Origin of the sequence: Olsenella sp. AGMB03486, assembly GCF_040884255.1 — a bacterium.
In the GTDB taxonomy this organism is placed as follows: domain Bacteria; phylum Actinomycetota; class Coriobacteriia; order Coriobacteriales; family Atopobiaceae; genus Olsenella_L; species Olsenella_L kribbiana.
In genome coordinates, this window is the sequence record NZ_JBEVTM010000006.1 from 56,408 (window position 1) to 114,078 (window position 57,671).

At 61.3% G+C, this 57,671-nt stretch carries 49 protein-coding genes and 1 pseudogene (1 of these 50 cut by a window edge); all 50 read left to right on the forward strand.

Annotation, left to right across the window (positions count from 1 at the left end):
- Positions 1-1,319 carry the final stretch of a PD-(D/E)XK nuclease family protein gene (locus tag ABVS03_RS04475; protein ID WP_368018205.1) on the forward strand. 1,945 nt of this gene lie to the left of the window's left edge, so 1,319 of the gene's 3,264 nt are visible here — the last part of the coding sequence; its start codon lies beyond the left edge, outside the window; the stop codon is at positions 1,317-1,319.
- Positions 1,316-4,840: a UvrD-helicase domain-containing protein gene (locus tag ABVS03_RS04480; protein WP_368018206.1), complete on the forward strand. Its 3,525-nt coding sequence runs from the start codon at positions 1,316-1,318 to the stop codon at positions 4,838-4,840. The genes ABVS03_RS04475 and ABVS03_RS04480 overlap by 4 nt, the downstream gene beginning before the upstream one ends.
- A gap of 77 nt (positions 4,841-4,917) precedes the next feature.
- A complete protein-coding gene (gene dnaE, locus ABVS03_RS04485) occupies positions 4,918-8,817 on the forward strand; it encodes a DNA polymerase III subunit alpha (protein ID WP_368018207.1) in 3,900 nt (1,299 codons plus the stop codon).
- A gap of 87 nt (positions 8,818-8,904) precedes the next feature.
- Positions 8,905-9,285, forward strand: coding sequence for a desulfoferrodoxin family protein (locus ABVS03_RS04490; protein WP_368018208.1), 381 nt, complete (start codon positions 8,905-8,907; stop codon positions 9,283-9,285).
- Between the two features lie 86 nt (positions 9,286-9,371).
- On the forward strand, positions 9,372-11,204 hold the full coding sequence (locus ABVS03_RS04495) for a nitrilase-related carbon-nitrogen hydrolase (protein ID WP_368018209.1): 1,833 nt from the start codon (positions 9,372-9,374) through the stop codon (positions 11,202-11,204).
- 88 nt (positions 11,205-11,292) lie between these two features.
- Positions 11,293-11,928 carry a crossover junction endodeoxyribonuclease RuvC gene (ruvC, locus tag ABVS03_RS04500; RefSeq protein ID WP_330971835.1) on the forward strand — a complete coding sequence of 212 codons (636 nt, stop codon included), beginning with the start codon at positions 11,293-11,295 and terminating at the stop codon, positions 11,926-11,928.
- Positions 11,925-12,563 (forward strand): Holliday junction branch migration protein RuvA, encoded by a 639-nt coding sequence (gene ruvA / locus ABVS03_RS04505; protein WP_330971834.1) that lies wholly within the window; start codon positions 11,925-11,927, stop codon positions 12,561-12,563. Before ruvC ends, ruvA begins: the two co-directional genes overlap by 4 nt.
- Position 12,564: 1 nt before the next feature.
- Entirely contained in the window at positions 12,565-13,617 is a 1,053-nt protein-coding gene (gene ruvB, locus ABVS03_RS04510; protein ID WP_330971833.1) for a Holliday junction branch migration DNA helicase RuvB, read from the forward strand.
- 9 nt (positions 13,618-13,626) lie between these two features.
- On the forward strand, positions 13,627-14,019 hold the full coding sequence (locus ABVS03_RS04515; RefSeq protein WP_330971832.1) for a hypothetical protein: 393 nt from the start codon (positions 13,627-13,629) through the stop codon (positions 14,017-14,019).
- 148 nt (positions 14,020-14,167) lie between these two features.
- Complete coding sequence (locus tag ABVS03_RS04520; protein ID WP_368018210.1) at positions 14,168-14,959, forward strand: metallophosphoesterase; 792 nt, start codon at positions 14,168-14,170, stop codon at positions 14,957-14,959.
- A complete protein-coding gene (locus tag ABVS03_RS04525) occupies positions 14,949-15,461 on the forward strand; it encodes a DNA-deoxyinosine glycosylase (protein ID WP_368018239.1) in 513 nt (170 codons plus the stop codon). Before ABVS03_RS04520 ends, ABVS03_RS04525 begins: the two co-directional genes overlap by 11 nt.
- Positions 15,462-15,513: 52 nt before the next feature.
- Positions 15,514-17,367 carry a GNAT family N-acetyltransferase gene (locus ABVS03_RS04530; RefSeq protein WP_368018211.1) on the forward strand — a complete coding sequence of 618 codons (1,854 nt, stop codon included), beginning with the start codon at positions 15,514-15,516 and terminating at the stop codon, positions 17,365-17,367.
- Positions 17,368-17,425: 58 nt separating this feature from the next.
- Positions 17,426-18,688 (forward strand): deoxyguanosinetriphosphate triphosphohydrolase family protein, encoded by a 1,263-nt coding sequence (locus ABVS03_RS04535; protein ID WP_368018212.1) that lies wholly within the window; start codon positions 17,426-17,428, stop codon positions 18,686-18,688.
- 4 nt (positions 18,689-18,692) lie between these two features.
- Complete coding sequence (locus tag ABVS03_RS04540) at positions 18,693-20,057, forward strand: replication-associated recombination protein A (protein WP_330971828.1); 1,365 nt, start codon at positions 18,693-18,695, stop codon at positions 20,055-20,057.
- A 70-nt stretch (positions 20,058-20,127) separates the two neighbouring features.
- Positions 20,128-20,673 (forward strand): DUF948 domain-containing protein, encoded by a 546-nt coding sequence (locus ABVS03_RS04545; RefSeq protein WP_330971827.1) that lies wholly within the window; start codon positions 20,128-20,130, stop codon positions 20,671-20,673.
- A 12-nt stretch (positions 20,674-20,685) separates the two neighbouring features.
- Positions 20,686-21,063, forward strand: coding sequence for an ATP-binding protein (locus tag ABVS03_RS04550; RefSeq protein ID WP_330971826.1), 378 nt, complete (start codon positions 20,686-20,688; stop codon positions 21,061-21,063).
- On the forward strand, positions 21,050-21,874 hold the full coding sequence (locus tag ABVS03_RS04555; RefSeq protein ID WP_330971825.1) for an RNA polymerase sigma factor SigF: 825 nt from the start codon (positions 21,050-21,052) through the stop codon (positions 21,872-21,874). The genes ABVS03_RS04550 and ABVS03_RS04555 overlap by 14 nt, the downstream gene beginning before the upstream one ends.
- A gap of 54 nt (positions 21,875-21,928) precedes the next feature.
- Entirely contained in the window at positions 21,929-23,245 is a 1,317-nt protein-coding gene (locus ABVS03_RS04560) for an AI-2E family transporter (RefSeq protein ID WP_330971824.1), read from the forward strand.
- Positions 23,246-23,259: 14 nt separating this feature from the next.
- Positions 23,260-25,911, forward strand: coding sequence for an alanine--tRNA ligase (gene alaS, locus ABVS03_RS04565; protein ID WP_368018213.1), 2,652 nt, complete (start codon positions 23,260-23,262; stop codon positions 25,909-25,911).
- Positions 25,908-26,336: a Holliday junction resolvase RuvX gene (ruvX, locus tag ABVS03_RS04570; RefSeq protein ID WP_368018214.1), complete on the forward strand. Its 429-nt coding sequence runs from the start codon at positions 25,908-25,910 to the stop codon at positions 26,334-26,336. Before alaS ends, ruvX begins: the two co-directional genes overlap by 4 nt.
- Before the next feature lie 488 nt (positions 26,337-26,824).
- Positions 26,825-27,811 carry a PTS sugar transporter subunit IIB gene (locus tag ABVS03_RS04575; protein ID WP_330971821.1) on the forward strand — a complete coding sequence of 329 codons (987 nt, stop codon included), beginning with the start codon at positions 26,825-26,827 and terminating at the stop codon, positions 27,809-27,811.
- 15 nt (positions 27,812-27,826) lie between these two features.
- Positions 27,827-28,642 (forward strand): PTS mannose/fructose/sorbose transporter subunit IIC, encoded by an 816-nt coding sequence (locus ABVS03_RS04580; protein ID WP_330971820.1) that lies wholly within the window; start codon positions 27,827-27,829, stop codon positions 28,640-28,642.
- A gap of 18 nt (positions 28,643-28,660) precedes the next feature.
- Positions 28,661-29,605 (forward strand): PTS system mannose/fructose/sorbose family transporter subunit IID, encoded by a 945-nt coding sequence (locus tag ABVS03_RS04585; RefSeq protein ID WP_330971819.1) that lies wholly within the window; start codon positions 28,661-28,663, stop codon positions 29,603-29,605.
- A gap of 72 nt (positions 29,606-29,677) precedes the next feature.
- Positions 29,678-30,097: a DUF956 family protein gene (locus ABVS03_RS04590; RefSeq protein ID WP_368018215.1), complete on the forward strand. Its 420-nt coding sequence runs from the start codon at positions 29,678-29,680 to the stop codon at positions 30,095-30,097.
- Positions 30,098-30,289: 192 nt separating this feature from the next.
- Positions 30,290-31,540: an endolytic transglycosylase MltG gene (gene mltG, locus ABVS03_RS04595; protein WP_330971817.1), complete on the forward strand. Its 1,251-nt coding sequence runs from the start codon at positions 30,290-30,292 to the stop codon at positions 31,538-31,540.
- 6 nt (positions 31,541-31,546) lie between these two features.
- The gene (locus ABVS03_RS04600) at positions 31,547-32,050 is read left to right on the forward strand and encodes an HAD hydrolase-like protein (protein ID WP_330971816.1); all 504 of its coding nucleotides are present in this window, start codon (positions 31,547-31,549) and stop codon (positions 32,048-32,050) included.
- On the forward strand, positions 32,047-32,520 hold the full coding sequence (locus ABVS03_RS04605) for a prepilin peptidase (RefSeq protein ID WP_368018216.1): 474 nt from the start codon (positions 32,047-32,049) through the stop codon (positions 32,518-32,520). Before ABVS03_RS04600 ends, ABVS03_RS04605 begins: the two co-directional genes overlap by 4 nt.
- Before the next feature lie 101 nt (positions 32,521-32,621).
- The gene (locus ABVS03_RS04610; RefSeq protein ID WP_330971814.1) at positions 32,622-33,176 is read left to right on the forward strand and encodes a shikimate kinase; all 555 of its coding nucleotides are present in this window, start codon (positions 32,622-32,624) and stop codon (positions 33,174-33,176) included.
- A complete protein-coding gene (locus ABVS03_RS04615; protein WP_368018217.1) occupies positions 33,173-34,378 on the forward strand; it encodes a 3-dehydroquinate synthase in 1,206 nt (401 codons plus the stop codon). Before ABVS03_RS04610 ends, ABVS03_RS04615 begins: the two co-directional genes overlap by 4 nt.
- A 36-nt stretch (positions 34,379-34,414) precedes the next feature.
- The gene (locus ABVS03_RS04620) at positions 34,415-35,551 is read left to right on the forward strand and encodes a M24 family metallopeptidase (protein ID WP_368018218.1); all 1,137 of its coding nucleotides are present in this window, start codon (positions 34,415-34,417) and stop codon (positions 35,549-35,551) included.
- Positions 35,552-35,661: 110 nt separating this feature from the next.
- On the forward strand, positions 35,662-36,231 hold the full coding sequence (gene efp, locus ABVS03_RS04625; protein ID WP_330971811.1) for an elongation factor P: 570 nt from the start codon (positions 35,662-35,664) through the stop codon (positions 36,229-36,231).
- 209 nt (positions 36,232-36,440) lie between these two features.
- Entirely contained in the window at positions 36,441-36,800 is a 360-nt protein-coding gene (locus tag ABVS03_RS04630) for an Asp23/Gls24 family envelope stress response protein (RefSeq protein ID WP_330971810.1), read from the forward strand.
- 5 nt (positions 36,801-36,805) lie between these two features.
- Entirely contained in the window at positions 36,806-37,453 is a 648-nt protein-coding gene (gene nusB / locus ABVS03_RS04635; protein ID WP_330971809.1) for a transcription antitermination factor NusB, read from the forward strand.
- A pseudogene (locus ABVS03_RS04640) lies at positions 37,453-37,617 on the forward strand (exodeoxyribonuclease VII small subunit); the annotation flags it as partial. The gene nusB and the pseudogene ABVS03_RS04640, both read left to right, overlap by 1 nt.
- 50 nt (positions 37,618-37,667) lie before the next feature.
- On the forward strand, positions 37,668-38,465 hold the full coding sequence (locus ABVS03_RS04645; RefSeq protein ID WP_330971808.1) for a TlyA family RNA methyltransferase: 798 nt from the start codon (positions 37,668-37,670) through the stop codon (positions 38,463-38,465).
- 82 nt (positions 38,466-38,547) lie between these two features.
- Positions 38,548-39,402 carry an NAD(+)/NADH kinase gene (locus ABVS03_RS04650; protein WP_330971807.1) on the forward strand — a complete coding sequence of 285 codons (855 nt, stop codon included), beginning with the start codon at positions 38,548-38,550 and terminating at the stop codon, positions 39,400-39,402.
- Complete coding sequence (recN, locus tag ABVS03_RS04655; RefSeq protein ID WP_368018219.1) at positions 39,403-41,040, forward strand: DNA repair protein RecN; 1,638 nt, start codon at positions 39,403-39,405, stop codon at positions 41,038-41,040.
- Between the two features lie 105 nt (positions 41,041-41,145).
- Complete coding sequence (locus ABVS03_RS04660; protein ID WP_368018220.1) at positions 41,146-42,792, forward strand: CTP synthase; 1,647 nt, start codon at positions 41,146-41,148, stop codon at positions 42,790-42,792.
- Positions 42,793-42,829: 37 nt separating this feature from the next.
- Positions 42,830-43,726 (forward strand): tyrosine recombinase, encoded by an 897-nt coding sequence (locus ABVS03_RS04665; RefSeq protein WP_368018221.1) that lies wholly within the window; start codon positions 42,830-42,832, stop codon positions 43,724-43,726.
- Between the two features lie 236 nt (positions 43,727-43,962).
- Complete coding sequence (locus ABVS03_RS04670) at positions 43,963-44,391, forward strand: MraZ family transcriptional regulator (RefSeq protein WP_330971803.1); 429 nt, start codon at positions 43,963-43,965, stop codon at positions 44,389-44,391.
- A 20-nt stretch (positions 44,392-44,411) separates the two neighbouring features.
- Positions 44,412-45,389: a 16S rRNA (cytosine(1402)-N(4))-methyltransferase RsmH gene (gene rsmH / locus ABVS03_RS04675; protein WP_330971802.1), complete on the forward strand. Its 978-nt coding sequence runs from the start codon at positions 44,412-44,414 to the stop codon at positions 45,387-45,389.
- Positions 45,390-45,510: 121 nt separating this feature from the next.
- Positions 45,511-46,014 carry a cell division protein FtsL gene (locus tag ABVS03_RS04680; RefSeq protein ID WP_330971801.1) on the forward strand — a complete coding sequence of 168 codons (504 nt, stop codon included), beginning with the start codon at positions 45,511-45,513 and terminating at the stop codon, positions 46,012-46,014.
- A 32-nt stretch (positions 46,015-46,046) separates the two neighbouring features.
- Positions 46,047-47,894: a peptidoglycan D,D-transpeptidase FtsI family protein gene (locus ABVS03_RS04685; RefSeq protein WP_368018222.1), complete on the forward strand. Its 1,848-nt coding sequence runs from the start codon at positions 46,047-46,049 to the stop codon at positions 47,892-47,894.
- 18 nt (positions 47,895-47,912) lie between these two features.
- Positions 47,913-49,358, forward strand: a complete 1,446-nt coding sequence (gene murF / locus ABVS03_RS04690; RefSeq protein ID WP_368018223.1) for a UDP-N-acetylmuramoyl-tripeptide--D-alanyl-D-alanine ligase — start codon at positions 47,913-47,915, stop codon at positions 49,356-49,358.
- Positions 49,358-50,383, forward strand: a complete 1,026-nt coding sequence (gene mraY / locus ABVS03_RS04695) for a phospho-N-acetylmuramoyl-pentapeptide-transferase (RefSeq protein ID WP_330971798.1) — start codon at positions 49,358-49,360, stop codon at positions 50,381-50,383. Before murF ends, mraY begins: the two co-directional genes overlap by 1 nt.
- Positions 50,384-50,395: 12 nt before the next feature.
- Positions 50,396-51,799, forward strand: a complete 1,404-nt coding sequence (gene murD / locus ABVS03_RS04700) for a UDP-N-acetylmuramoyl-L-alanine--D-glutamate ligase (protein ID WP_368018224.1) — start codon at positions 50,396-50,398, stop codon at positions 51,797-51,799.
- Entirely contained in the window at positions 51,799-53,346 is a 1,548-nt protein-coding gene (locus ABVS03_RS04705) for an FtsW/RodA/SpoVE family cell cycle protein (RefSeq protein WP_330971796.1), read from the forward strand. Before murD ends, ABVS03_RS04705 begins: the two co-directional genes overlap by 1 nt.
- Before the next feature lies 1 nt (position 53,347).
- Positions 53,348-54,472: an undecaprenyldiphospho-muramoylpentapeptide beta-N-acetylglucosaminyltransferase gene (gene murG, locus ABVS03_RS04710; protein WP_368018225.1), complete on the forward strand. Its 1,125-nt coding sequence runs from the start codon at positions 53,348-53,350 to the stop codon at positions 54,470-54,472.
- 40 nt (positions 54,473-54,512) lie between these two features.
- Positions 54,513-55,934, forward strand: coding sequence for a UDP-N-acetylmuramate--L-alanine ligase (murC, locus tag ABVS03_RS04715; protein ID WP_368018226.1), 1,422 nt, complete (start codon positions 54,513-54,515; stop codon positions 55,932-55,934).
- A gap of 49 nt (positions 55,935-55,983) precedes the next feature.
- Entirely contained in the window at positions 55,984-57,372 is a 1,389-nt protein-coding gene (locus tag ABVS03_RS04720) for a cell division protein FtsQ/DivIB (RefSeq protein ID WP_368018227.1), read from the forward strand.
- The last annotated feature ends 299 nt before the right edge of the window (positions 57,373-57,671 follow it).

A 57,671-nucleotide genomic window follows, 5' to 3' on the forward strand; every position in this document is an offset into this window, starting at 1 on the left:
AGAGCTACCCTTCGGTCATGCTGACAGAGCTGCTCTCTGTCTATGGATTTGACGACGGCAAGAAGGCCAAGGCGGGGAAACTCTGGGAAGACCGTGCCCGTGAAGCAGGAGTCGGTGCCTCGTCTGCAGACGAGCAGCATATCGTGGAAGAGACCATGCCTGAAGGCAGGGCCCCCAGGCAGGCCGCCGCAGAAGAGATTGTGCCTGCAGGCACAATCAGCGAGGCATCGAAGCATGCCATCGTCGTGCCGCCTCCTGGCAGGATCGACCTGCTGGATGGCAAGCCGCTCCTTTCTGCCACCCAGATCGAGACCTATCTCGAGTGCCCGCTCAAGTGGTTCAGCCTGAGAAGGCTCAAGCTCGAGAACCAGGATGCCGGATTCAGCGGCATGGAGATCGGCACGTTCGTCCACGGCGTGCTCGAGAGCCTGCACAAAAAGATGCTCGACGATGCGCTGGAGCGCGCGGGCATGAGCGAAGAGGATCTCAAAGCTGTGTCTTGGGCTTCTCTTCCAGATTCACGCGTCGATGTGGAGCGCAACCCCGAGCGCATGGACTTTGCCCTTGCGCTTGCGGACAAGATCTTCGACGAGAGGCTTGAAAGCCAGTATGTCAGGAAGCATGAGCGGCAGCCGCTCATACCGCATACCGAAGCGGACCTGGGGACGATTCGTCGGATCAGGCACGATATCGAGACCTTCATCGGGTATGAGGCAGGGCTCTTCGATGGCTTCGAGCCGCGCCACTTCGAGTGGGACTTCGGCAGCAGGGACAATGCAGTCGAGTATGCTGGCGCCTATATCACAGGCACGATCGACCGCGTGGATGTCGACGGACATGGCCTGGCCTGCGTGATCGACTACAAGCAGAAGTCTGCGACAGGCTTCGCAAAGGAGTATGCGGTCTTCCCGAACGGGGCGCCTGCGTCGGGTGCAGGCTTCGTGCTGCCGAGGCGTGTGCAGTCGCTCATCTATGGGCAGGTCGTGCGGCGCCGGCATCCGGATCTCAAGGTGGTGGCTGCTGTCTATCTCTCGACACAGGACCCCCATGCGGTCTCTGGCGCGGTCTCGGCAAACCTCGCAGACCGCATCTTCTGGAAGCATGCTCCCGCGAAGCGCACGCTCGAGACGATGACCGTGAGCGACCAGGAGAGCTTCGGCACGGATGGGCGGGGCATGGATGCCGTGCTCGATGCGACAGAGGAGCTTATCAGACAGAAGATTGCGGAGCTCATGGCAGGAAATATCGAGGCGGCTCCGTGCGACGCCGAAGCGTGCATGTATTGCCCGGTGCTTGGATGCGAAAAGAGGCTTGGATGACGGCGAAGGTCGATATCTCGAAACTGAATCCCGACCAGAGGCATATCGTCAAGAAGCTCGACGAGCCGCTCTTCGTCGAGGCTGGTGCCGGTTCCGGCAAGACGTTCACGCTGACGCAGCGCATTGCCTGGGCCCTGGCGCCAGGGTCGGGCAAGGACGGCAAGCCCTTCCTCGACGATCTCTCGCAGGCGCTCGTGATTACGTTCACGAATGTCGCTGCCCGCGAGATCAAGGAGCGTGTGCGTGCAAAGCTCAGGAGCTCCGGCATGAACGAGCATGCGCTCGAGGTCGACTCTGCCTGGATATCTACGATTCACGGCATGTGCAAGAGGATCCTGACCCGCCATGCCCTGGATCTCGGCATCGACCCAGCGTTCCGCGTCGCTTCTGGCAACGAGACAGACCAATATCTGAACGAAGCCCTCGAGGAAGTCATGGGGGAGGAGCGGCAGTCGGGAGATCCTGCCATGAAGGAACTCCTCTCCGCCTACAGGCTGGGCTCGCGGAATGAATCGGGCAGCTATACCGGCATCATGGGCCTTGTCCTCTCGGCGAGGCAGGCTGCCATTGCGGCGCCGGGCGGCTTCAAGGACCTCTTCGTGCCTGAAGCGGCAGATTCCAATGAGGTGATGGAACGCTTCATTTCTGCTTACGGATCTCTCTTGAGCAGCGATGTGAAGCTCTCGGCAAAGAGCTCCGATAAGGTCAAAGCGACAATGGAGCTGCTTGATGAATACAAGAATCTGGCCCCAGGAGCAAGGACACCGGAGAAGACTCTCGAGATTCTGGGCCAGGTGCAGTGGCCTGGATCGTCCAAGAACTACAAGACCATGCTCGACGACGCAAAGGATGCGAAGGAGCATGCCGAGGAGGAGCTCCTGCTTGCCCAGTCCCGCAGCACGACCGAGACCCTGATCGCTCTTGCGAAGAAGGTGGACGAGCGCTACTTCGAAAAGAAGAAGGCACATTCGCTGCTTGACAATGACGACCTCGTGACGCTTGCGCTTCGGGCGCTCGAAGAGAACGAGGAGGTGCGGCGCGACTATGCCAACCGCTTCCGCCTTGTGATGGTCGACGAGTTCCAGGATACAGATGAGAAGCAGCTTCGCTTGATCAGCCTGCTTTCGGGCGAAGGTGCCCGCCATCTTGCTACGGTCGGTGACGCACAGCAGTCCATCTACCGCTTTCGCGGTGCCGATGTCTCGGTCTTCCATGGGAGGGGAAAGGGACTTCCCGACGAGGAGAAGATCCGTCTTGCAATCAACTACCGCAGCCACAGAGACATCCTCTCGTTTGTGGATGCAGTCTGCGGAGGCAAGGGAGGCAGGAAGGGAGTCCTTGACCACTTCATGCATCTCGACCCGGCAGAAGAGCATACGGGCACCTACGATACACCTCGGATCCCCCGCATCGATATCGAGGTCTGCGAGGATACTTCGCGGCCTTCGAAGGCGCAGGCTGCCGTCGAGGCGGCCATGATCGCGAAGCGGTTCCGCGCGATGGCCGATGCCGGTGCGAATCCGGGCGACATGGTGCTGCTTCTGAGAGGAATGACGAACGCAGCGTACTACATCGATGCCATCCGCAGGGAAGGGCTCTCCTGCATCGTCTCTGGAGGTTCCGGCTTCACGAAGACGGCAGAGGCTGCCATCCTGCAGGCGCTCCTGCACTACCTTGCGAACAGCCGGGATACGGAAAGCGGCCTCTTCCCGCTCCTGTCGTCTGCGGTCTTCGGCATCCCAGCAGATGATTTCGTGCAGCTTGCTACGACGACGCAGAAGAAGGCAGATCTCCCGACGAAGCGCTCGATCGAGAACGGCTTCGTGACCATGCAGTTCAGAGGAGGCTACGAGCCGACGGCGCGTCTCGCGCGTGCCCACGAGATCCTCGCGCGTGCCCGCCAGATTGCGAAGCGCCACAATATCGCAGATGCCTGCACCTATGTCGTGCGGGAATCGGGCTGGCTCACACGGCTTTCCTCCCAGGGCGCCCAGGGCGAGGCAGTCTGTGCCAATGTGCTTGCCGGACTTCGCTATATCCGCGGGCTCGTCGAGGATCTGGGGCTTGGAAGCTCCCGCGCAGCCTGGGAATACGACCGGTGGCTCCAGGTCTCGAAGATTCCGCCTGCTTCCCTTTCCGGAGGCAAACAGGGTGCCGTGAGGATCATGACCGTGCACGCCTCGAAGGGAGCCGAGTTCAAGATTGTCGCCGTGGCAGAGTGCTGGGCAAACCCGATGGCGGAGTCCTTCTGCTCGGGCTCCGTCCCGGGCCGTGGCCGTGCTGTCATCGTCCCGCCCGAAGGCTTCTCCTATACGCCGCCCCAAGAGGTGCCAGAAAACCCCGAGACGCTCGGCGAGTGGTATGAGCACCTGAGGGATGAGAACACTTCCGCCGATGCTGCAGAGCTGACCCGCCTTCTCTACGTTGCGCTCACGCGTGCCGAGGAAGCTCTTATCCTGGGCATTGCACCCGTCAGGAGCGCAAGCAAGAGCACGCCGACCAAGGCCACAAGGCCCCAGAACGAGCTTGCTGCCAAGGTGATGGGAGCGCTCTTCGGCGATGTGACGCCCGAGCCGGGCGAGCACCGGATAGAGTATGGCGGAACGGAGCCTGCGCTCGTGCATGTGGCAAAGCTCGCAACCCAGGAAGTGGAAAGACAGAAGGTCAAGGTGCTCGATGCCGGAGGATTGCTAGGCGAGCTCGAAGGCGCTCTTCCGGATGACCCCCGCCTGCTTGTCGCTCCCGAAGAGGAGCCGCAGACCTCATTTGCGGTCTTCGAGGAGAGCAGGGATGTGCTGGCGGAAGAGACCCGCATGCAGACCTCGCGCGAGGGCATCTTCTCCTACTCGTCTGTCCATGAGAAGATGGCTGAGATGGTCGACATGCCGGACTTCGAGGGAGAGGCGCGGCCGAAGCGGGGAGGGCATGTGCTCCCGACCCGCGCCGAGCGCGATGCGATGCAGGAAGGGGCGCCTGTCGTCGCCGATGCGGACAAGGCGACAAACCTCGGCTCTGCCTTCCATCTCCTTGCCCAGAGCATGGCAGAGACGGGCTCTTTCCCGGATGCAGAAAGGATTGCAGCGCAGGAGCAGGTCTGGCGTCTCAGTCCCAGGGCGGCTTCGAGGCTCGAAGAGGCGCTTTCACGCTGGAGCGGTTCTTCCGTGAGGCATGAGGCGCTCTCCCATGTCCATGTCCAGGCGGAGGTGCCGTTCTTTTCGAAGGCACATGAAGAGAAGCTTGGGCGCTATGCAGAAGGCGCCTTCGACCTTCTGGCCTGGAACGACAGAAGCGAAGCGTTCCTCGTCGACTACAAGACAGGTGATGTGGGGCTCACGTCCGAAGAGATCTTCCAGAGGCATTTCCTCCAGGCGGATCTCTATGCCCGTGTCCTCATGGATCAGGGCTTCGGGAAGGTATCCTGCCGCTTCGTCTGTGTGGAGCTCGAGGATGCAGGCCATCCTGGTGAGCCCTTCGTGGTCGCGTACGACTATGATGCAGAGCACACACCGGCCCTTTGGTAGTACAGACGTTCCAGAGCATTCTGCTATGCTGGAAGGAGGGCTTCCTGCCTTCCAGCAATTCCTATGAGGAGAGATAGATGGCGTTCGTACATCTTCATAACCACTCGGACTTCTCGCTTCTCGACGGCGCGGCGCGCATACCGGCCATGGTGAAGAGGGCCGTGGATCTCGATATGCCGGCTGTGGCGCTCACGGACCATGGCTACATGTTCGGCATCCCGAACCTCGACCTCGAGTGCCGCTCCTACAACGACGCCCAGGAGAACATGAAGCAGTGGCGCCATGATATGGAATGCTTCAAGAAGGGCTGGGAGCTTGACGAGCCCCAGAACTCCTCTCCCGATGTCGGCTACTTCGACGATGTCCACGCCCAGTGGGCCTCCGATGTCGCTGTCTGGGAAAGCTCGGACCATGACCTGAAGGCGGTCGAGGCGAACCGTCCGCGCCTCAAGATCAAGCCGATCTTCGGCTGCGAGGCCTACTTCATCACCGATGACTGCATCCCGCGCGGCACGAAGCAGCGCCGCTACCACCTGATCCTGCTCGCAAAGAACGAGACGGGCTATGTCAACCTCATCAAGTGCATGTCGAAGGCGGCAGGCCACGAGATGATGTACTACAAGCCGAGGACGACGCTCGGGATGCTCGAGGAGTACCACGAGGGCCTCATCTGCCAGAGCGCCTGCGTGCAGGGCATCATCCAGCAGAGGATCCTGGACGGCGAGTTCGAGGATGCAATGCATTGGGCCAAGGAATTCAAGCGCGTCTTCGGCGACGACTTCTATATGGAGATCCAGGATCATGGCCTGAAGTTCAGGAATGGCTGGGATGACCGCAAGCTCGACGAGCGTCTCGTGAAGATTGCCCACGAGCTCGGCATCAAGGTCGTCTGCACAAACGACTTCCACTACCTGACCCGCGAGGATGCAAAGACCCAGGACCTCCTGTCCTGCATCGGCAAGAACACGACCGTGAACGACACGACGCGCATGCGCATGGAGGGCACGGAGTTCTATATGAAGACCGAGGAGGAGATGCGCGAGCTCTTCTCCTGGTGTCCTGAAGCATGCGACACGACGCTCGAGATTGCCGACAAGTGCAACTTCGAGCTCGACTGGAGCTCGATGTACCTGCCGGAGTTCCCAGGCCTCAAGCCGGGAGAGACGGCAGAGGAGCGCTTCCGCGCCGAGTGCGAGAAGGGCCTTGCCCGCCGCTATGGACCGGACTGGAAGAACGTGACGATCAACGGCATCAACGTCGAGGACCGCTACGAGCATGAGGCCGGCATCATCATCGGCAAGGGCTTCGCAAACTACTTCCTGATCGTCCAGGACTATGTCCAGTGGGCAAAGGACAACGGCATCGGCGTAGGACCGGGCCGTGGCTCTGCTGCTGGCGCTATCGTCGCCTACGCAATGAACATCACGAACTTCGATCCGCTCGAGAACGGCCTCATGTTCGAGAGGTTCCTGTCCCCGCAGCGTACCGAGATGCCCGATATCGATATGGACTTCGACGATGAGCACCTCCAGGACGTCCTGCAGCATGTGCGTGACGTCTACGGCGAGGACCGCGTCTGCAAGGTCATCACCTATTCGCAGATCAAGGCGAAGCAGGCCATCAACGATGCGAACCGCGTTCTGGGCTTCCCGGTCTACATGGGCCAGAAGCTCTCGAAGATGCTTTCGAACGACCCGAAGCTCACGCTCAAGAATGCCCTCCACAAGAACGATGCGAAGCCTGACCAGTACTCTCCCGACTTCGAGGAGGTCTACAACAAGGACCCGGATGCAAAGGCCATCATCGATGCTGCCATGTCGCTCGAGGGCTACATGCGCGGCGAGGGCGTCCATGCCTGCGCTACGCTGATCGCACCGACCCCCGTCACGGACCACGTCCCGACGAAGCTCGATACGAAGGGCAACGTCACGATCACGCAGTACGAGGGCCACTCGGTCGCAGACATGGGCCTTCTCAAGATGGACTTCCTGGGACTTCGTACCCTCACGGTCATCAACAAGGCGCTCGCGAACATCCGCGCGAGCTATCCCACAAAGGAAGATATCGAGAAGATGCCCGAGACCGTCAGGAAGACGATCAAGCCGGGGGCAGAGTGCGTCGATATCGATGTGGACAAGATCGACTTCTCCGATCCTGCCATCTACAAGCTCATGGGCGACGGCCGCACAGCTGGCGTCTTCCAGGTCGAGTCTGCCGGCATGACAGCAACGATCAAGAACATGCAGCCGCGCGAGTACAAGCAGATCGTCGCTCTCATCGCCCTCTACCGCCCGGGCCCGCTCGGCGCCGGCATGGTCACAAGCTACATCAACCGCATGAACGGCAAGGAGCCGGTCGTCTTCTACGATGACCGCCTCTCCGACATCCTGGACGAGACCTACGGCACGATGGTCTACCAGGAGCAGGTCATGCAGATCTCGATGAAGATGTGCGGCTTCACGCCAGGCGAGTCCGACTCCCGTATCCGCAAGCCTGTGGCCAAGAAGAAGATCAAGATGCTCACGAGCCAGATCTTCCACTGGGAAGGCAATGGCGCGGATGAGACGATCTACGACCACTGGATGAACGGCGCTGTCGCGAATGGCTACAAGAAGGAGACGGCCCAGCGCATCTGGGACGATGTCCTCGAGTTCGCTTCCTACGCCTTCAACAAGAGCCACTCTGCCGGCTATGCCATCCTCGTCATGCAGACTGCCTGGCTCAAGGCCCATTTCCCGCGCGAGTACATGGCATCGGTCCTCACGTCCTACATGGGCAAGACGGACAAGATCGTCCACTACGTGAACTCCTGCAGGCATGAGGGCATCAAGATCCTGCCGCCTGACATCAACGAGTCCGGCCGCGACTTCACGGCCACGCATGAGGGCATCCGCTTCGGCTTTGCCGGCATCCGCGGCGTCGGCGAGTCGGTCGGCGAGGCCATCATGGCAGAGCGCGAGAAGGGCGGCCCCTTCAAGACGCTCCATGACTTCGTGGACCGTGTCGACTCCTCGCAGGCAAACCGCCGCGTCGTCGAGGCGCTGATCAAGAGCGGTGCCTTCGACTCGACGGGCTACACGAGGCGCCAGCTCATGCACTTCGTGGACAAGAACAATCCCTTGAACATCATCGACTCTGCCGCAAAGCGCCAGAGGGACCGCGCCGCTGGCCAGTCCTCGTTCTTCGACATGTTCTCGGAGGTTGAGGGCTCTGGCTTCGAGGATGAGGTGCCGGCGCCTGATGGCATCGAGTGGGACCGCCGCACGAAGCTTGCCCAGGAATACGAAGTCCTCGGCATCTATGTCTCCGACCATCCGCTGCGCCCGTACGAGTACGCGCTCTCGAAGGCACGCGACTACAAGATTTCCGACCTCGAAGTCTCCGAAGAGGTCACGAACAGCTATACCGGCGCCACCTCGACGCGCTACCTCGTCGAGGAAGGCAAGTCAATCCGCCTTGCCGGCATGGTGACAGCCGCGCAGAAGAAGACGACGAAGACCGGCAAGTCCATGGCGATCGTGACGCTTGCCGACATGGAGGCAGAGACCACCATCGTCATCTTCCCGAAGCTCTTCGAGGAGTGTGCAGAGGCCCTGCGAGGAGAGGTCGACGAGGAGACAGGCGAGACCGTCGGCGATGTCTTCATCCAGGTGCGCGGCAAGCTCGAGCGCTCCGATAGAGGCGACCAGGTCATTGCCCAGAGCGTAGAGCCGCTCATCCTGAACGATGCGACGAACCGTCCGAAGGTGCTCGAAGTGAACCTGCCGAACTCGATGCTCTCGCGCGGCCACATGGAGACGCTCGACTCGATGCTTGTCCGCTATCCCGGCCTCGACCATGTGGAGCTCAGGGTGGAGGCAGCGACAGGCGACATGCTCTGCTTCGAGCTTCCCTGCAAGGTCGATGCACACAACATGGTGCTTCTCGCGGAAGTCTCAGATTTTCTTGGACATGACGGAAAAGTGATAGTAGCTTAGTAGCAAATAGGATATACTCCTGTTTAAACGCCCGGAAGGGCGGGAACAAAGAGACTAAGTCACGTCCCACAAGAGAGGGGATACATCATGAGTGAAGTCACGTTCTATCGCTGCAACAAGTGCGGCAACCTGGTCGCTGTCGTCAATAAGGGTGCCTGCACACCCCAGTGCTGCGGCCAGCCGATGGAGAAGCTCGTTGCTGGCTCCACCGATGCTGCCACCGAGAAGCATGTTCCGGTCGCAGTACGTGAGGGCGCAGATGTGAAGGTCACCGTCGGCTCTGTCGAGCACCCGATGCTCGAGGAGCACTCGATCCAGTGGATCGCTCTTGCCCAGGGCGACCGTGTCGAGATCCATCACCTGCATCCGGGCGAGAAGCCGCAGACGGTCTTCGCTTCCGTGGCAGAGGGCCCGGCGACGGTCTACGAGTACTGCAACCTCCACGGCCTTTGGAAGTGCGAGCTCTAAGCGCTACTATTCTGGCAAGACCTTTGTTTCGAGCAGTATGGGCTCGGGCGCAAGGCGCCCGGGCCTTTTTTCTTTGGATGGTGCACATGAAGATTGCCATAGCCCAGATGTCTTCGGTGGCAGGCGATTTTGAGGTGACGGCCAAGCGCATGGCCGAAAGCGCGAAGAAGGCAGCCGATGCAGGTGCCCGCCTCGTCGTCTTTCCGTATGCCGTGCTGACAGGCCCCTCTCCTGTCGAGGAGAGCGATATCGAGGCCTATGTGGGAGATGCGGCAGAGACGCTGCGCCGTCTGGCCGACGATATTCCCTGTGCTGCGATCGTGCCGGTCGTGGCAGGAACCGGCACTGGTCTTGCCGCCGAAGCCTTCCTGATAGACGATGGGGAGCTTGTGCCTCTGCGCATGGGTGCCATGGCGGCATCGATGGGCGCGCTTGCCAGCTCGGGGCAGCTTCCCCAGGCAGGCAGCATGCCGGCACCGGATCTTCCCGAGTTCGAGCTCGACGGCACGCATATCGGCGTCGCCTTCACCTACGACGATCTCGACGACTACCGCGACTACGACTTCTCGCTCGATGTCCTGCTCTACCTTCCGCAGGATGGCTATGTTGCCAGAGATCTCGACTCGGCGCTTTCGCTCTCTCTTGCGGAGAACCGCTTTGCAAAGGATGCAGAAGAGATCGGCTGCTGGCTTGCCTGCGCCGACTCCGTCGGCGGCTATGGGCCTCAGCTCTTTGCCGGCGGAAGCTTCGTGCTCGATGCAGAGGGGCGTCTCCAGGCGAAGGCACCGCTTCTCGAGGAGAGCCTTCTTGTCTTCGATACGGAAGACAAGGCTGAAAGGACGCCTGTGGCAGAGCTTCCTCATCCGGGCGTCCGGGAGAAGAGCCATGTGCTCTGGGAGCTTCTCGTACGTGGACTTGCCGATCTTGTCCATGCAGAAGGGGAGGACAAGGTCGCGCTGGCGCTCGATGGAAGACTTGCCTCAGGGCTTCTCGCTACGCTTGCCTGCGATGCTTTGGGCCCCCGCAAGGTCGAGGCCCTCGTCGTGGACGGAAGCTCAGCTGCCGCAGAGCTTGCAGACCGGCTCCACATCGAGACAAGGATGCCTGATTTCCGCCTGCCCGTGCCGCAGCCGGGTGCCTGGGCCACGGAGTCGCCTCTGCTCCTCAAGGGTGTCGAGGCAGCCTTCCTGGCGGAGCTTGCCCGCCAGGAGCATGCGCTTGTGCTCGTGCCAGACGACAAGACAGGCCTGGCGCTCGGAGAGGAGCGTATGGGCGTCTCCGGCAAGGCCTGGGCACCCTTCGGCGACATCTGGAGATCCCAGCTCCTCGATCTGGCCGAGGACAGGATGCGTGTCTCTCCGGTATTTCCGGACGAGATGCTCAGCGCATACGCTGTGCCTGACATCTTCGGCATCTCCCAGAGCGCTGCGACCGACAAGGGCAGGCTCGAGGCGCTTGACCGCATGCTTGCCGCACGCATCGAGGATATGCATGATATGGCAGCGCTTCTCGATGAGGGCTATCCTGCTGTTTTCGTGAAGGCGGCGCTCCATCGCCTCCATGATGCTGCGCTCACGCGCCAGATGCTTCCGCCCTGCTTCGAGGTCTCGAACTGCACGCTTTCCGAGCTTGAGACCCCCGTCGGCGTTGCCTGGGTGGACCATGAGCGCGAAGGGGGAGGAGCCGAGAACCTCGAGGATATCGTGCACGAGCTCGAGCGCATGCTCCGGGGCCAGAAGGCAGGGTCTGTCCCGCCTCAGGACTCAGATGCCCTCGCCGATGCTTTCGAGCTCATCCGCGAGCTCTCGAACACGCCGGGTCCGAAGGAGGTGCCGGGCATGCCGGAAGGCACGGAGCAGGATGGCTTCACGATCCGCCCCGGCTTCCCGTCGTGGGGACAGCCGTTCTCGGAGAACTGATATCTTCTGTGCGCTCCTGTGCCGCGTGCTGCAACATGCCGGTCTGTGCTACCATGGTATGAGTCAGAACGGTTGTTCGGGGGTTACCATGGTCATCATCGGCATCGATCCCGGCCTTGCGCATACGGGCTGGGGCATCATTGAGACAAGGGGCACGGTCTGCCGTGCCCGTGCCTATGGCTGCATCAAGACGGGGGCAGATGAGCCGCTCCACGAGAGGCTGGGCCGCATCTACCAGGATGTGAACGACGCAATCATCCAGTTCGAGCCCACCGAGCTTGCTATCGAGAAGATCTTCTTCGCAGAGAACAGCCGCTCGGCCATAGCGACAGCGCATGCAAGAGGAGCGGCACTTGTCGCTGCGGCAGAGAAGGGGCTCAAGGTCGGCGAGTACACGCCGATGCAGATCAAGCAGGCTGTCGTCGGCACCGGTGCCGCCGACAAGCATCAGGTGATATTCATGGTGAGACAGGTGCTTGCGCTCGATCATGACCCGCACCCCGACCACTGCGCCGATGCGCTTGCTGCTGCCATCTGCCACTGGAATCTGAGGCGCACGCAGGACATTTCCCGCTATGCGAACGGCAACCAGAGGACGGCAGCGCTCGTGCGCGAGGCGGAGATTGCCCAGAAGGAGCAGAGGCGCCGGGAGAAGCATGAGGAGACGGCGGCAGCAACGGCTGCCCGCCTCGAGAAGATGGCACGGGAAAGGGCTTCAAGATGATCGTGCAGCTGACAGGAACGCTCGTGGAGGTGCTGCCGACGACAGCTGTGCTCGATGTCGGCGGTGTCGGCTATGAGCTCGGCATATCGGCAAACACGGCAGCGTCGCTTCCCCAGGCAGGGGAGGCGGGCGTGACGCTTCTGACCCGCATGATTGTCTCCCAGGATGCAGTTCGGCTCTATGGATTCGCGACGAAGGAGGAGCGCGCGCTCTTCGACCGGCTGGTCCAGGTCGCAGGCGTGGGGCCTCGCCTTGCGCTCTCCGTTCTCTCGACATTCACGCCGGCAGAGCTCTATGCCGTGGTCGCAGCAGACGATGCAGCGGGCATGTCACGCGTGCCGGGTGTCGGCAAGAAGACGGCGCACCGCCTCATCCTGGAGCTCCAGGGCGTCTTTGCGAAGGATCCTGTCCTCATGGGCCTTGCCGGCAAGGCTGCCACCGAGGTTCCCGCTGGCAAGAGTGCGCCTCTGCCGCTTGTGGAGTCTCCTTCTGAAGAGGTTACGCAGGCGCTTCTCTCCATGGGATTCACCCCGAAGGAGGCAGAGCTTGCGCTCAAGGGCGCAGACGAGGCGGGAGCTGTGTCCGTCGAGGCAGCGCTCAGCTATGCGCTGAAGCGTCTGGGAGGTGGCATCTAGGATGTGGCAGGCCAAGCAGGACGATCTCTTCGAGGACATGGCGCGGCCAGGACATGCCCGCCAGGTCTCGGGAGAGCTCACGGAAGACGATATCGAGGTCGACCGCACGCTCAGGCCCCGCACGCTCGATGACTATATCGGCCAGGAGCGTGTGCGCGACAATCTCCGTGTCCTCATCGAGGCGGCGAAGCGCCGTGGCGAGCCGCTCGACCACGTGATCTTCTCGGGCCCTCCGGGCCTCGGCAAGACGACGCTCGCGAATGTCCTGGCAAACGAGATGGGTGCCAAGATGCATACGACGAGCGGCCCTGCGATCGAGCGCACAGGCGACCTTGCTGCAATACTTACGAACCTCGAGCCAGGCGATGTGCTCTTCGTCGACGAGATCCACCGCCTCAACCATCAGGTGGAGGAGGTCCTCTATCCTGCAATGGAGGACTTCTTCCTCGATATCGTGATCGGCAAGGGCCCTGCCGCCCGTTCGATCCGTCTCGATATCCCGAAGTTCACGCTTGTCGGCGCAACGACGAGGACCGGCCTTCTGACAGGGCCTCTCCGCGACCGCTTCGGCATCTCCTACCGTCTCGACTACTACACGATTCCTGAGCTCACGAAGATTGTTGTACGCTCTGCCGGCATCCTGGGTGTCGGGATCGACGAGGAGGGCGCGCAGGAGATTGCGTCGAGGAGCCGTGGCACGCCGCGCCTTGCGAACAGGCTCCTGAAGCGCGTGCGCGACTATGCTCAGGTGAAGAGCGATGGCACGATTACGGAAAAGGTTGCCCGCGAGGCGCTCTCGTTCTTCGAGATCGACGAGCTCGGCCTCGACTGGATGGACGTGAAGATCCTGACAGCGCTCTGCAGCACGTTCCGCGGACGTCCGGTCGGCCTCACGACGATCGCGAGTGCCGTCAGCGAAGATCCTTCGACGATCGAGGACGTCTACGAGCCGTATTTGCTACAGTGTGGTCTGGTGATCCGGACCCCGCAGGGAAGGAAAGCGACCCGTGCGGCCTTCGAGCACCTCGGACTCATTCCGCCTACCGACGCATAGGAGCGACTCATGCTGCAACGCGACTATATCATGATGCTCATCACCCAGTTCGTCGACGCCGTCACGGACCCGCTGCTCCACGCAGCAGCGCACCAGGACCTGAAATCGATCCACGAGGCAGAGCATGCGGTGGGTGACCTCCTGCAGCTCGATCCCGAGACGGCGCTCATGCTGACGCCTGAATCGCTCGTCACGATGATGGATCTCTCCGGCATCGGCGATACGGTTGCAGGATATGCTGCCTACGTGCTGGACAAGCTCGCCTCGCTCTATGAGAGGCGCGGAGATGACAAGACGTCCGAGTTGAGGCTTGCCCAGGCGCGTGCCGTTGCTGTGGCATTCGGCTGGGACCTCTCGAACATACCGGACGAGCTTGCCGACCTCGACAAGCAGCTTGCATAGATGTGGATATTCCCTGCCGTTCATGGGCTGCATTCAGGCGCTAGCCGCACCTGTTCAGCCATTGGCAGACTTTGTTCCTGGAATTGCTGCCACTTCTCTCGCAGAAGCCCTAGAGTGATGGCGCGGGCGCGCGGTGGAAGGAGCGGACATGGCATGCTATGCACTCTCTGACATACATGGCAGACTGAAGACGCTCGACCGCCTCCTCGAGAAGGTCTCGCCTGCCGAAAACGACGAGATCTACATCCTGGGCGACATGGTCGACAGAGGACCTGACTCTGTCGAGGTCATGAAGCTCTGCCGGAACCTGCCGAATGCGACGGTCCTTCTTGGCAACCATGAGCAGCTCATGCTCGACTTCTTCCACAATCCGCAGGATCAGGAGGCGCTTCTGAACTGGGCCATCAATGGCGGCGTCCCAACTGCCCGGGGGCTCATGAAGATGAAGGCGGACGCACGCCACGATTTGCTCGACTGGGCGGCAGGCCTGGCGCGCTGGATCGTGAAGACCGTTGCCGGAAGGACGTACGTGCTCGTGCATGCCGGCCTGCGGACAGAGAAGCTCGCTGCCGATGCAGCGGACCATATCTCCGCAGCGCTTGCGGCGCAGGATGCGGATGACCTTGTCTGGATCCGCGAAGGGTATCTCGACCGGCCGACCGGCCTTCTCGATGCAAAGGGCGAAGGCCCCGTCATCATCGGCGGACATACGCCGACAGCGCTTGCAGAAACGCTTGCCGATGTGACAGACAGAAGTGCCCTGAACGACGATGGCAGATGCCAGATGCTCTCGCTTGGCGCGACGGAGGCGACAGGCGGCGTTGCCGACCGTCTTGTTATCGACTGCGGGGCAGGGTCGGTGCCTGACCATGGCAGGCTCTGCATGCTGAGGCTCGATGACCGGAAAGAGTTCTACGAGGACGTGCTTGATGGAGACTGAGACGATCGTCCATCCTCTGGAACCGATTCTGCCGGCAGACGCCCGCGTCCTCATCCTGGGGAGCCTTCCGAGCCCCAAGTCCCGCGAAGCCGGCATGTACTATGCAAATCCGCAGAACCGCTTCTGGCCTGTCATGGCAGGGCTCTGGGAAGAGGACGAGCCGCTCACAAATGAGGAGCGCATTGCCTTCTGTGCTGTGCACCATATCGCCCTCTGGGACGTGATCCATCGCTGCCGCATACGGGGTGCCTCTGATGCAAGCATCACCGACGTCGTGCCGAACGATATAGCGAAGCTTCTTTCAGGCACCTCGATCGGGTGCGTCTTCACGACGGGCACGAGAGCACATGCGCTCTACCGGCGCTATGTGGAGAAGGCAGCAGGCATCTCTGCCCATGCCCTGCCTTCGACGAGCCCTGCAAATGCCCGGATGCGCCTCCCCGATCTGCTTTTGGCTTACCGTCCTGTCCGCGAAGCTGCAGATGGCGGAAAAGCCCGCTAAGATGGAGCAATAGTAAGATTTGCGCCATATCGCGGCACGAGGGGTCAGCTCCATGGGTCTCAAAGACATGCTCACATCAGAGGATACGCGCCGGCTCCTCATCGAGGCGCCGGCAGCGCGCTTCCTCCATGGAGCGCTCCGTACGGAAGAGGAGGCAGCGGGCCTCACCCGTCCCTGGCGCATGAGCGAGGCGGGCATGCGCGCGCTCGGCAGCTGCGTGGCATGGCATCCAGGGCTCTACAAGCAGATAGGAAAGACCTCTGCAGGCATGGTGCTGCGTCTCCGCACGAACTCGCTCGAGATTGCGCTCGAGCTTGTGTGGGATGAGGAGCCTTCCGGCACCCGGGCGGTGCTCAAGGATGTGGACGGAAAAGACCCTGCTGCCTGGAAAGCACATGACGGGGTGTCCTGCACCTGCGATGGACGGAAGCTTGCATTCCATGAGGCAGGAGAGGGCAGAGAGGTCGTCAGCTGGTATCTCGATGAGGATACGCTCCATCCTTCCTGGCACCTGCAGCGCCTTCCGGGTTTCGGGCCAGAGCATGAGGTGGAGATATGGCTGCCCTGCCTTCGCGGCGTGCGCCTGGGCAGGATCTGGGGCGACGGCACGACGCTCGAGCCCATTGAGGCACGCCCCTTGTGCCTTGTGATTGGCGACTCGATAGCCCAGGGCTTCGTCACGGAAGATCCGCGGCATGCCTGGGTGGCCCAGTGGGCAGATTCTCAGAACCTCGACCTTCTGAACCTGTCCGTCGGCGGCCAGGTCTTCGAGCCGCAGTTCTTCGAGACGCTGCCCGAGGGCCTCGACGTCGCTCAGGTCATTGTCGAGCTCGGTGCAAACTACCGCTATGAGGCGTACCCGGAAAGCAGGCTCCGCTTCGATGTGCGCACGAGCCTTTCAGCGCTCGCAGCGCGCTATCCGGATGCCGAGACGTATGTCCTGACGCCGTTCCCCTATAGGGAGGAGCGCTACCAGACGCATCCGAGAAGCTGCATGGCAAAGGTTGCCCCCGTGCTCGAAGAGGAGTGTGCCCGCCACCCATACATGAAGCTTGTGGACGGCTCGCATCTCTCCGATAGGGCTCCTCGGGCCTTCGCCGACGGATGCGACCATCCAGGAGAGAAGAGCCAATCTACGATCTGTCGGCGCTTCGCGTATCTGACGCATCCTGACACGCGTTCTGAGGAAGAGCTTGCCGCGGCAGCAGGGAAGATCCTTGCCCATGCGCCGCGCCGTGCCTTCCCCCTCATGGAGCAGGCAAAAAGGGGCAGCCTTGCCTTTCTCCATGTCTCGGAAGGTTCGATCCTTGCACGGAATGCCCAGGGGACCGAGATCCTCTTTGCGCCTGATGCAGAAGAGGGGAAGGATGCGCTTGCACTCCAGAGCCATGCAGACCGCCTCCTGCTCCTCGAGCCAGAACTTGCATCCTTTGCAGCAGAAGAGCTCGGACTCACGAAGAAGATGCCGCTCCACCTCGCGGTCTACAAGGGAAGGCGCCGCTGCAAGGTGGCCAAGCGCTACCATATCGAGACGCTCAGCAAGGATGCTGCAGATGAGGTATCAGCCTTCCTCCATGGGAAGAGCGAACGTGCCGATGCGGAGATTCTCGAAAGCCTTTCAGGCGGCACGCTTCTCGGCGGCTTCGATGGAGACGAGCTGGTCGGCGTCGTGGGGCTTCGTGCGGATGGCTCGATCGGCCCTCTCGAAGTGAAGCCGGAATGGCGCAGACGCGGCTGGGCGTCTGCCCTCGAAGGCAGGCTTGTGAACCGTCTTCTTGCGGAAGGCAGGGTGCCCTGGGCACTCATAGCGCCCGAAAGCAAGCCGTCGCTCCGTCTCCATTCAGAGCTCGGCTTCGAGGTGAGCCCTGCAGATGAGCAGTGCCTTCTTCTGAGAGGGAACGTCTGATCGCTGGCTGATCTATACTGATTCCTGACAAGAGACGAGACAGCAGAAGGAGGACCGTATGGCCAGGCTCCTGAATCCTTTGGCTCCGCACCTTGCAGGAACGCTTTCGCCCGATGTGGAAGCAGGCGTGAAGGCTCTGCTTGCATCGGGTGCGCTTGCAGACGGTGCAACTCCCGACGAGGCAGCGCTCAGGCGCGACGCGCGTGCTGCCGACGAAGAGTCCGTCATGCGCCCGGCATTCCTGCGCGATACGGAAAAGATCATCCATATGCCTGCCTACAACAGGCTGTCCGGCAAGACCCAGGTGTTCTCGTTCGCAGCAAATGACGATCTCACGAGGCGCGGGCTCCACGTGCAGCTTGTGGCCCGGGTCGCCCGTGATATCGGCCGTGCCCTGGGGCTCAATCTCGACCTGATCGAGGCCATGGCCTTGGGCCACGATCTTGGGCATACGCCCTTCGGGCATGCAGGCGAGCACTTCCTGAACGATGTTTTCCACGAGAGGAGCGGCCTCTGGTTCATGCACAACGTCCAGAGCGTGCGCGTCCTCGATGTGCTCTACGGCAGGAACATCGCGCTCCAGACGCTCGACGGCGCCCTCTGCCACAACGGCGAGTTCGTGAACCAGCATCTGAAGACAAGCGGTCTTGCGGATTTCGGAGAATTCGACAGGAGGATCGAGCGCTGCTGGGCAGAAGGGCCAGCATTCGTGAAGACGCTGCGGCCAATGACAAAGGAAGGGTGCGTCGTGCGCCTCTCTGACATCATTGCCTATGTCGGCAAGGACCGCCAGGATGCGGTGCGTGCCGGCCTTGTCGGCGAGGACGCCTTCAGGGATGGCCTTGGCGGTGGCTACAATGCCTGGGCGCTCTCGGCCTTCGTCGCCGATATCGTGAACGAGAGCTTCGGAAAGCCTGAGATTTCGATGAGCGAGGAAGGCTTCCGGGAGCTCGCGCGTGCGAAGGAGGAGAACTACGAGAAGATCTACCGCACGCACGAGGTGGCAGGCGACTTCTCGGAGGACATCCAGGAGCTCTTCTCAGCGCTCTATGACCATGAGCTCGAAAGCCTCGCTTCGGGAGACGAGAGCCGCGCGATCTTCCATCATCACATCATCCCGCTCGAGGCGCATCTGGCGCACTATGGCAGGACCTATGACTGGAAGAGCTCGCCTGACCAGACCGTGGCAGACTTCATCAGCGCGATGACCGACGACTACTTCATAGCAACCTGCGAGCGGCTCTTCCCTGAAGCGAGAAGGCTCTTCCCGAAGCGCAGCTACTTCGACTACAAGCTTCCTGTCAGGGAATGGGAGGGATAGCGGCGTGGACAATCTGTTCAGTGCCTATGAACGCGAGGCGCGCATGAAGCATGCACCGCTTGCAGTGCGCATGCGGCCTGAGACGCTCGAGGACTATGTCGGCCAGACGGAGGCGGTAGGCCCTGGCTCGTGGCTCCGCGCGGCAATCGAGCACGATATGCTGACCTCTGTCATCCTCTATGGGCCAGCAGGGACCGGAAAGACCACCCTTGCCCGCATCATCGCGCATACGACGCACGCGGAGTTCGTCGAGGTCTCGGCTGTCACGGGAACCGTGAAGGACCTGAGGCGCGAGATTTCAGATGCCGAGCACCGCTGGCTTGCGCAGGGGAAGCGCACAATCCTCTTCGTCGACGAGATCCACCGCTTCAGCAGGAGCCAGCAGGATGCGCTGCTCCATGCTGTCGAGGACCGCACGGTCGTTCTTGTCGGCGCAACGACAGAAAATCCCTACTTCGAGGTGAACTCGGCCCTGCTTTCGCGCTCGCGTGTCGTCGAGCTCTCTCTTCTGTCCGACGACGATATCAAGCAGATCGTCGAGCGTGCGGTTGCGGCGCCTCAGGGTCTCGATGGGAAGTATGTGCTCGATGAGGATGCAGAAGCGGAGATTGTGACGCTTGCTGGCGGAGATGCGCGGTCTGCCCTCACGTCGCTCGAGCTTGCAGCGCAGCTTGCAGCGCCTGTGCCTGGCAAAGAAAGCGAAGGCAAGGCAGACGAAGGCCCTTGGAAGATCACACGGGCACTCGTCGAGGAGGCCAATCCTCGCCATGGGCAGAGCTACGACAAGTCGGGAGACGAGCATTACGACATCATCTCCGCCTTCATCAAGTCGATGAGGGGATCCGACCCTGATGCCACGGTCTTTTGGCTAGCCCGCATGATCGATGCAGGGGAGGATCCGAAGTTCATCGCGCGCCGCATCCTGATCTGCGCCTCGGAAGATATCGGCAATGCAGATCCGATGGCAATATGCGTGGCGGAGGCAGCATTCCGCTCGGCTGAGGTCATCGGCTATCCGGAATGCCGGATCAACCTCTGCCAGGCCGCGCTCTACAATGCGCTCGCCCCTAAGTCCAACGCAGCAGAGGCGGCAATCGATGCTGCGCTCAAGGAAGTGCGGGAAGGCCCTGCACGTGCCGTGCCGTCCTATCTGCGCGACCGTCACCGTCCGGGGTCCGAGTCCTATGGGGCCTATCTCTATCCGCATGACTATCCTTCTGGCTGGGTCGAGCAGCAGTATCTGCCGGATGGCCTCGAGCGTGGCTGCTTCTTCCAGCCGAGCGGCAGGGGATGGGAATCATGGCGCATCGAGCAGACAGGACGCGATCGCCAGGATGCAGCTTCGCATAAGGCCGGCAAAAACGGATAGAATCCAGAAGAGCATGCCTCCAGGGGAGGCCGAGTCTTTGAGTATGTGCGCTGAGAGGAAGGGAGCCAGCATGAGTCTTACCGACGTGCTTCTGGCCGTGCTTGTGGCAGCAGGCATCTGGGCAGTGGCGGAGCTTGCCATCACCATCAGGAAGGCCCGCAAGTCCATCGACGAGGTGACGGCTTCGGCGAACCACGCAATCGACGAGATCGAGCCCATCATCGCGAAGGCCGATGGCATGGTGGACGACCTGCAGCCATCTGCAAAGCAGGTCGAGCCAATCCTCGAGAGCGCACGCGATGCGGTCGACTCCGCAAACGAGAGCCTGGCCAAGATCAATGGCATCTTGGACGATGTCTCCGAGGTGTCCGGCACGGCAGCAGATGCGACGAATGTGGTTTCGGCGGGCGTTGCAAAGGTCGCAGCAGGAGCTGCAACTGCTGGTGCCCGCATTGCATCCGCTCTGGGCGCAAAGCCGAGAGGCGAGCATGCTCTCGAAGAGGGCGCTCCTGCAGCAGAGCCTGAAGATGCGAAGGAGGCTTCCTCCGACAAGGGCTATGTCACGTATCCTTCTGTGCAGGAGAGCCAGGATGCTGACAAGGAAACAGGAAGGTAGGTACCTACTCCCATGCAGAAAAGGCATGTAACCCTGAATATCCCGCCTGAGGCGGGCTTTGCAAGGTCGGTACGCATGCTCGCCGCCAACCTCGGCGTCGTCTGCTCGTTCTCCGTGGACGATGTGGAAGATCTGCGCATGGCTGCCGAGGAAGGCTTCGTGTATGCCTGCGCGACGAAGCCGGAGAGCTGTGCTGTCACGTTCGACCTTTCCGATGGCACGGTCGAGATCACCTACAGCCTGGGCGATGCAGATGCATCGGAAGATGAGACCATTGCCTATGCAGACCTCCTGCTCGCTGCGCTCTGCGACGATTACGAGATCGACGCCGACAAGCACGAGCTCTATCTCATGAAGCACGTTGGGACGGTAGAGAATGCCGACAGATAATCCAGCCCCCAAGGTACGCCGCCGCGTATCTTCGAGGACACCACGCGGAAAGCTTGCCTGGGACAAGGACCGGACCCGGGAGCTCTTCCGCCGCTACAAGGAAGAAGGGGACACCGAGGCGCGCGAGCAGCTGATTGTGAGCCATCTGAACCTTGTCCGCTTCCTCGCTTCGAAGTTCAAGAACAGGGGAGAACCGCTCGACGACCTCATCCAGGTCGGCACGATCGGCCTCATCAAGGCTATCGATCGCTTCGATCCCAATCGAGGCCTCGAATTCACGACGTATGCGACGCCGACGATCATGGGCGAGATCAAGCGCCACTTCCGCGACAAGGGCTGGTCGGTCCGCGTGCCGAGGCGCCTGCAGGAGCTTTCTGCCAAGGTGAACCAGGCCACCGACGAGCTCACGAAGGAGCTTCAGCGCTCGCCTTCCGTCGAAGAGATTGCTGAGCGCCTGGGCACCTCCGTCGACGAGGTCCTCGAAGCCATGGAGTCCTCGAGCGCCTACAGCGCCGTGCCTCTCGAGGCCGGCGGCTCGAACGGCGATGAGGATGCGCCATCGGTGCTCGACCACTATGCCTCCGAAGACGAGAACCTCGCGTTCTCTGATGACCGCATGGTGATCGAGGATGCGATTCGTGGCTTCTCTCCGCGCGAGCAGGAAGTCATCCGCATGCGCTTCATCGATGGCCTCACACAGGTCGAGATTGCAGACAAGCTCGGCATCTCCCAGGTACAGGTCTCGAGGCTCCTTCGCCGCACACTCAAGAAAATCCAGGAGAAGATCGATCCGGACGGCGTCATGCGCTAGAGCGCCCCTAACCTGCTATCATCAATGAGCTGGCGAATCGACCAGGGGAGGGCCGTGGCTCCGAAGGACAACTCATATGCGACCGCACGCAAGGTCGCTGTCGTAAGCGCTGCCATCATCGGGTGCTGCGTGGCGCTTGTTCTTGTCGTGCGGCTGCTTGGCCTCATCGGCCCTGCCCTCGAGCTTCTGCTTGTGGGCGTCGTCCTCGGCTTCATCTGCAGCCCCATCACGAACTGGCTCGAAGACCACGGGATAGGACGTGCCCTTGCTGCCTTCATCGCCCTCGTTGTCGTGATAGCGGCACTCGTGGGCCTGGCCGTCATCGTGGTGCCGCCCTTCATCCAGCAGCTCATGCACCTGCTGCAGACGATTCCGACCTATATCCAGGAGCTCCAGGCCCAGATCACCGATTTCATGAGCCGCTATACGACGACCGACAACGCCGGTGCCCAGTACATGCTCTCGCAGGGCGTCTCTGCGCTCTCGTCGCTTGGCTCCACGGTCTCGCAGGATCTCATGAACAAGATCTCGAACGGCGTCATCACGAACGCCGTGACGACCGTGAACAATATCGTGACATTCTTCCTGGGGCTCGTGCTTGCCTACTGGTTCGCGAAGGACTATCCGGTCATGGTGAGGGAGCTCGCAACGATTGCCGGCGAGCGCCACGAGCATTCCGTCACGCTCATGCTTGCGGTCATGTCGCGCTCCATGGGCGGCTATATGCGCTCCATGGTCATTACCTCGCTGGCAAATGGCGTCCTCGCGACCGCCGGCCTCGCTCTTTTCGGCTACCCCTATGCGGGCCTTGTCGGCGTCATCACGGGCGTCGCGCATTTCATCCCGGTCGTGGGGCCCTTCGTCTCGGCGGCATTTGCCGTCGTGCTCGGACTCTTCCAGAGCCCGCTGCTTGCCCTTGAGACCTTGATTGTCATGGTCATCGCCCAGAACGTGACGGACAACCTCCTGTCGCCTCTGGTCATGCAGTCTGCCGTGCAGGTGCATCCGGTGCTCTCGCTCATCTGCATCATCATGGGTTCGGCCTTAGGCGGCGTCCTCGGCATGATTCTGGCCGTGCCGCTCACGGCTGCCATCAAGGGTGTCTTTGTGTACTACTTCGAGTCGCGCACCGGACGCCAGCTTGTCACCTATGATGGGGCTATCTTCAAGGGCAGGCCGTACGTGGACGATGCAGGAAATATCGTTCCATCCTTCGACGCCCTGGACGATGACAGGTTCTTCGAGAGCTCCAGGCTTGTCCAGGAGCTTCCGCACGAAGGGAAGAACACGTCAAACGCTGCAGGCTCCAATGCGGGCGGCAGCGCATCTGCACACAACCCCGGAGATTCCGCCGGGAACGACAACAGGTAAAGGTTTGGAGACACATGAGTACTGCTGAGTACAAGACGATGACAACAGCGGAGATCCGCGAGGATTTCCTGCGCTTCTTCGAGAGCAAGGGCTGCAGGCTCTATCCCTCCTCCTCGCTCATCCCGGACGATCCCTCGCTGCTCCTTGCAAACGCCGGCATGAACCAGTTCAAGGAGTACTACCAGGGCACGAAGACCATGAAGGAGATTGGTGCCTGCTCCTGCCAGAAGTGCCTGCGCACGAACGATATCGACAACATCGGCGACGCACGCCACCTGTCGTTCTTCGAGATGCTCGGCAACTTCAGCTTCGGCGGCTACACGAAGGCAGATGCCATCGAGTGGGCCTATGAGTTCATCACGGGCGAAGACCACCTCGGCCTTCCTGCCGACCGTCTCTACATGACGGTCTTCAAGGACGACGACGAGGCCATCGAGCTCTGGCATGCCCAGGGTGTGCCCTATGACCACATCTCCCGTCTCGGTGCCGAGGACAACTTCTGGGCGGCAGGACCGACCGGCCCCTGCGGCCCCTGCTCCGAAATCTACTTCGACCAGGGCCCTGCCTTCGAGGGCGAGCGCCCGGGCGACGACGGCGACCGCTATCTCGAGTTCTGGAACCTTGTCTTCACGCAGTATGACCGCCAGGAGGACGGCTCGATGCCGGACCTTCCGCACCGCAACATCGATACCGGCATGGGCCTCGAGCGCATCGCTGCCATCATGCAGCACAAGGGCTCGAACTATGAGGGCGATGTCATGCGCTCCCTCATCGCGCTCGGCGAGAAGCTTGCCGGCGTCGAGTACAAAGGCAGCTCACACCTTGCCTCCGACAAGAGCCTGCGCATCCTGGCAGACCACTCCCGTGCTGTCACGTTCATGATCGGCGACGGCATCCTGCCTTCGAACGAGGGCCGTGGCTATGTCCTGAGGAGGCTCCTGCGCCGTGCTGTCTATCACGGACGCCTGCTCGGCATCGAGGGCCCGTTCCTCACGACGTATGCGCATGAAGTGACGAAGATCCTGGGCGATGTCTATCCTGAGCTCGTCGAGAACCAGGCCCTCATCGACGGCATCATCGCTGCCGAGGAGGAGCGCTTCCGTGGCACGCTCGATGCAGGCGAGACGATGCTTGCCTCCGAGATGGAAAAGCTCGGCGAGGGCGAGCAGCTTTCCGGAGACGTGGCCTTCAGGCTCCACGACACGTATGGCTTCCCGATCGACCTCACCCGCGAGATCTCCGAGACCGCAGGCCATGCTGTCGATATGGACGCCTTCCAGGCTGCCATGGATGCCCAGAAGGAGCGCGCACGCAAGAGCGCGAACCGCGATGCCTGGGGCCAGGCCAACAACGTCTGGACGGCGCTTTCCGACCGTCTCCCGAAGACGGAGTTCACGGGCTATGATTCCGATGAGCTCGAGGGCGCCAAGGTCCTTGCTATCGTCGCAGACGGCGAAGAGGTCAAGAGCGCCGAGGCAGGAGACGAGGTCGAGGTCGTGCTCGACAGGACGCCGTTCTACGCCGAGATGGGCGGCCAGGTCGGCGATACCGGCACGCTTTCCGGCGTCTCTGCACGTCTTGCAGTCACGGACACGAAGGGCAAGAGCGGCATGAGCGCCCATGTGGCAACCGTCGAGGAAGGCGAGCTCCATGTCGGGGATACGCTCGACTGCGCGGTCGATCATGGCAGGCGTGAGCTCATCCGCCGCAACCATACGGCGACGCACCTGCTCGATGCAGCCTTGAAGCAGGTCCTCGGCGACCATGTGAACCAGGCAGGCTCGCTCGTCGAGCCTGACCGCCTGCGCTTCGACTTCACGCACTTCGAGGCACTCACGGAAGACGAGCTCGAGCGCGTCGAGGGTCTCGTGAATGCCGAGATTTTCGCTGCCGAGCCGATTGTCACGAAGGTCATGGGCCTCGAGGAGGCCAAGGCATCCGGTGCCGTGGCCCTCTTCGGCGAGAAGTACGGCGACACCGTCAGGGTCGTCTCGACAGGCGAGAGCGACCATCCGTTCTCCCGCGAGCTCTGCGGCGGCACGCACGCGAGGAACACGGCAGAGCTTGGCTTCTTCAAGATCGTGTCCGAGAGCTCCGTCGGCTCCAACGCACGCCGTATCGAGGCTGTGACGTCTGCAGGCGCTGTGGAGTACGTCGACGAGAGGCTCTCCATCCTGAATGACGTGGCATCCGAGCTCAAGTGCCAGCCGAAGGACGTGCTCTCCCGCATCGAGGCGCTCCAGCAGGAGCTGCGCGCAGCCGAGCGCAAGGCAGAGGACCTCATGTACGGCAGCTCCTCCGACCAGGTTGCACAGGCTGTGAAGGCAGCAGAGCAGCTTGATGGCTACAAGTGCGTCTTCGCGAAGCTCGCAGGCCTCTCCGGCAAGGAGCTCCGCAATGTCTGGGATGCCGTGAGAGACGACATGGGCGGCGAGCCCTGCGCTGCCGTCATCGCCTCTTCGACGGCAGACGGCAAGGTGGCCCTGCTTGCCGCGGCAACCGAGACCGCTGTTGCCAAGGGCTTCAATGCCGGCAAGGTTATCAAGGAGATCTCCGGACTCGTCGGCGGCCGTGGCGGCGGCAGGCCACAGATGGCCCAGGCAGGCGGCTCCGATGCTTCCGGTATCGATGCTGCGCTCGAGGCAGCAAAGGGTCTCGTCAGGTGAGGGCGCTTGCGCTCGATATCGGGGATGCGCGCATAGGGATTGCCGCAAGCGATGCTTCTGGCATGCTTGCGGTCCCTGTCTGCGTCCTTCCGGCTCAGGAGGTTCTTTCGCTCTCCCGGAACTTCCGCCGTGTCATCGAGGACCACGAGCCGGAGATCCTGGTCTGCGGCCGTCCGAAGACGATGGCAGGGGAGGATGGGCCCCAGGCAGAGAAGATCATGTCTGAGGGCAAGGCCATTGCTGAGAGGATTGGCCTTCCTGTCGAGTTCGAGGACGAGCGCCTCTCCTCGAACGAGGCAAAGCGGATTCTCCGTGCACAGGGACTCACGGAGAAGCAGATGCGCGGCAAGATCGACTCTGTCGCAGCCTCGCTCTTCCTCCAGACCTGGCTCGACGCGAAGCGCGCGCAGGATCGAGACGCCTGATTGCCTCCAGGCACAAGAGCTTCGAAGCCCTTTTCCGTACATGCGGAGAAGGGCTTTTTCATGCCGGAATTTCAGCAACTGGTATCAGACGAGTCCGACCGCAAAGCTTGAGCTGTCAAGGAAAATCGGAGATTCCAACAGAATGGATGCTGGTGGCCAATAGTGATGCCATAGTGAAGCATTAAGAGATTTGCAAATTACTAGAAATTACAAAAATACAAGAACTATTACGCAGACGGTATGCCAAATTCTGACTGTTTTGATATGAATTCGAAAAATAGTTACGAATTAAGACCAGATAAAAACGTTACCGGAACCGCTATATACGAAAAATCTTTAATTCGGTGAGCAGTTCCTGGTGCACAAGAATTGTTGTCGAAATATAATGACACAGTGTGGAAAACATGGTGGACACATAAGCACATATGTTCACGAACGAGAGTCCACATGTTCTGTAGGCAGCGTGAGAGAAGTAAGGAGGAAGTTGGATGGTAGGAATCGTCCTGGCAAGCCATGGCAAGTTCGCCGAAGGCATCAAGGAATCCGGAAGCATGATCTTTGGTCCTCAGGAGGACGTCGCCGCTGTTGTCCTGACCCCCGACATGGGTCCTGACGACATGCACAAGAAGCTGCTTGACGCCATCGCCACTTTCAGCGATCAGGAGCATGTCCTGTTCTTGGTCGACCTCTGGGGTGGCACACCGTTCAACCAGGTTTCACGCATCATCGACGAGGAGAAGCACGAGGACTGGGTCGCAATCACCGGCCTCAACCTTCCGATGCTCGTCAGCGCGTACGGCTCCCGTATGGGTGCCGACACTGCTGTCGACGTCATGAAGGAGATCTTCTCCGAGTCCAAGGATGGCATCAAGGTGAAGCCTGAGGAGCTCGAGCCGAAGTCTCAGACCGCGGCACCCGCTCCTGCTGCAGCTGCGGCCCCGCAGGGCGCCATTCCCGAGGGAACGGTGCTTGGCACGGGTCACATCAACTACGCGTACGTCCGCATCGACACCCGTCTGCTCCACGGCCAGGTCGCAACGGCTTGGACGAAGCAGGTCAACCCGGATCGCATCCTGGTTGTCTCCGACGGTGTCGCCCACGACGAGCTGCGCAAGACCATGATCGTGCAGGCTGCGCCTCCAGGAGTCCATGTCCATGTCATCCCGATCAGCAAGCTGATTCAGGTCGATAAGGATCCGCGCTTCGGTGCGACGAAGGCCATGGTGCTCTTCGAGACTCCGCAGGATCTGCTCGAGGCCGAGAAGGGTGGCGTCAAGTTCCCGAAGGTGTGCATCGGCTCTATGGCACATTCCGCCGGCAAGACTGTCATCAACCAGGCAATCGCCTGCGATGAGGACGATGTCAAGACGCTCAAGGAATGCCGTGACAATGGCACGGAGTTCTACGTGCAGAAGGTCCCGTCGGACCGCGTCGAAGACATCTGGAAGCTTCTTGCCGAAAAGAACATGGCCTAGAGAAGGAGGGAATGTATGTCACCTATTACGGTACTTCTGGTCATTATCGTGGCCTTCTTGGCAGGCATGGAAGGCATCCTCGATGAGTGGGAATTCCATCAGCCGCTCGTTGCCTGCACGCTCATCGGCCTTGTCACGGGCCATCTCGATGCAGGCATCATCCTCGGCGGCCAGCTGCAGATGATTGCCCTCGGCTGGGCAAACATCGGCGCTGCTGTCGCTCCTGATGCAGCTCTCGCTTCCGTCGCTTCCGCCATCATCATGGTGCTGGCGCTCAATGGCGGCGGCAACCAGCAGGACGCCATCACGACGTCCATGGCAGTGGCAATCCCGCTGTCCGTCGCAGGCCTCTTCCTCACGATGATCTGCCGTACGATCGCTACGGCCATCGTCCACGCAATGGATGCCTGCGCCGATAAGGACGATATGGCTGGCATCGACCGCTGGCAGTTCATCGCCATCGCTATGCAGGGCCTTCGTATCGCCATCCCGGCAGCCTGCCTCTGCTTCATTCCGTCCGAGGCCGTCACGGCAGCTCTTAATGCTATGCCCGCATGGCTCACCGGCGGCATGGCAGTCGGCGGCGGCATGGTCGCTGCAGTCGGCTACTGCATGGTCATCAACATGATGGCTTCCAAGGAGGTCTGGCCGTTCTTCGCGCTCGGCTTCGTCCTCGCAGCCATCAAGGAGCTCACGCTCATCGCCCTCGGCGTCATCGGCCTCTCCCTTGCCATCATCTACCTTGGCCTCAAGGACATGGCAAAGAGCGGCTCTGGTGCAGCTGCCGGCTCCGGCGACCCGCTGGGCGACATTCTGGACGACTACGAATAGCAGAAGGAGTGTGAAACCATGGCAGAAGCAACTATTGAGAAGAACGCAGACGGCAAGATCGTCCTCTCGAAGGCAGTCCGCAAGCAGGTCATGTGGCGCCACCAGTACCTTCAGGGCTCCTGGAACTACGAACGCATGCAGAATGGCGGCTGGTGCTTCTCGATGATCCCGGCCATCAAGGCCCTCTACAAGGATCCTGAAGACCAGAAGGCGGCACTCAAGCGCCACCTCGAGTTCTACAACACGCATCCGTACGTCTCCGCTCCGGTCATCGGCGTCGTCCTCGCAATGGAGGAGGAGCGCGCCAACGGCGCCCCGATCGACGACGTTGCAATCCAGGGCGTCAAGGTCGGCATGATGGGTCCGCTCGCCGGTGTCGGCGACCCGGTCTTCTGGTACACGGTACGCCCGATTCTCGGCGCTCTCGGTGCCTCGCTGGCCCTGTCCGGCAGCATCGTCGGTCCGCTCCTGTTCTTCATTGCCTGGAACATCATCCGTATCGCCTTCCTGTGGTACACGCAGGAGGCCGGCTACAATCTGGGCACCTCCATCACGAAGGACCTCTCCGGCGGCCTGCTCGGCAGGCTGACCGAAGGCGCTTCCATCCTCGGCATGTTCATCATCGGTGCCCTGGTCGAGCGCTGGGTCTCCATCAACTTCACTCCGGTCGTCGCCCGGATCCCGCAGCAGGCTGGTGCCTACATCGACTGGGAGAGCCTTCCGGCTGGCGCTGATGGCATCAAGCAGGCGCTCACGATGTACAGCTCCATCGGTGCCACGGCTCTCGATCCTGTCAAGACCGTCACCCTGCAGTCCAACCTCGACCAGCTCATCCCTGGCCTTGCTGCAGTGGGCCTGACGCTGTTCTGCTGCTGGCTCCTCAAGAAGAAGGTCTCGCCGATCGTCATCATCCTGTGCCTCTTCGCACTTGGTATCGTCGGCCGTCTCCTCGGCTTCCTGTAGGATTGCCAAGGCGCTATCATGGGCCGTGCTTCCGCAAGGGAGCACGGCCTTTTCGATTAAGGAGTCACATCAATGGCAATGGTCCAGTCGCAGAACAGCTCGGTGGAATACACCTGCAAGGTGAGCTCTCTCCAGGGCCTCACCTCAACCGGTGACCTTATGGTCGGCAACAATGCCCTCGAGTACTACAACGAGCGCAATACCCAGGACTACATCCAGATTCCCTGGGATGAGATCGACTACATCTCGGCTTCGGTCTACGGCAAGCGCCACATTGCCCGCTGGGCCGTCTTCACGAAGGAGAATGGTCACTTCACGTTCTCTGCAAAGAACAACAGGGAAGCGCTCAGGGCAATCCGCGAGCATGTCGACCCGAGCAGGATGCTGCGCTCTCCCGACTTCTTCGATGTCCTGCGTGCCGGCGTCAAGGCTGCTGGCAGAAATATCGCAGGCGTCTTCCATCCCAAGAAGGACACGGCTGACGAAGAGTAAGCTTCTGCCTCGATTTATGCAGACTGCGGGTGTTTTCGCAGCTTGGAGGCATCAAGTCTGCGCATTTCCTCTGTAGATGGGTATCTGCTGCGAACACAGTCACACTTTCGGCGTATGCTCAGGCACACTCAAGAAATCTGTCAGTCTGCCCTGTAGCCTTAAGGGTAGCTGCAAAGAAGCTAAGGACTGCCCATGAGCTCGACTCCCCGCCACGAATCGCACCAACCACGCCGCCGTACGGCAGGCCATGCTGTGGGGACGGTGCCGGCGACCCATCTTTCGTCGCGCACGGCCCAGGTGACGCAGAGGACGCGCGAGAAGAGCCGGGCGGGGCATGTACGCGAGGTCAAGCGCAAGTCGTCCCACGGACCGGCACCCTACATCCTGGGCACGATCATCGCAGTCGCGGTCGTCGCCTTCCTTGCGATCCGCGTCCTCCCGGGTGTGCTGAGCAGGATCGACGGTGCGGGCTCCAAGACGACGGTCGAGGAGGGCACCCAGGTCACGGTCACGGTGCCGAAGGGCGCTTCCGGCCAGACCATCTTCAAGACACTTGTCGAAGCAGGCCTTCTCGACAACAGCCAGTCGAGCGATTTCCTCACTGCCTACAAGAGCCATGGGGACGACGCACAGATGCAGGCGGGCACCTACACTTTCACGGCAGGAGCGTCCGTCGAAGACATCGTGAACGGCCTCATTGCAGGGCCCAGCTCGAGCTATGCCTACAAGCTGACAGTGCCTGAAGGCTATACGGTCGCAAAGACCGCTGCGGCTGTCGCAGAAGCCATCCCTTCCATCACGGCCGACGATTTCACGGCGCAGGCAAAGGCATCGAACTATGTGGCAGACTATCCGTTCCTGGCCTCTGCCCAGAACGATTCCCTCGAGGGATTCCTGTTCCCGAAGACCTACACGTTCAATGCGGATGTGGATGCCGACACGGTGATTCGTGCCATGCTCGACCAGTACAAGACGGAGATGGCATCCATTGACTTTGCCACGGGCGAAGCGCAGATCAAGGCAAAGTACGGCATCACGATGTCTGACTATGATGTGCTGACCATGGCGTCGATTATCGAGCGCGAGGCTGTGACGGACGATCAGCGCGCAAGCATCTCCTCTGTCTTCTACAACCGTCTCCAGGCTGCCATGCCGCTCCAGAGCGATGCGACGATGGGCTATGTGACAGGCGGCGAAGTGACGGCAGACGACCTCAAGCAGGAATCGCCCTACAATACGTATCTCAACGAAGGCCTGCCGCCAACACCTATCTGCGCACCGAGCCTTGCCTCCATCCAGGCTGCGCTTGCTCCTGCCGACACGAACTATCTCTATTTCTATATCGTGCAGGAGAATGGCCAGACGACCTCGAGCTTCTCCGAGACGTATGACGAACATCTCGCAAGCATTGCTGCAAGCAGCAATGCAGAGACCGGGGAGTAGGAGAGCGTGTCTCTCTTCGAGGCAAGCCGCTATGTCGCACGCATCGAGCTCATCGATCTCGGTGCGCTCTGGCAGGAGGGCGTGCGCTTCCTTCTCATAGACCGCGACAACACCTGCATGGCTCGCTCAACGATGCGCGTCGAACCTCCGGTCGCTGCCTGGTTCGCAAAGGCGCATGAGATCGGCTTTGCGACCTGCCTCGTCTCGAACAACTTCCATGGGACAGATGTCGAGAGGACGGCAGAAGAGCTTGGCTCTGCCGTCGTCCACCATGCGATGAAGCCAGCACCGTTTGCGCTTGCGCATGCGCTGGCCCGCGAAGGGTTCTCTGCAGCAGAGACCGTGCTTGTGGGAGACCAGGTCTTCACGGATGTCGTGGCAGGAAACCTGGCGCATATCCCGACCATCCTTGTGCATCCGCTCTCGACGACAGACCTCTGGTATACGCAGATCCTGCGCCTCATCGAGCGTCCGCTTCTTTCCGGCCACACTTTCGAAGGCGACCGATGATTGTCTGTGCCGCCCTGGCGCTCGCCTTGGCGGTAGCCGTGGAGGATGCACGCAGCTGCCGTATCCGGAACAGCTTCTGCCTTGCTATGGCAGCCCTGGGCCTTGCCTTCCAGGCGGTGCGCATCTGGGCGCCTGAGCTCTCAGGCGTGCTTGCCTTCCATCTTGCGGATGAGACTTCTGCCCCCCAGGCCGTTCTGGCAGCTGCGCTCCTTGAGCTCCTTTGCGGTGCAGCGCTCGAGCTTGCATGGCGCAGGATCCATGGAGCCTCCGGCATGGGGCTCGGCGATATAAAATACATTGCTGCCTGGGCAACGCTTCTGGGGCCTGGCATCTTCGTGCCGCTTGCTGCGGCAGCGCTTGTGGGCGCCCTGGTCACGCTCGTTCAGAAGAAGAAGCGCTTTGCCTTTGGACCCTATCTTTCGGTCGCATTCTCCTGCATGCTTGTGCTCCTGTCCTCAGACATCCTCTGATGCCCTGTTTTGATGCAGGATGTACGTGTGCTCTCCTCTGACAGGACAGCTTCGATCTCGATGATAGAATCAAGGAGATCAGACTGTGTTTTTCGGAGGTTTTGGTGGACAGACCATGCAATGGATATGTCGTACATGAAGGGTGCGATCATATCTTCTTCGTCGGCTTTCTCGGAGCCGGCAAGTCCACGGTGGCAAGAAATATCGGATGCCTCTTCTGCCGGCCCTATGTGGATACCGACCGCATGGTCGAAAGGATCCGCGGCAAGAGCGTCTGCGATATCTTCCGCGAGGATGGGGAAGAGTCGTTCCGCGATACGGAGACCGAGGTGCTCAGAAGCCTCAGCGAGAAGAAGTCGCTGCTCGTGAGCTGCGGCGGCGGCATCGTGGAGCGCTCCGAGAATGTCGACCTCATGCACAGCATGGGCAAGATCGTATTCTTGGATGGAGATCTCTCCGATTCGCTGAGGCAGATCCAGCACAAGGAGACACGGCCCGATCTGGGCGGCTGTCTCAAGGAGACGAGCGCCTGCTATAATCGCCGGCGTCCCCTCTATGAGGCGGCGGCAGACTATACGATCGATATCAGGAACAAGAGCTTCGAAGAAGTCGCTTGCGATGCGTCGAAGCTTCTATGGGAGGAAGGGCTGCTATGAGCGAAGAAGAGCTTGGGACGAGCGTCCCTCAGGGCAACGGGGATGCTGCACAGGCTCCTGCCGATGTGGCTGAGGCTGCCGAAGTCCTTCAGGAAGAGGAAGCGCCGAAGTCTCCTCTGGCTGAGACGACCCGCCAGTGGGTGTCGCTTCCGGGCAGCTCCTGCAATGTCCGCATAGGCTCGGGCAACCTCGAGAACTTCGGCCACGACCTCAAGAGCTCTGTCGGAAAGCCTGCGAAGGCTGCGCTCCTCGTGTCTGACAAGGCGGATCCGGACTTCGTCCAGGAGCTCCTCTGGCAGCTGAACGATGCCGGCTTCCAGGCGCTCAGGGGCTCTGTGCCGGGAGAGCTCACGCTTTCTGCGACAGATGAACTCTTCGGCGAGCTTGACAGGCTGCATATCACGTCGGATGACCTGATTGTCTGTGTCGGTGCTGCCCCTGAGCTCTCGCTTGTCTTATATGCTGCCGGCGCCTGGTGTGGCCGTACGCCGGTCTGCGCCTTGCCGCTCGATCTCGAGGCACTTGTCTGCGCAACCGTCACGCCTGAAGGAATCTCGGTCGGCACGCACAGGGATATGGTGTCTGGCCATAACAGCCTGAAGAACGTTTTTGCCGACTTTGCCCGCATCGACCTCGGACCTTCCGAGAAGCGTCTCCACGCCTATGCGACGATGGTCGCGACTGCGGTCTCCGATACGGAAAAGGCATTCGAAGCGCTCTATAACAGGCGCGATGCCCTCGCCGAAGCTGACGAGGTGGCACTGCGCGAGCAGGTGAACGAGACGCTCAGGAGCCGCGGCCGCATTGCCTCCTCGACCTCTGTTGCCGTGCGCCAGTCGCTTTCCTACGGCGTCACGTTTGCAGAGGCGCTGAGCCATCTTGTGGAAGGCGTTCCCGCCTCGACGCTTCTGGCCGAAGGCCTGCGCTTCACGGCACGCGTGGCTGTGACCGAGGAGGACTTCAAGGTCGACGATATGCTTGCCCAGGACGAGCTGCTCTCAGTACTGGGGCTGGGCACGGTCAGCGCCACGGTAGATCCCGATGCGCTCCTGCACGAGATGCGCGCCTGCGCACATCTGCGCTCGAACCGCTTCATGCTCGCCGTGCCGCGCGCTTTCGGACGCGTCCGTCTCGCGACGATCGAGGATGCCCGCCTCAAGGCGCATCTCGAGGCCTGGTGCGCACAGCACCAGGCGGACTAGTTGCTTGGTACATTCAATCGGAAAGGATCTCTTGCTATGGCAGATCAGGAAATGGGAAAGGTGCGTGTTGCACGCCTTCGTGCCCTCATGCAGGAGTATGGATATGACGCAGTCGTGCTGCGCCACAATCCGGATCTGCGCTGGCTCACAGGAGCCGAGCGCACGTTCGACGACGAGGTCGCACATACGGCCTTCGTGACCCGCGAGGGCCAGTGGCTCCATACGGATTCGCGCTACTTCGGCACATTCCAGGATCGCCTTGGCAAGGATACGGACTGGCAGCTCGATATGGATGCCGTGAGCCATCCGGCCTGGACAGCCTCCCTGATCAAGAAGACCCATGCCCGTGTCGTCGCGATCGAGGACACGGCAGACCTTGCCTTCTTCGATGCGCTCGAGGCAGAGCTTGGCCGCCAGTCGGCGGCATGCCTCCTGCCGCGCATGCATGGCACGGTCTCGGCGCTGCGTGTCGTGAAGGACGCCGAAGAGGTCTCCCTCATGCGCCATGCCCAGACCATCACGGATGCTGCCTTCGAGCACATCTGCGGCTACATCAAGCCGGGACTCACCGAGCTCCAGATCAGGGCAGAGCTTGAGAGCGCGATGTTCGACCGCGGCGCCGATGCGCTCTCGTTCGACACGATCATCGCAAGCGGTCCGAACGGTGCCAACCCGCATGCCCAGCCGGGGGAGCGCCGCGTCGAGGAGGGCGACCTCATCGTCATGGACTATGGTGCCGGCTACCATGACTACCATTCGGACATGACAAGGACTGTGTGCGTCGGCAAGGCGACAGATGAGCAGAAGAAGGTCTACGCCGTCGTCCGCAAGGCGAACGAGACCTGCGAGGCAGCGATCCATGCCGGTGTCATCGGCGTCGATATCCATAACCTCGCCGTCAAGGTCATCTCCGATGCCGGCTACGGAGACTACTTCAAGCATGGTCTCGGCCACGGTGTCGGCCTCCAGATTCACGAAGCACCGTACTTCAGCCGCTCCGGCGCTCCTGCCGAGCACGGCGTCATCCCTGCAGGATCTGTGATCACGGTCGAGCCGGGCATCTACCTCCCGGGACGCTTCGGCATCCGCCTCGAGGACTTCGGACAGGTGACCGAGGACGGCTACGACGTCTTCACGGCATCCGCCCACGACCTCGTCGAGATTCCCTGCTAGGACCCACATCTTCACACTTTGTGTAGTCGCTCCGGCTTGCCTGCATGAGCTGGAGCGACGTCGTATACTGATAACGTTTCGGAGTTTTACGGATAGGAAAGAGATCAACCGTGGCAACGCAGACCATCAGCACCGCTGATTTCAAGAACGGCATGGGCCTCAAGATCGGCAACAAGTACTACACGATCGTCGAGTTCCAGCATGTCAAGCCGGGCAAGGGCGGCGCATTCGTGCGCTACAAGATCAAGGACCTGCGCGATGGCCGCACGATCGACCAGACCTGCAATGCAGGCACGAAGTTCGACAGCGTGCAGCTCATCACCAAGGAGATGCAGTATCTCTACAACGACGGCGTCGACTACTACTTCATGGACAACGATACGTATGAGCAGGTCGCTGTTCCTGCCGACTTCATCGGCGACAACGCCCAGTGGCTCGTCGAGAACGACAACGCCTCTCTGCTCTACGCTGACGATGAGCTCCTCGGCGTGACGCCTGCCATGTTCATCGAGGTCGAGATCACGCAGACCGACCCGGGCTTCAAGGGCGACACGGTCCAGGGCGGCACGAAGCCGGCCACGATCTCCACAGGCGCTACGATCCAGGTGCCGATGTACCTGAACCAGGGCGAGAAGATCAAGGTCGATACGCGCGACGGCAAGTTCGTCCAGCGCGTCTAGCCTCTCGCACAATGAGGGATGCCGCGTCCCATCTGGCGGTGGGGTGCGGCATTTTTCTATGCAGACAGGCCCTGCAATGTGGAAACCTTGGGAGCAGCTGCCAGCGCGCTTCCAAGATGCGGCCCTGCCTCTGGGCTATTTGCGTATACTGGGTATGACCATAAGCAAGCCGGAAAGCTGGCTTTCTGGCGGATGCGGAAGGACGTTCTATGGACGAGCTCTCCATCTCTGGCATTGGCATCTCCCGCCGCGTCATCGCGACCGTCGTTGCGCTGGCAGCAGAAAAGGTCGAAGGAGTCGCCTCTGTCGGCGGCAATGATACGCTTACCTCGAGCCTCATCAGGGTCTTCACGGCCAAGAGCCTCGATGTCGCACAGGCAGTCGAGTCCGAAGAAGAGGACGGCCGCCTGCATATCACGGTCCATCTGTCGGTCTTCTATGGCTACCCGTTCTGCGAGCTTGCGCAGAACGTGCGCCAGGCAGTCGCAGATGCCGTGTCCGAACAGATCGGCGTTGAAGTATCGGCAGTCGATGTCTGCATCGACAGCCTCGTATTCCCCAAGGAGTAGAAGCCTTGTCAAAGCAATCGTCAAAGCAGTTCAAGGGACGCACCCTTGCACGCAGCCAGGCCCTGCAGATCATCTTCCAGGCAGAGGCAACGGGCCGTGCCGTGGATGAGGTGCTCGATGGGGACTATGCCCTCTCCGAGGGCCCGCTCGATCCCTTCGGCGAGCGTCTGGCACGTGGCACCTGGTCGCTGCGTCCCGGCCTTGACCGCATCATCGACTCCGTCGCTACGAACTGGTCGCTCTTCCGCATGCCGGCAGTCGACCGCAATCTCCTGAGGCTTGCCCTCTATGAGATCCTCGAGGTCGACGAGGTCGAGCTGCCTGTCACGATCGACGAATGTGTCGAGCTTGCCAAGGCCTATGGCACGGACGAGTCGAGCCGCTTCGTGAACGGCGTGCTCGGAAAGATTGCACGCGAGCTCGAGGCAGGACGCGACCTCAAGCGCGAAGCTGAAGAGGGGACCGAGGAGGCAGAGGCGCTTGCCGCTGCAGCCCCCGAAGCAGAAGCCCCCGAAGAAGAGCGCGAGTGGCCTGCCTATGGTGCCGAGATCCGTGCCGAGGAAGAGGCTGAAGGTGCCGAGGAGGGCACCTGGCAGCCGGGCGAGGATCCAGAAGACGCCGATGAGGCCGCAGAGCCGGGCGAGGACGCGTAATGGCCAAGATCGATACGTCTGCCTACAAGACCTTCGACGAGATTGCGGGCAGGCTCGATGAGATTGCCGGGCAGGTGCGCCAGAAGGATACGTCGCTCGAGCGTTCGCTCGACCTCTTCGACGAGGCCATCGCTCTTGGCTCCAAGGCAGTCGATATGGTCGACGCCCAGGATGCAGAGCACGCGGGCACCCAGACCAAGGAGGGCTAGGGCCTGTGGCACGGCGCAGAAGGCTCGATGAGGAACTTGTAGCGCAGGGCTTCTTCCCAACAAGGGACGAGGCCCTGCGTTCTGTCATGGCAGGAGATGTCTCGACGACAGACCGCCGCATGGAATCTGCCGGCGAGCAGGTAAAGCCCGGCATCGAGCTCCATGTGAGAGGGCACATCCCGTTCGTGAGCAGGGGAGGACTCAAGCTCGAGCGGGGTCTCAACGCCTTCGATGTGAAGCCAGAAGGCCTTGCCTGCCTCGATGTGGGCTGCTCGTCGGGAGGCTTTACGGACTGCCTTCTCTCCCACGGGGCAAGAAGCGTCCTTTCGGTCGATGTGGGCTATGCACAGTTCGACTGGTCGCTCCGGAACAATCCCAGCGTCGAGCTCCTCGAGCGCACGAATATCGTCGATGTGCCGACGCCTGAGCGCATGGGCACGATCGATCTTGCTGTCTGCGATGTGTCGTTCACCTCGGTCGTCTCCATCCTGCCTTCCGTCATGGAGCTCCTGAAAGATGACGGGGCGTTCCTGACGCTCGTGAAGCCGCAGTTCGAGGCAGCGCGCGATGAGGTGGACGAAGGCGGCATCGTGCACGATCCTGAAGTGAGGCTTGAAGCTCTCATGAAGGTGGCCGGTGCCTTTGTGGATGCAGGCCTTGCCATCAAGGGTGCCTGCGAAAGCCCGATCACGGGTGCCAAGGGCAACCACGAATACCTGCTGTATGGCAGAAGGGGAGAGGCTGGGCTGGTGCCAGACCTCTCTCAGGTTGTCAGGGAGGGCGAGACCTTCATCGCTTCATAGAACATCTGTACGTCTGTGCTGTAAGATGGCGCTTGATGCTACACTGGGCGTACGGAATCGATGGAACGAAGGTGAACTGACGGTGAAGGTGCTTCTCGTACCGAACTATGGACGCAGCGATGCGCTTCAGGGCGCGCACAATCTTTCCGGCTGGCTCGAAGCCGAGGGGCATGAAGCCGTGCTTGCCCCCGACAAGAAGCGCCACGAGGAAGAGCGTCCCGGCCTTGCTGATGGCATGGACCTCGTGATCTCGCTTGGCGGCGACGGCACGCTCCTGCGTGCTGCCCGTATCGTCGGCTACCGGGAGATTCCGCTCATGGGATTCTCCTATGGGCATCTCGGCTTCCTTACCTGCGGCGGTCCGAAGGACATGCGCACGACCGTCGCAGCGGCGCTTGCAGGCGAGCTCCATTCTTCGCACCGGGCGACCCTTGCCATCGAGGCAGAATATGTGCTGCCGGACGGAAGCACCTATACCGAGAAGAGCTTTGCCCTGAACGATATGGCTGTGACCCGGGGCGGTCTCGGCGATGTCATCTCCTTCGATGTCGGGGTCTCGGGAAACCACATCGACAGGATCCGCGGCGACGGCTTCATCGTCTCTACGGCGACGGGCTCGACCGGCTATGCGCTGGCAGCAGGAGGCCCTATCGTGACGCCGGAGTTCACGGGCATGGTCTGCGTGCCGATCGCTCCCCATACCATCCTGGCCCGCGCCTTCCTGACAGCGCCTTCAGATGTCGTGGAGATTGACATGTCGGAGGAGCGCCCGGCAGAGCGCAGCGTCCTCGCCGATGGCCGCCTCATGGGCCATGGAGGACGGGCCATGCATATGCGTGTCAGGCGCGGGGAGGGCGACATCATCCTCCTCGACTACAATGCGCAGAGCTTCTATTCGTCCGTTTCGCGCGTCTTCTACGGGAAAGTGGCCAAATAGATGATTGACGAGATTCAGGTCAGAAATGTTGCCCTCATCAAGGAAGCGGAGATAGAGCCAGCAGAAGGCCTCACCGTGCTTACCGGCGAGACTGGCTCGGGCAAGTCTGCTCTGCTCTCGTCCCTGAAGCTTCTTGTCGGCGACAGGGCAGATGCCTCTTCGGTCAGGGAAGGCGCAGATGGCCTCGAAGTGCAGGGCCGCTTCTTCACGGATGATGGGGAAGAGGATGGCCATATCGTGCGGAGGCGCCTCACCGCTGATGGACGCGGCAAGGTCGATATCGACGGGCATATGGCATCAGTGAAGGAGCTCGCACAGACGCTCGGCCGCACGGTCGATCTCTGTGGCCAGCATGAGCACCAGAAGCTTCTCGATGTCACGACGCATGTGCAGCTTCTCGATGCCTTTGCCGGAGAGCCTGCAGCTGAGGCACGTGAAGCCTACCAGGAAGCGCTCAGGAAATCTGACGCAGCCCATCGGGAGCTCAGGCGTGTCGAGGAGGCGAGCCGTGCCTCCGAGGAGAAGCTCGACGAGGCGGCATTCGTGCTCTCGCGCATCGATGAGGTCGGACCTTCAGAGGAAGACTATGCAGAGCTCGAAGAGGCGCTGCCGAAGGCAGAGCATGCCGAGGCACTCATGCGTGCTGCCGAAGGGGCACATGAGGCGGTAGCAGGAGACGATGGCGTCTCCGATGTGCTTTCTGCGGCAGTCGCCGAGCTGAGGGAGGCAGCGCGCTTCGACGAGAAGCTCGGAAAGCTGGCTGATGCCCTCGAGAGTGCCCTCATCGAGGCTGAGGATGCTGCATCGGAGCTCAGGGACTATGCCGACTCGGTCGAGCTCGATCCCGAAGAGCTCGAGCATCTGCAGGAGCGCGAGGCTGCCTATCAGAGGCTCATCCGTGCCTATGGCCCGGACCTTGCCCATGTGCTGGCACGGAGGGCGGAGGCAGAAGAGACCGTCTCTGCGGCGCAGGATGGGGGAGAGCGCGTACGCAAGGCGAAGAAGGCGCTCTCCGCTGCCGAGGCCGAGCTTGCAGAAGCTGCAAGGCAGCTCTCTTCCGTACGTGCGAAGGCAGCGCCTGAGCTTGCAGCTGCAATAACCAAGGAGATGGGGCAGCTCGAGATGGGCACAGCCTCGCTCGAGGTCTCGCTCGAGCCGCTTCCACGCTCGCAATGGACGCTCGAGGGCCCTGACCATGCAGAGCTCATGTATCGTCCCGGTGCCGGGCTCTCATCGCGCCCCCTTCGCCGCATCGCCTCGGGCGGCGAGGTCAGCCGTGTCATGCTGGCGGCAAAGGTCGTGCTCGGGGATGCCGACGAGACGGATACGCTCGTCTTCGACGAGGTCGATGCCGGTGTCGGCGGCGCCACGGCGAATGCGTTGGCCGAGGTGCTCAAGAAGCTCTCGCGCACGCATCAGGTCATCGTCGTCACGCATCTGGCGCAGGTTGCCGTCATGGCAGACAAGCACTACGTCGTCACGAAGACGGAAGGAAGCGTGCCCGAGACGAAGCTCTCCGAGGTCGAGGGAGATGCGCGCGTGCATGAGATCGCACGCATGCTTTCGGGCGACGAGTCGGAAGCTTCGCTCAGCCACGCCCGCGAGATGCTCGAGCGCGTGCACGCCTCGTGGAATTGATGCAGGAACCGTTTCTCGGACAGGTTCTTGCCTCACGTGCGGAATGAACCGCGGTATTATATAGGTCCGTACGAAGAGCAAAGCAACGCGTATGGAAGGGTCCTCATGACCAAGCACATCTTTGTTACGGGCGGCGTCGTTTCTTCCCTTGGAAAGGGCATCACGGCAGCTTCCCTTGGCCGGCTCCTCAAATCCCGTGGTTACAAGGTGATGATGCAGAAGGCCGATCCCTACCTCAACGTTGATCCTGGCACGATGTCGCCGTTCCAGCACGGCGAGGTCTTCGTGACCGAGGACGGGTATGAGTCCGATCTGGACCTCGGCCACTACGAGCGCTTCATCGATGAGAACCTGACCCGCAATTCGAATTTCACGACCGGCGCAATCTACTCCTCGCTCATCAAGCGCGAGCGCAGGGGCGATTTCCTCGGCGGCACCGTGCAGGTCATCCCGCACGTCACGAATGCCATCAAGGAGCGCTTCCGCCGCATCGAGGAGCAGTCGGGAGCCGATGTCGTTATCACCGAGCTCGGCGGCACGATCGGCGATATCGAGGGCTCGTCGTTCGTCGAGGCAATCCGCCAGTTCCGCAAGGAAGACGGCCCAGGCAACACCCTCGTGATCCACGTGAGCCTCGTGCCCTATATTGCCGCTGCCCATGAGGTGAAGACGAAGCCGACGCAGCACTCCGTGAAGGAGCTGCGCTCCATGGGCATCCAGCCTGACTTCATCGTCTGCCGTTCCGACCATGAGGTCGAGGCACCGATTCGCGCAAAGATTGCCCACTTCTGCGACGTCGATGAGGATTGCGTGTTCGAGAACTCCGACTGCCCGTCGATCTACGATGTGCCAGCGCACCTCGCCGAGCAGGGCTTCGATCTCAAGGTCTGCGAGAAGCTCGGCCTCGACCCGCGCGAGAGCGATATGAGCTCCTGGTACAGCTTCACGTCTGCCATGCATGCAGCGAAGCAGAAGCCGGACAAGACGAAGATTCGCATCGTCGGCAAGTATACGCAGCTGCCGGATGCCTACCTTTCCGTCATCGAGGCCTGCGGACATGCAGGCGTCTACTTCGGCCGCAACCTCGACGTCGAGCTCGTCGACGGCGAGGAGCTCACCGAGGACAACGTCGAGGACGTGCTCGGCGATGCTGACGGCATCCTCGTGCCGGGCGGCTTCGGCCAGCGCGGCGTCGAGGGCAAGATCCTCTCTGCCCACCTTGCCCGCACGGAGAAGAAGCCGTATCTCGGCATCTGCCTCGGACTCCAGGTCGCTGTCTCCGAGTTCGCCCGCAATGTCGCTGGCATGCCGGGCGCCAACTCCACCGAGTTCTCGCCGGACTGCGAGTATCCGGTCATCGATATCATGCCTGACCAGGAGGATGTCACCGAGAAGGGCGGCACGATGCGCCTCGGTGCCTACCCCTGCAAGGTCAAGCCGAACACGCTTGCCATGGAGGCCTACGGTGAGCCGCTCGTCTATGAGCGCCACCGCCACCGCTATGAGGTGAACAACGCATTCCGCGACAAGCTGACGCAGGCCGGTCTTGTAATCTGCGGCCTCTCTCCTGACGAGCGCCTCGTCGAGATGGTCGAGCTTCCCGAGGATGTGCACCCCTGGTTCGTTGCCAGCCAGGCACACCCTGAGTTCAAGAGCCGCCCAACGAAGCCGGCACCGCTCTTCCGCGAGTTTGTCCGCGCTTCCATTGCCCACCACGAGGGCTGCGCACGCCAGAGCGTCCAGCCGGAGTAGGGCGCACTTGGATCTTGCATCTGCACGGAAGGAATTCATGGGCTACCTCGCTTTCGAACGAGGTAGCTCTTCTCATACCGTGGAAGCCTATGGAAGGGACCTCGAGCGCTATGTGAAGGCGCTCGAAGAGAAGGGCGTGACCGAGCCCGACGACGTGACCCGCCCTCTCATAGAGGAGCATCTCGAGCACCTTGCCGAGGAGAGCTATGCCCCGTCTTCAGTTGAGCGGGCGCTCTCTGCCATCAAGAGCTTCCACCGCTTCATGCTCCAGGAAGAGATGTCTTCTGTCTCTCCTGCAGCAGCACTGCCGCTTCCGAAGAAGGCAGAGCGCTTGCCCGATGTCCTGAGCGTCAGGCAGGCGCTCGCGCTTCTCGACCAGCCCTTCCCGAAGACGGCGGCAGGACAGCGCGACCGTGCCATCATAGAAGTGCTCTATGGGTGCGGCCTTCGCGTCTCGGAGCTCACGGGCCTCGATGTCGGGGCGGTATCGCTCGAGGACGAGGTCGTGCGTGTCATCGGCAAGGGAAGCAAGGAGCGGCTCGTCCCGCTCATGGGAAGCGCCCACGAGGCGCTTGCGGAATACCTCTCCGACTGGAGGGGAGAGCTCGTCTCTTCGAGAAGCGGCGCTGCGGTCTTCCTGAATGTCCGCGGCGGCAGGATCTCGCGGCAGTCCGTCTTTGCAATCGTCGAGCGGGCAGGACGCGTCGTCGGCATAGACGGCCTCCATCCTCATACCCTCCGCCACAGCTTTGCGACGCACATGCTCCAGGGAGGAGCAGACATCCGCATCGTGCAGGAGCTTCTGGGACACTCGTCGATCCAGACGACGCAGCTCTATACCCATCTCGACAGGAGCCATCTTCGGATGGCATACCTCTCGGCGCACCCCCGGGCGCGCAGGGAGCGGGAGCAGCCACACAATTCCGACAAATGACCGCCGAGCCGGGCGGTGCCATACCACGCCTTCGAGCTTCGGGTTTGTGGGGGCAAAAGAAAGAGACCGCTAGATGTTGTGGGGGTGCAGGCGCGTGTGCCTGCACCCCTTTTTATCTGCGGAAATGCAGTTTGGTGGGAGAAAGTGGGACAAAGGGTTGGAAAAGGGGGCATCGAGACGTTATAGTTGGATACACGCTTTGAGAGGGGACAGGCCGAGTCGTCGGGAGGTGGCAGATGTACCTGACGGGCGAGAAACAGCTCAAGCTCGATGCCAAGCTGCGTCTTACCCTGCCGGCCGACTTCCGCCGTCAGTTCGGCGACCGCGTCTGCCTCGTTCCTCTCAAGGACGCAATCTGGGGCTTCACTCCAGAAGGCCACGAGGCCTGGACCGCCTCCTATTTCCCGGATGGCTTCAATCCGAGGGACAGGGAGCAGGACAAGCTTCAGCGAACGCTCATGAGGAGGACCGTGACGGTGGACATCGATGCCGCCGGCCGTGTCGCGCTCAGCAAGGTTCCCGAAGAGAAGCTTGCGAAGCTCGGCATCTCCCGTGACGTCATGGTCATCGGCAACCGCGACCACTTCGAGGTCTGGGATTACCAGCACTTCGAGGAGCTCAACGCCGAGGACGATGACGACCTGGACGACCTCATGTTCGACTAGCCGGAAAGGAGCAGCTCCCGTTGAAAGTCGAATATCGGCATAATCCCGTCATGCTCTCCGAGGTGCTGGAGGCCCTGGACCCCCAGCCTGGAGAGGTTGTCTGCGACTGCACGCTCGGAGGAGCGGGGCACTCGGTCGCTCTGGCCGAGCGCATTGCTCCTACCGGCCTCTCGATCGGAATCGACCAGGACGATATGGCTCTTGCCGCCGCAGCGGAACGCTTCGGCCGCGAGGTGCCCAGCGCCCGTCATCGGTTCCTCAAAGGCAACTTCGGCGACCTCGACCAGCTTCTGGTCGAAGCCGAGGTGCCCGGCGTAGACTGCTTCCTCTTCGACCTCGGGGTCTCGTCGCCTCAGCTCGACATACCCGACAGGGGCTTCTCGTACCACGAGGACGCTCCTCTGGATATGCGGATGGATCCGAGGAACAACACTCTAACCGCACAAGAGGTCGTGAACACCTACAACGAAGCAGACCTCACCCGGATTCTCCGCAGCTATGGAGACGAGAAGCATGCAGCATCCATCGCGCGCCACATCGTGCGCGCCCGCGAGAAGGCGCCCATCGAGACGACGCTCGAGCTCGTGGAGATCGTGAAGGCAGCCATTCCTGCCCGCGACCGCCGCCATGGGGGACACCCGGCACGCAAGACCTTCCAGGCCCTGCGCATCGAGGTGAACCACGAGCTGGATGTGCTGGAGAGGGGACTGCGCGCTGCCATCCGCTGGGCCAATACAGGCGGCAGGATCTGCGTGATCTCGTACCACTCGCTCGAGGACCGGCTTACGAAGCATGTGTTCTCCGAGCTCTCTCAGGGGTGCATCTGCCCGCCGGACCTTCCGGTCTGCGTGTGCGGACATGTGCCGATAATCGAGGTCAAGACCAGAAAGCCCCTGGCCGCGACCGAAGAGGAAGTGCGCTCGAACCCACGGGCGCGCAGCGCTCTGATGCGCGTGGCAGTCAAGCTCGATGTCACACAGGCTCAGGCGCAGACCTGATGCTCACGGCCCCTCCGGACCGTCTGCATAGCACCCAACGCACCAAGGACGCAGCACCACCGCACCATAAACGAACCACAACGCACTACCAATGCAGACAACAGATGAGGGGTATTTCGGTATGAGGTATGAGTCCTCTGAGGCAGTCCGCCTCGACGGATATGATATGCGCTCGAACATGCGCGAGGCCTCGGCCAGCCCCTCTTTCGATGTATACGAAGGCGGCGGGCTCGATGCCCGCGTCCGCCAGGGCGTCACGCACCAGTTCCTCGTGAAGCTGGTCCGCGTCGCGCTTGTCGCGGCAGCCATCTGCGCGCTCGGCTTTGCCCGTGTTGCGATCTCGACGGCGACCGTCTCAGCCCTCCAGGCAAATGAGTCCCTCGAGAGCCAGGTCGGCGATGCCACGGCCCTCTACAACGACCTCAAGGCGTCGAAGTCGGCGCTGTCGAGCGTGTCGCGCATCGAGCGCATCGCGACGCAGAACTACGGTATGGTCCTCGAGGACCCCGAGGTCATCTCTTCGACGGCATCCTCCTCTGATAGCGCTGCTGCCTCTTCGACCGATGGCACAGCATCCCTTTCTCAGACTGACGCAGAGACTGCGAATTCTTCGAATGTGGAGTAGGGGCGCGCTCCTTCTGGCGTAAGCTCATCCACATGGACAGACAAGACAGACACAGCAGAGCGAACGGCCCCGAGAGGGGCCGCTCGTCGTACGACGAAGTGGTCCAGAACCGCGAGGCGCGTGCCCGCAGGCGCGAGGAGCGCGCACAGCGCGAGGACAGGCAGTCCCGGCGGCATGGACACACAGACGGCGGCGGCATCCTCTCCCATGTGAAGGGCATGGATGGCCGCCTTGTCGCGGTTTTCTGCATCCTTGCTGCGCTTGCACTCGTCGTGTGCGGACGCCTCTTCTATCTCCAGATCCTCCAGGGCCCTGAGCTCACGCAGATGGCAGCAGACAGTCGCACGAACGAGATCACGCTCACGGCAAAGCGTGGCACGATCTACGACCGAAACGGCAATGTCCTCGCCATGAGCGTCGATGTGAAGACCATCTACTGCAATCCTTCGCTTATCAAGGACAAGGACCAGGCAGCTGAGATCATGGCAGAGACGCTTGGCGGCTCGAAGGACGACTATCTCGAGATCGTCGATAAGGATACGACGTTTGCCTATATCAAGAAGAAGGTCGACACGACGACCGCCTCGACGCTCGACGACAAGCTCGACGAAGCCGATATCGAAGGCGTCTATTTCCTCGATGACACGAAGCGCATCTACCCTTATGGCTCTGTCGCGGGACAGGTCCTCGGCATGGTCGGCTCGGATGGCCAGGGCCTCACAGGCCTCGAGCTCTACTACAACGATGTGCTCTCCGGCCAGGATGGCTCCATGATCATGGAGACAGGCGCTGACGGCACGCCTATTGCAGGCGGCGTCGCTGAAGTCACGAAGGCGACCGCAGGCTCCGATATCGTGATCTCGATCGATGTGAACATCCAGGAAAAGCTCGAAGAGGTCCTGACTGAAGGCACGGAGAAGTACAAGGCAGACTCGTCGTCCGCCATGGTGACAGACCCGAATACGGGAGAGATCCTGGCAACCGCATCGACCCCTCTGGCCGACCTCTCGGATACCTCCGAGCTCACGAACGAGGCGCTGAACCTGCGCATGGTATCGGACCTCTATGAGCCGGGCTCCATCTTCAAGATACTGACGATGGCATCCGGGCTGGTGCACGGGACGTTCAGCACCGATACGATCTTCAGCGTGCCGGTCCAGATCCAGGTCGGCGACGACTATGTCACGGATGCCATCACGCGCTACTCGACCGAAGACATGACGGTCTCGCACATCCTCGAGGAATCCTCGAATGTCGGTGCCATCCTTATGGCCCGTGCTGTCGGCGCAGAAGGCTTCTCCTCCACAGTGTCGAGCCTGGGCATTGGCCACAGGACCGGCATTGACTATCCCGGCGAGGCGACGGGCATGGTCACGGACTACGACAACTACACGTCGACGACGATGTCGGACATGGCATTCGGCCAGGGCCTGGCCATTCCTCAGGTGCAGATGGTCCAGGCTGTCGGTGCCATCGCGAACGGCGGATCGCTCATGACGCCACACTTTCTGATAGAGAAGGCCGGCGAGACCATGCAGTGGGACTCGAAGGGAACGGTCTGCACGCAGGATGTGACCGACCAGGCATCGAACGTCCTCGAGTCTGTCATCGAGAACGGCACGGCAAAGCATGCAGCCGTGGAAGGCTACAAGGTCGCCGCAAAGACCGGCACGGCACAGATGACGGAAGACGAGGAAGGCTACGCCGAAGGCAAGTACATAAGCTCCCTTATCGGCTATGCGAATGCCGACGATCCTCAGGTGCTTGTCTATGTTGGTTTGAACGGCACGCCTTATCTTGCAGAAAGCTCATCAGCCTACATGTTCTCGAGTATCATGAGTGAGGCGCTTAAAGATATGGGAATCAAGCCCGTGTCCTAGAGGAGATACTGAAACAGCATGCTGAAAATGACGATTGACGAGCTGATCCACGCAACGGGAGCAGAGCTCGTGGCCGGCAGCCCCAAGCACACGTTCGAGGGCTGCGTGATCGATTCGCGCAAGGCACAGGAAGGCTCGCTCTTCGTGGCCTTCAAGGGCGAGAAGGTGGACGGCAACCTCTATGTGGCCAAGGCTCTCGAGGCGGGAGCTGCCTGTGCCGTGGTCACGGAGGAGCCGAAGGAGGACGCGCTCGCATATGCCCGCAAGGGAGGCTGCGCTATCGTCCGTGCGGCACATGACGACCCGGAGGAGTTCATGCTCCGCCTTGCCACCGCCTGGCGCCAGAAGCATCCTGACTGGATCGTCTGCGGTGTCACAGGCTCGGTCGGAAAGACCACGACGAAGGACATGTGCGCCGCGGCGCTCTCTGCCCGCTGGCGTGTCCACAAGACCGAAGGCAACTTCAACAACCTGATCGGCGTGCCCCTCACGCTCTTTGCCGCTCCTGACGATGCCCAGGCGCTCGTCGTCGAGATGGGCATGAACCATGCTGGCGAGATTCGCCGCCTGGCTGCAGCAGTGAGGCCTACCGTCGCTGTCATCACGAATGTCGGCACGAGCCATATCGGCAATCTTGGCTCGCGCGAGAACATCGCCCGTGCGAAGGCAGAGATCGTCTCCGGCATGAGGCCATCGGCTGAGACCTTTGCCGGCATCTCGCCCTGCCTTGTCCTCAATGCGACAGATGACTTCACGCCGTTCATCGAGAAGGGCTTTGCCCGTCCTGCCGGCCTTGAGGCCGTGAAGGTTGCCGGCAGGGAGAGCTCCTGCACCGCGACCGATGTCGAGCTCGACGAAGAGGGGCGCGCCTCGTTCACGCTCCATATGGAGGGCGGCTATACGCGCCCGGTCAGGCTCCGCATCCCGGGCAGGCATGCTGTGACGGACTTCTGCTATGCCATGGCAATCGCAGACCGCCTGCATGTGGACCGCGAGAAGGCGGCAGCTGCGATCGAGGGCCTCGAAGCCTATCGCATGCGCCTCGACGTGAAGGTCGCTGCAAACGGCGTCCGCGTCATCGACGACACCTACAACGCAAGCCCTGCATCCATGGCAGAGGCACTCGACGTCCTGCGCTCCATGAAGTGCGAGGGCAGGCGCATCTGCGTCCTCGGCGAGATGGGGGAGCTCGGTGCCGAAGCTGAGCGCCTGCATGGCTATGTCGGCGCCTACGTGGCTGCCGTGCGCCCCGACCTCTTCGTGACCATAGGCCACGACCTTGCGGCCGCCATGGTCGAAGGTGCCCGCACTATGGGCCTCTCCGAGGATGCCATCGCATCGTTTGCCACGGTCGAAGACGCCGCCAAGGCTATCGTGCCGGTTCTTGAGCCGAAAGATCTCGTCCTCGTGAAGGCATCGCGTGCCGAGGGACTTGACGCATTTGTCAGAGAGGTGCTTGCATAATGATTCTCATCGGTTCTGCTGCCTATCCAAGCTATCAGGTATTCCTGGCCTCCGGCGTGGCTGCGCTCCTCACGGGCATCCTCATGCCGCCCTTCATCCGCCTCATGAAGCATGAAGGGCTGGGACAGCAGGTGCGTGCAGATGGCCCGAAGCGCCATCTCATTAAGCAGGGCACCCCGACCATGGGCGGCATCATCATCCTGGCAGGCATCATCATCACGACGATTCTCATGGCACCGGGCTCCCCGAAGCTCGCTCTTGCCATCTTCGGCATGATCGCCACAGGCGCTCTTGGCCTCCTCGACGATATCGAGTCGGTTGCCCACAAGCGCTCGCTCGGCCTCACGCCGTCCCAGAAGATGATTGGCCTCACGATCATCTGCGCCATCTTCGGCATTGTCGCCGTGAACGTCTGCGGCATCGCCCCCACGATCGAGTTCCCGGGTGGAGCCACCATCGACCTCGGCGTCCTCACGACCACGATCAACGGCGTGCACATCCCCTGGCTCTATCTCATCTTCGTGTTCCTGCTCCTTGCCGGCTTCTCGAACGCCGTGAACCTCACGGACGGCCTTGATGGCCTGGCAGGCGGCACGGTGCTTGTCGTCATGGTCGTCATGGCCATGGTTGCCTTCAACGAGGACGAGCTCGGCCTTGCGGTCTTTGCAGCATCCATCGCAGGCGCCTGCGTCGGATTCCTCTGGCACAACTGCTATCCTGCCTCGATCTTCATGGGCGACACGGGCTCCCTTGCCCTGGGTGGCGCCTTCGCGTCCCTTGCCATCCTCACGAAGACCGAGATCTGCTCTCTTGTCATGGGTGGCCTCTTCATCGTCGAGGCGCTCTCCGTGATCATCCAGGTCGTGAGCTTCAAGACGCGTGGCAAGCGTGTCTTCCTCATGGCTCCTCTGCACCATCATTTCGAGAAGAAGGGCTGGAGCGAGACGAAGGTCGTCATCCGCTTCTGGATCGTGTCGGCGGCATTTGCGGTACTGGGCTTCGCGCTCTATTTCCAGCTCGGCTAGGAGGCTTTGGCGATGGCGAAAAATACGGAAAAGCTCGGACGTGTCCTCATCCTCGGTCTTGGCGGAACCGGTGCGGCAGTGGCGCGCTACTGCGCGAAGCGTCTCGGCGGCAGGGTGGAGTCTGTCACCATCGTAGGCGGCAAGGCAAGCCACGAGGGGCCGCTCGCAGAAGAGCTCCGCTCGCTCGGATGCACGGTCCAGCTTGGGACCGAAGATATCGAGGGTGCATACGACCTTGCTGTCGCCTCGCCTGGCATCTCCGAGTTCTCCTCCTTCTTCCAGACGGCGAAGGAGCATGCTTCCGAGCTCATAGGGGAGCCCGAGTTCGCCTATCGCGAGAGCCCCGAGAACTGGGTCGCCATCACCGGCACGAACGGCAAGACGACCACGACGACGCTCTCCTGCAGGTTCCTTGAGGAGGCTGGCATGCAGGCAGAGACCGTCGGCAACATCGGCACGATCATAACGAGCAGGATCGACGAGAGACAGGAGGGCTCCTGGTTCGTGGCTGAGCTCTCGAGCTTCCAGCTTGCGACGACGAAAAAGCTCCACCCGAAGGTGGCAGTGCTCCTGAATGTCACGCCTGACCACATCGAGTGGCACAAGACGCTCGAGAACTATGCTGCCGCGAAGGAGAAGATCTTCCAGAACCTCGGAGAAGGGGACCTTGCGGTCATCTCTGAGGACGACGAATGGTGCCGCGCCATCGCAGGGCGTGTCCGTGCCCGTGGCGTCCGTGTCTGCTCGCTCAGCGTGAAGGCGGAGCCGGAAGGCCCCGATGCCGCCTTCCTCAGGGGAGACGAGCTCATCGTGCGCCTGGGCGGTGCCGAGCACGATCTTCTGAGCCGCCAGGACATGGTGCTTGAAGGCATCCACAACGCCGAGAATGCACTTGCTGCATCGGCGCTGGCGCTCCATGTCGGCGTGCCGGTCGAGACGGTCAGACAGGGCCTCCGCTCCTTCCATGCCCTCGAGCACAGGATCGAGCCGTGCGGCGAGGCGGGAGGCATCCGCTTCGTGAACGACTCGAAGGGAACGAACACCGATGCGGTCGAGAAAGCGCTCGAAGCCTTCCGTCCGGGCCATATCGTGATCCTGCTGGGCGGCCACGACAAGGGGACCGACCTCACCTCGCTTGCGAAGAAGGTTGCGTCGCGCTGCCGCGTTGCCGTCTGCTACGGCGCTGCTGGTCCGAGGATCGCCGGAGCCATACGTGCGGCAGGAGGCACAGCCGAGGTCCTCGAAGAGCCGCATATGCGCGAAGCCTTCGCACGTGCCGTTTCTGTGGCCATCCCCGAAGACGTGGTACTGTTGTCACCCGCCTGCTCCTCGTTCGATGAGTTCCACAACATGGAGGAACGTGGCGAGCTATTCAAGAAACTCGCAGCCGAGTATTGTGCAGGAGTCCGAAGCTGATGCCAAGTGCCCAAGCGACAAGGAAACAGAGCCGGGAAACGTTTGCCGGCAAGCATATGCGCGCCATCAGGGGCGTGCCGGCACGGTTCATGGCACCAAGGCTGATCGTCATTGCCTGCTCTGTCTTCCTTGCCCTCTTCGGCCTCCTCATGATCTATTCGTCGTCGTCGATCACGGCGCTCAATTCTGCGTCCTTCGGCAACGATCCGACATACTTCCTCACGCATCAGGCCATCAACCTCGCTATCGGCACTGCGATGGCTGTCGTCATAGCAACACGCGACTACCACTTCTGGGCACGCGGGCCGGTGTTCCTTGCGCTCGTCATGCTCGTCGTCCTTCTGCTCCTCCTCGTCGAGACGCCGTTTGCCGGTCAGGATGCCTATGGTGCAACGCGCTGGATTGCCGTCCCTGGCTTCGGCACGCTCCAGCCCTCCGAGTTCGCAAAGCCTGTCGTGATCCTCGCCGGTGCAGGCGCTCTTGCCCGGTACTATGAGGAGCATTCGATCGACCGCCAGGAGCTTGTCCTGCAGATTGGCGCGGGCATCATAGTGCCGCTTCTCCTCATCCTCTTGCAGCCTGACAAGGGCACGACCATCATCATCGGCGCCACCCTCATCGTCATGGCCCTCATTGCCGGCTTCTCGTGGAAGGTCGTCGCCGGCGCGTTCGTGGCGGGTGCCATCATCTTCGGCGTCTATTCCTATCTGGATGGCTATTCGAGGCAGCGAATCATCACGATGATGAACCCGTGGGAAGACCCCTACGGCTCCGGCTATCAGCTCATCCAGGGCTGGTATGCCTTCGGATCGGGTGGCCTCTTCGGTGTCGGCATCGGCTTCTCGCACCAGAAGTACGCCTATCTGCCCATGGCATACAACGACTTCATCTTCGCGATCGTGGGCGAGGAGTGTGGCCTTGTCGGTACCATCGGCATCGTCTGCATCTTCCTCCTTCTGCTCTTCGCGAGCTACAAGATTGCAAACTATGCGCCGGACCTTCTGGGGCGTCTCATTGCCTGCGGATGCTCGACGATCCTCGTCGTGCAGCTTTTCGTGAACATCGGCGGCGTGCTCGGCCTCATGCCCCTTTCAGGCAAGCCGGTTCCGTTCCTGTCGTATGGCGGCTCGTCGATCATGAGCTGCTGCATCCTTGTCGGCCTCATCCTCTCGGTATCCAGGTCCTCGATCCTGCCTGAGACCGAGCATGACCGTGCGCGCTCCCAGCTCCGTGTCGCAGATGGCACGGCAGCACGTGGCGGCACGGGTGTCGGCGAGGTCATGACAAGGTCGGAGAGCAGGGCACAGGCGTCTGCTCCGACGTTCAGGGTCGTCGAGGGCGGTGCTTCGGTACATGCCGAAGTCCGTGCCCACGCAGAGGCAAGGGCAGCGCGGCGTGCCTCTGAGAGCCGGAGCTCCCGCGATCTTATGGATCCGGCCTCTCGGCTCAGGCGTCCCGATACCGGGCCGCAGGTCAGAACGCGCACGCAGTCGCCCCATCTCAATCAGGAAAGCACCGGACGCAGACGTCCGAGGAGAGGAAGATAGCATGGCACTCAAGGTCGCACTTGCTGCAGGTGGCACTGCAGGACACATCAATCCAGCCCTTGCGCTTGCAGAGGAGCTCAAACGCCGTGGCCACGAGGTGAGCTTCTATGGGCAGCCGAACCGTCTCGAGGCAACGCTTGTGCCTGAGGCAGGTTTTGACTTTTTCCCGACGAGGATCTCGGGCTTTGACCGTGAGCGCCCCTGGACGCTCATCTCCGCATTCGTGAGGATGACTAAGGCAGAGCGTGCAATCGGCAGCCATTTTCAAGAGACGGGCGTGCCCGATGTCGCCGTGGGATTCGGCGCCTATGTCGAGATGCCGCTTCTGCGCTGGTGCTCGAGGCACGATGTGCCGGTCGTCGTCCATGAGCAGAACTCGGTGCCGGGCCTTGCGAACAAGATGTGCTCTGGATTCGCACGCACCCTCTGCCTCTCGCTTCCTGAGGCCATGCCTGCCTTCGAAGGCAGGCTCAGCAAGGATACGAAGGTCGTCGTCACGGGCAACCCGGTAAGGCGCTCCGTCATCTCTGCGACGCGTGCCGATGGCAGGCGTGCCTTCGGCGTGCCGGAAGATGCACGGATGCTCCTCGTCTTTGGAGGCTCTCTTGGTGCCCATCACCTGAACGAGGCGCTCTGCGAGATGAAGGATGAGCTCCTCTCGAGGAAAGATCTCTATGTCGTGCACTCGACGGGCAAGGATGACGCAGAGTTCGTCGAGAAGACGCTTGCCCTCACGCCAGAGGAGAAGAAGCGCTATCAGGTGAAGCCCTACATCTCGAACATGGGCGAGGCGCTTGCGGCAGCAGACTGCGTGATTTCCCGTGCTGGCGCCTCCTCGATTGCAGAGATTGCCGCCCTTGCGGTGCCAAGCCTGCTCATTCCGTATCCGAAGGCCACTGCCGACCATCAGACGACGAATGCGCACTATCTTGTAGATGCAGGCGCTGCACACCTGCTTCCGGATGCCGAGGTCGAGACCGAGCGCTTCCGCGAAGAGGTCCTGTCGCTTGTCGACAACGCGGAGGAGCGCGGAGCGATGAGGAAGGCAGCAGAAGGGCTCGGGCAGGCACATGCTGCTGCGGCCCTGGCAGACGAAGTGGAACGTGCTGCTCAGGCAAAAGCCTAGAGCATAGAAGAGTTTGGACGTCTTGAAGGAGAGACCAGACATGGCTGAAGGAACTTCCGCATTCAAGAGCGCGCATTTCATCGGCATCGGCGGTGCAGGCATGAGCGGCATTGCGCTCGTGCTGCATGAGCGCGGCTGCAAAGTGACCGGATCCGACCTCAAGGCATCGCGCTATGTGCGCGAGCTCGAGAACGCCGGCGTGAAGGTCTATGTGGGACATGAGGCAAGCACGATCGACGAGGTCGCACCTGACGTCGTCGTGATCTCCACAGCCATCCCGGAGACGAATCCGGAGCTTGTGCGTGCCCGCGAGCTTGGCATCCCCGTGTGGCCGCGCGCCCGCATGCTGTCGGCACTCTCTGATGGCGCCTGCACGGTCGCTGTTGCCGGAACCCACGGCAAGACGACGACCTCGTCCATGATTGCCACGATGCTCGACCGCATGGGCAAGGATCCTTCCTTCCTCATCGGCGGCATCGTCGAGGGCTATGACACGAACGGCAGGAACGGCAACGGCGGCTACTTCGTCTGCGAGGCAGACGAGTCCGATGGCTCCTTCCTCTACCTCAACCCGAACATCGCCGTCATCACGAACATCGAGGAGGATCACCTCGACCACTACGGCACCCTCGAGAACATCGAGAAGACGTTCTGCAAGTTCATGAGCCTCGTGGGCGATTCCGGCACCATCGTGATCATGGGCGACAACCCGCACTATGTGGAGCTTGCCAAGTCGACCGGACGCTCTGTCGTGACCTATGGCTTCAAGCCGGAGAACGACTATGTGTGCGAGCCAGAGGATACGCACCATCAGCTCGAGAGCCACTTCACGGTGAAGACGCCCAAGGGCACGACAGAGAAGATCGTCATCCATGCGAACCCGGGCAAGCACAATATGCTGAACGCCACCGCATCGCTTGCCGTGGCCGATGTCCTCGGCTTCGACCTCGACGATGCAGCAAAGGCTCTCTCGAGCTTCCAGGGCGCCCGCAGGCGCTTCACGCATGTCGGCGACCGTGACGGCATCACCGTGATCGACGACTATGGACATCATCCCACCGAGATTGCAGCGACGCTCTCTGCTGCTGCCGATCTCGAGTTCAAGCGCATCATCGTCGTCTTCCAGCCGCACCGCTACAGCCGCACGCAGGCCCTGGCGCCGCTCTTCGGCACGGCCTTCGACAAGGCAGACGTCCTCCTTGTGATGGATGTCTTCTCGGCAGGCGAGATGCCGATTCCTGGCATCTCCGGCAAGACGGTCGCAAACGAGGTCCGCGAGCATGGCCATGTGGGCGATGTCGAGTATCTGCCGAACCGCAAGGAGCTTATCGAGCGCCTCGTCGAGATTGCACGTCCGGGCGATATGGTCATCACCCAGGGTGCAGGCGATGTCACGAGCATGGGCCCTGCATTCCTGAAGGCGCTTGCCGAGCGTGACGAGAAGACAGAGCAGAAGGACTAGCAGCCAGGTCCTGAGTAGGGAAGAGCCAGGCCAGGAAGGAGGCACGTTCATGCCAAAAGGCCAGCGTCCCACAAAGAGGCAGGCGACGCCGCGCCAGAGCTCGAGCGTGCCTCAGATGAAGCGCTCTGTCGTGCGCGGAAGCGGCACGCCAGCCCGTGGCAACAGCGTCGTCGGCAGGTCGCTCAAGGACGAAACACGCCGCTCCAGAAGGGCAGCCAAGAATCCGAACAAGGTCGAGAAGGTCCCGACCTTCGGCCACAAGGTCAAGGATACCGAGGCGGCACCCGGACCGGAAAAGCATGTCGACCACCAGGAGCTCGTATCGCGTGTCGCCCTCTTCGGCGGCATCGCGATCGCTCTGGCATCGGTCGCCCTTGTCGTCTTCCTCCTGCTCTCCGTAAGTCCTGCCTTCATGATCACGGACATCGAGACGCAGGGCTCGGCCCATGTGAGCCAGGATTCCATTGCAAAGCTTGCCCAGATTCCTGCGGGCACGACGCTTCTCAATGTCGATGAGAAGGCTGTCGAGACGAACATCAAGAAGAACCCCTGGGTCGCCTCGATCAATATCGAGCGCAAGTTCCCCAATACGCTTTCGATCAGCGTGAACGAGCGCTCGGTCTCCGCCATTGTCCTCATGAACTCAGGAAGCGTTGCCTGGTATCTGGGGTCCGATGGCTGCTGGATAGAGCCGGTGACGCTCGACCGCTCGAGCGGACAGACCTCCGAGGAGGCGGCGCTGGCGCTTGCCACCTCGCAGAGCTGCATCCTCATCAGCAATGTCCCTGCCACGGTCCAGCCTGTTGCAGGCTCTGCTGCGACAGACGATGTAATCGTCGCCGTGAACACGTATCTCAACAGCTTCTCGTCCTCCTTCAAGTCGCAGATCGTGAGCTTCTCGGCAAGCACGATGGAGAGCCTCTCCTGCCTCCTCTCGAACGGTGTGGAGGTATCTCTGGGAGCCGCGACGAACATCTCTGCGAAGGAGACTGCCATTACGGCCATCCTCTCCGAGCATGCGGGCAAGGTCACCTATATCAATGTCCGCGTTCCTACGAATCCCTCGTACAGGAGCGTCGATTCCGACAAGGTCGGGCAGGGGACAGGCGTCACGGCTGAGACGGAGAACTCGGCGTCTTCTGACAGCGGCTCCACGAGCACGAGCGGAACGACGTCGACCGATACGTCGTCCACGACATCGACAGGCGCCTCCGGCACCACAGCGTCCGGTACGTCGTCGACGGATGCGACCTCTGGCACGACTGCAGGAACCTCGTCGGGCACCACATCGGGCACGGTATCTTCCGGCACCACGTCCTCTTCCGGAACGACCTCAGGTACGGCTTCAGGCACGACCTCCGGAATGACCTCTTCGGGTACGGCATCCTCGACCGGCACAGGGATGACGTCGTCCTCGACGAGCTCTGCGGGAGCCTAGAAGATCTAAGGAAATGAGCTATGAGAGGCCCGCTTCATCGAAGCGGGCCTCTCTTGTGCCTTCGGAGAGGCTGATCTCATCCCATCGAAGCCTCAGGCAGCTTGAGTGCTGGCAGAAAAGTCTCAAGGATAGAGGTAAGGCCGAGGGTCGGACTCGAGGGTTGAAGGTCGAGGAATGAGGATTCAAAACCCTAACCATCAAGTACTGCTTTAAGCTTATAACGCATGTAAATTGAGGCATCTACCTGCGCAATCCATATTTCTGACAAAAGTGTTGACGGAAGTTGGGACGTTGTGCAA

Coding starts and splice junctions, on each gene's coding strand:
- ruvA (WP_330971834.1), top strand. CDS start 11,925: ATGATCGTGCAGCTGACAGGAACGCTCGTGGAGGTGCTGCCGACGACA.
- ABVS03_RS04530 (WP_368018211.1), top strand. CDS start 15,514: ATGGGTCTCAAAGACATGCTCACATCAGAGGATACGCGCCGGCTCCTC.
- murF (WP_368018223.1), top strand. CDS start 47,913: ATGCTGAAAATGACGATTGACGAGCTGATCCACGCAACGGGAGCAGAG.
- ABVS03_RS04615 (WP_368018217.1), top strand. CDS start 33,173: ATGAGCGAAGAAGAGCTTGGGACGAGCGTCCCTCAGGGCAACGGGGAT.
- murD (WP_368018224.1), top strand. CDS start 50,396: ATGGCGAAAAATACGGAAAAGCTCGGACGTGTCCTCATCCTCGGTCTT.
- recN (WP_368018219.1), top strand. CDS start 39,403: ATGATTGACGAGATTCAGGTCAGAAATGTTGCCCTCATCAAGGAAGCG.
- ABVS03_RS04480 (WP_368018206.1), top strand. CDS start 1,316: ATGACGGCGAAGGTCGATATCTCGAAACTGAATCCCGACCAGAGGCAT.
- ABVS03_RS04545 (WP_330971827.1), top strand. CDS start 20,128: ATGAGTCTTACCGACGTGCTTCTGGCCGTGCTTGTGGCAGCAGGCATC.
- alaS (WP_368018213.1), top strand. CDS start 23,260: ATGAGTACTGCTGAGTACAAGACGATGACAACAGCGGAGATCCGCGAG.
- ruvC (WP_330971835.1), top strand. CDS start 11,293: ATGGTCATCATCGGCATCGATCCCGGCCTTGCGCATACGGGCTGGGGC.
- ABVS03_RS04520 (WP_368018210.1), top strand. CDS start 14,168: ATGGCATGCTATGCACTCTCTGACATACATGGCAGACTGAAGACGCTC.
- ABVS03_RS04705 (WP_330971796.1), top strand. CDS start 51,799: ATGCCAAGTGCCCAAGCGACAAGGAAACAGAGCCGGGAAACGTTTGCC.
- ABVS03_RS04555 (WP_330971825.1), top strand. CDS start 21,050: ATGCCGACAGATAATCCAGCCCCCAAGGTACGCCGCCGCGTATCTTCG.
- ABVS03_RS04590 (WP_368018215.1), top strand. CDS start 29,678: ATGGCAATGGTCCAGTCGCAGAACAGCTCGGTGGAATACACCTGCAAG.
- ABVS03_RS04630 (WP_330971810.1), top strand. CDS start 36,441: ATGGACGAGCTCTCCATCTCTGGCATTGGCATCTCCCGCCGCGTCATC.
- ABVS03_RS04550 (WP_330971826.1), top strand. CDS start 20,686: ATGCAGAAAAGGCATGTAACCCTGAATATCCCGCCTGAGGCGGGCTTT.
- ABVS03_RS04575 (WP_330971821.1), top strand. CDS start 26,825: ATGGTAGGAATCGTCCTGGCAAGCCATGGCAAGTTCGCCGAAGGCATC.
- ABVS03_RS04515 (WP_330971832.1), top strand. CDS start 13,627: ATGCTGCAACGCGACTATATCATGATGCTCATCACCCAGTTCGTCGAC.
- ABVS03_RS04660 (WP_368018220.1), top strand. CDS start 41,146: ATGACCAAGCACATCTTTGTTACGGGCGGCGTCGTTTCTTCCCTTGGA.
- ABVS03_RS04535 (WP_368018212.1), top strand. CDS start 17,426: ATGGCCAGGCTCCTGAATCCTTTGGCTCCGCACCTTGCAGGAACGCTT.
- murC (WP_368018226.1), top strand. CDS start 54,513: ATGGCTGAAGGAACTTCCGCATTCAAGAGCGCGCATTTCATCGGCATC.
- ABVS03_RS04585 (WP_330971819.1), top strand. CDS start 28,661: ATGGCAGAAGCAACTATTGAGAAGAACGCAGACGGCAAGATCGTCCTC.
- ABVS03_RS04620 (WP_368018218.1), top strand. CDS start 34,415: ATGGCAGATCAGGAAATGGGAAAGGTGCGTGTTGCACGCCTTCGTGCC.
- ABVS03_RS04670 (WP_330971803.1), top strand. CDS start 43,963: ATGTACCTGACGGGCGAGAAACAGCTCAAGCTCGATGCCAAGCTGCGT.
- ABVS03_RS04525 (WP_368018239.1), top strand. CDS start 14,949: ATGGAGACTGAGACGATCGTCCATCCTCTGGAACCGATTCTGCCGGCA.
- dnaE (WP_368018207.1), top strand. CDS start 4,918: ATGGCGTTCGTACATCTTCATAACCACTCGGACTTCTCGCTTCTCGAC.
- ruvB (WP_330971833.1), top strand. CDS start 12,565: ATGTGGCAGGCCAAGCAGGACGATCTCTTCGAGGACATGGCGCGGCCA.
- mraY (WP_330971798.1), top strand. CDS start 49,358: ATGATTCTCATCGGTTCTGCTGCCTATCCAAGCTATCAGGTATTCCTG.
- ABVS03_RS04685 (WP_368018222.1), top strand. CDS start 46,047: ATGGACAGACAAGACAGACACAGCAGAGCGAACGGCCCCGAGAGGGGC.
- murG (WP_368018225.1), top strand. CDS start 53,348: ATGGCACTCAAGGTCGCACTTGCTGCAGGTGGCACTGCAGGACACATC.
- ABVS03_RS04665 (WP_368018221.1), top strand. CDS start 42,830: ATGGGCTACCTCGCTTTCGAACGAGGTAGCTCTTCTCATACCGTGGAA.
- ABVS03_RS04605 (WP_368018216.1), top strand. CDS start 32,047: ATGATTGTCTGTGCCGCCCTGGCGCTCGCCTTGGCGGTAGCCGTGGAG.
- ABVS03_RS04720 (WP_368018227.1), top strand. CDS start 55,984: ATGCCAAAAGGCCAGCGTCCCACAAAGAGGCAGGCGACGCCGCGCCAG.
- ABVS03_RS04580 (WP_330971820.1), top strand. CDS start 27,827: ATGTCACCTATTACGGTACTTCTGGTCATTATCGTGGCCTTCTTGGCA.
- ABVS03_RS04680 (WP_330971801.1), top strand. CDS start 45,511: ATGAGGTATGAGTCCTCTGAGGCAGTCCGCCTCGACGGATATGATATG.
- mltG (WP_330971817.1), top strand. CDS start 30,290: ATGAGCTCGACTCCCCGCCACGAATCGCACCAACCACGCCGCCGTACG.
- ABVS03_RS04495 (WP_368018209.1), top strand. CDS start 9,372: ATGAAGATTGCCATAGCCCAGATGTCTTCGGTGGCAGGCGATTTTGAG.
- ABVS03_RS04490 (WP_368018208.1), top strand. CDS start 8,905: ATGAGTGAAGTCACGTTCTATCGCTGCAACAAGTGCGGCAACCTGGTC.